We start from the raw sequence: 57,671 nt of genomic DNA on the forward strand, positions 1-57,671 counted from the left end.
GGTATTCGCGCACGTTCTCCGGTGAGACTTCGCCGAGCAGCTCGGGCAGACCGTTGTTGAGCAGGAAATGCGCTTGCGTGGTGTAGCCCAGCAGGTGGGCGCCGTAGTCGATGGCGGCTTCGGCAGCGGCGGTGAAGTCGACGTGCGAGGTGATGTCCTGCAGGCCGGGAAGATAGAACGGGTCGTCGTGCGAGTGGTGGCGGTAATGGCACATCAGCGTGCCGCGATGGCGTTGCGGATGGTAATACTCGCGCGCGCCGAAACCGTAATCGATGAACAGCAGTGCGCCGCGCGTGAGCCGTTCGGCCAGGCTGGAGACCAGTCCGCGCGCGGTGAGCGACACTTCGCTCAGGTAGTCGTCCGGAACGGCGATGCCTTTTGCGATGTCGTGCAGCGCCTCGTTCTGCGGCAGGCGGTCGGCCCAGATGAAGCGGTTGTCTTCGGTGGCGACGCCGCGCTCCATGATGCGGCCTTCGTTCCAGAACACCAGATGTACCGGCAGCGCATCCAGCACTTCGTTGCCGAACACCGCGCCGCTGATCGTGTCGGGCAAGGCGTCCAGCCAGTGGATGCGCGCGTACAGGTGCGGCAGTTGCTCCTGCAGCAGTTGCTGCTGGCGTCCGCGCAGATCGGCGCTCACTTCGAGGATGGAGTAGGTCTCGGGCAGCGTATCCAGGCGTTCCAGTTCGCGCAGGATGTCCAGCGCCAGCTTGCCGCTGCCCGCGCCGAGTTCGAGGATGTGCGGGGTGCTGGTCTGCATCACGGCCTGCAACTGGCGCGCCAGGGTGCGGCCGAACAGGGAGGAGATCTCCGGTGCGGTGACGAAATCGCCCGATTCACCGAACTTGCGTGCGCCGGCGGTGTAATAGCCCAGCCCCGGCGCATACAGCGCCAATTCCATGAAGCGCGAGAAGGGTATCCAGCCGCCCTGACTCTGGATGTCGGTGCGGATCAGCTCGCACAGGCGGGCGCTGTGGGCGAGGGCGTCCGGGCTGGGATGGGGAAGGTTAACTTGCATGCTCGGTTATAATTGCACGGTGCTCAGTGTCCTACTGAGCATCGGGGTGCGTTGGCGATGGGACAAAGTTTAGTGGGGATTGCTATGCAGGGCAAAACAATATTGGTCACGGGCGGTGCGAAGCGCGTCGGCGCGGCCATCGTGCGCCGTCTGCATGCGGAAGGTGCGAACGTCGCCATCCATTTCCGCAGCTCGGTCTACGAGGCGTTCGCCTTGCGCGGTGAGTTGAACGATTTGCGCGCGGACTCCGCCATCTGCGTGCAGGCCGATCTGCTGGAACCCGGCACGCTGCCACGCATGGTAGAGGAGGTGGTGCAGCATTTCGGCCATCTTGATGCGCTGGTCAATAACGCATCGAGCTTCTATGCCACCCCGCTGGACGAGATCGATGCCGCGCAATGGAACGATCTGGTCGGCACCAATCTGCAGGCCCCGTTGTTCCTGGCCAAGGCCGCTGCGGCCGAACTTCGCCGTCGTCATGGTTGCATCGTGAACATCGTGGACATCCATGCCGAGCGACCGATGCAGGGCCATCTGTTGTACAGCGCGGCCAAGGCGGGACTGGTGGCGCTGACCAAGGGCCTGGCGCAGGAACTGGCGCCGCAGGTGCGGGTGAACGCGGTCGCGCCGGGCGTCATCGTGTGGCCCGAAGGCGCAGACTGGGACGACGAGGAGAAGCGCCGCAAGATCGTGGCGCATACCCTGCTCAAGCGCGAGGGCAGTCCGGAAGACATAGCCAAGGCGGTGCGATTCCTGATCGCCGATGCGCCGTATATCACTGGTCAGGTCATCGCAGTCGATGGCGGCCGCAGCATAAATCTTTGAGACAAGCATGAACGACATCGTACAACCCATCCACTTCGAACATCACTCCACCAACTTCAATCGTCTGAAAGGTCGCCTGGAAAGCTCGGTCGGCAAAGCCATCGGCGACTTCAACATGATCGAGGACGGCGACGTGGTGATGGTGTGCCTGTCCGGCGGCAAGGATTCCTACACCCTGCTCGACATCCTGCGCACCTTGCAGAAGCGTGCGCCCATCGATTTCAAGCTGATCGCGATGAACCTGGACCAGAAACAGCCGGGCTTCCCTGAGGATGTGTTGCCGAACTATCTGAAGAGCATCGGCGTCGATTTCCACATCGAGACGCAGGACACCTATTCCATCGTCAAAGAGAAGATCCCCGAGGGCAAGACCACCTGCTCGCTGTGTTCGCGTCTGCGTCGCGGCATCATCTACAAGGTGGCGGGCGAGCTGGGGGCGAACAAGATCGCGCTGGGGCACCACCGCGACGACATGATCGAGACGCTGTTCCTCAACATGTTCTTCGGCGGCAAGCTGAAGGCGATGCCGCCCAAGCTGGTGACCGACAAGGGCGACCACGTGGTGATCCGGCCGCTGGCGTATTGTGTGGAGAAGGACATCGCCCGCTATGCGCGCGGCATGGAGTTCCCCATCATCCCGTGCAACCTGTGCGGCTCGCAGGAGAACCTGCAACGGCAGAACATCAAGCAGATGCTGACCGACTGGGAGCGCCAGTATCCGGGACGTTCGCAGACCATCTTCACCGCCATGCAGAACGTGCGGCCCTCGCACCTGCTCGACGGCAACCTGTTCGACTTCAAGGGGATCAAGGCTGGGGATATCGTCGCGGAAGGCGACGTGGCGTTCGACTGAGACGCCGTTCGTGCTGAGTGCCTTGCGCAGCAAGGCGTATCGAAGCGCGCGCGATCCGGGGATCAGGCCGGCTGGACTGCCACCTTGAAGATCACCTTGCGTATCGTGCCCGTTCCAATGAGCGGGGCATGCGCATCCTCCGGGAAGAAGATGCAGAAGTGATCCGGAGGCACCGGCACGTATGAGGCCGGTGCATCGAGGAAGAAGCGGATGTCCTTCTCTTCGCTGTGCTCGCTCACCGGGTTCAGGCAATCGGCCAGCGGTTTCCATCCCATCGTCTCGTCGCCTTCAAGCACCAGCTGGATGTCGATGTACTTTCTGTGTGCTTCCAGCTTTGCCATCTCCTTCGTTCTTGCGGGCACCTGTTCCACGATGGCGACCAGGTCGTCGCCGACCACCTGATGTCGTCCCGGCGCAAGCGCGTACAGATCGGTGTCGCGTATGTACTCGAAGGCGTACTGGAACAGCGGATGCAGTTTCGTATAGCGCTCGGATTGGGACAGGGCGGATAGGATCATGTCGGGGTCTCTTCTGTTTTCTTCTTGCGATAGGGCGAGGTGAACCATGCGGCGCAGATGAGGCCGATCAGACAGCCTGCCAGCACGGCGGAGAGCGTGTGGGCGTCCAGCATCAGGCGTGCGCCCATGGTGAGCAGCAGGATGGGCAGGAGATAGAGCAGGTGCCACAGGCCGTAGCGGCGCGCCACGAAGTACACGGCGCAGGAGGACATCGAGGAATGGCCGGAGGGCATGTTGTGCCGGCTGTCGGGTGCGTAGGGGCGTTCGCCGAGGCGCGTGCCGCCCACCTCTACATCGTTCACGATGCGTTTCAATCCCTGTGTGGCGACGGTGGCGGTGACGGCGAGGGCGAGCAGTTGCACCATGCCTTCCTTGTCGCGCAGCAGCAGCGGCATGGCGACCTGGGCGACGGTGTTGACGAAGCGCAATTTCGTTTCGGTCGGCTCGACCCATGCTGGCCTTTCGGCATTCAGGTTCGTGCGGTAGCTCGCCAAATCGGAGGGATAGAACACGCAGACCACGAGACTGAGCAGGCAGGCAGCGATGAAACCCATCGGTTTTTCCTTCGGCAGAGAGACGCGCCAGTTGCTCAAGCGATTTCCTTATCGTTTCTTGATCGCGGCATCTTTGAAGATGTCCAATACGGGATCGTAGATGTCGCTGCGCAGATCGAAGGCGCCCATGATGCTGTGGAACACCGTCTGCTGCGCATGCTTGGCATTCGCCAGTGCCGCATCGGCGGCCAATGTCTTGTGCTGCCTGAATGCGTCGGACATCCACACGATGTAGGGGATGTCCTTCTGCACGTCGGGTGCCAGCGAATTCGGGGTGCCGTGCAAGTATAAGCCATACTCGCCGAGTGATTCGCCGTGGTCGGAGATGTACATCATCATCGTCCGCGTGTTCGGCATGGCACGCAGGACATCTATCGCCCCGGACAGGAACTTGTCGGTGTAAAGGATGGTGTTGTCGTACGCGTTGGTGACCGTGTCGGGCGTGCAGTCCTGCAATTGCACCGAGCGGCACACCGGCATGAACCGTTCGCCGTCCGCCGGATAGTGGTTGTAGTAATCGGGGCCGTGGCTGCCGGATTGGTGCAACACGACGAACACCTTGTCGCTTTCCATATTGGCGATACGCTGCTGCAGGCCGGTGAGCAGCACTTCGTCGTAATCACAGTGCGACCCGATACATGTGCTGCGGATGTCGGTGTCGCGCAGATAGGTGTGCACCTTGAGCGGCGGTTCGCCCCAGTTGCGAGTGAGCCAGATGGTTGCTATGCCGCTGCGCTGCAGATAGCTGGGCAGCGCTTCGTGGTTGTGGAACAGCTTGTTGCCGGTGTCGACGTGCGACAGCATGCATTGCAGCGAGGCGGTGGTGTAGGTGGAGCAGGCGTGCGCGTTGCGTATCGCGGTGACGCCAGCCATTTGCAGCAGGGGATTGGTATCACGTGCGTAGCCGTACAGCGCGAAGTTCGCGGCGCGCGCCGATTCGCCGATCACCAGCACCACCACGGTCTTTTCTTGTGCAGAGTGTTGTGCGGCGGGCAGCAGTTCCAGCTCGCGCGACTGCATGGACTTCTCGGTCTGGTAACGCGCCGCGTTGATCACATACGACCAGGGCAGGATCATGCCACCCAGTTGTCGGCCGTGCTTGTCTATCCACAGCCAGCTCTGCGCATTGCCGTACAACCAGCCGATCCCGACGAAGAACGAGATTATCAGTGCGGCGAGTGTGCGCAGACGCGATACATGGCGGATGGTGATGCGTGAGATCAGCCAGGCGGGCAGCACGCCGAACAGCAACACATGCCACAGGAACGAGAAGCTCAGATAGCTGCCCGCTTCGGCGGTGTTGGTGTTGAACACGTTGCCCATCATCGCCTTGTCCAGGATCACCTGATAGGTCTGGATGAAATACAGCGCGAAGGCGTTGCTGAACACGATCAGCATCGCCAGCGGTTTGAGCAGGCGTTGCGATACCAGCGCGAACAGGAACATCGCGAGCACCGTCAGCAGCATGACCAGCACGAACAGGGTCAGCAGCGTGAGGGTGCTCGGCAAAGTGAGCGGTGCCAGGTCTTTGACGGCGAAGGAATACAGCGGCAGGTGATATAGCACGCCGTTGAGCACGGCGAAGATCAGGATGAACTTCGTCGCGCTCGGATTGAAGCCTGTGCGCCGGTAGAGCGCGGTCAATCTATCTGCTATCTGGTCACGCAGGCTCATGCAGCGGTTTCATTTCTTTTCCGGCAGCATGCGCGTCATGGTGTTGTCGCGCACGATGAAGTGGTGATAGAGCGCAGCCACGAAATGCGCGCCGATCAGGAAGTAACCGGCGCTGCCGACGAGCTCGTGCACTTCCTTGATCTGCTTGGCCAGTTCCTTGTCGGTGTCGATCAGCGCTGGCAGTTCCAGCCCAAAGAAAGGGATGGGCTTGCAGGCGGCGCTGAGCAGCAGATAGCCGCTGATCGGCATGGCGATCATCAGCACATACAACGCCAGATGCAACAACTTGGCGGCGAGTTGCTGGATCTTCTCGGGTTCGGGGACGACGGCCGGTGTGGTGCCGCTCAGGCGCGCGGCGATGCGCGGCCATATCAGCACGAACAGCAGGATGCCAAGCATGAAATGCCATGATTTCAGCATCTCGCGCGGGTCGCTGCCTTTCTCGAACAGTTCGCGCAGCTCGATGCTGCCGTAAACGCCGATGAACACCAGCAGCATCAGCCAGTGCAGGCCGATGGAGAGTAGGCTATAGCGGGTCTGGGTGTTCTGCTGGGTCATTTCGATGCTCCTGTGTCAGGGTTGGGACGACGCTGTGGACAGGTAAGGCCTCAATTAGTTCAGGGTTTCAGATGAAGCGCGCGATCATGCCGTTGGACAGGTCGCCCTGCATCGGGATGCGCACATGGTGGCCGCTACCCGGCGCGACGGAGAGCGGCCCGCCATCCAGATCCTTCATCTCGTTCAATTCGACGATTCTGTTGCCGGAGGGGTGGATGATCTCCAGCTTGTCGCCGACGGAGAACTTGTTCTTCACCGCGATCTCGGCCATGCCGTCCGCACAGGCCACGATGTCGCCGACATACTGCTGGCGGAAGCTCTCGGAGTGGCCGCGCATGTAGTTCTGCTGCTCGTGCGTGTGGTGGCGCTCGTAGAAGCCGTCGGTGTAGCCGCGGCTGGCGAGCGCGTCCAGCGCGCCCAGCAGTTTCAGGTCGAACGGCCGCCCCTTCATCGCATCGTCGATGGCCTGGCGGTACACCTGTGCGGTGCGCGCCACGTAGTAGATGGACTTGGTGCGGCCTTCGACTTTCAGCGAATCGATGCCGATCTTCACCAGCCGCTCGACATGCTCGACGGCGCGCAGGTCCTTGGAGTTCATGATGTAGGTGCCGTGTTCGTCTTCCAGTACCGGCATCAGTTCGCCCGGATGGTCCTGGCGCGAGATCACATACACGCGGTCGGCCAGCGGATGGCGCGGTTGCGAACCGCAATCGGACAGCGCACTCTCACCCAGCGCCTTGTCGAAATCGAAGTCGATCTTCTGGATGTGCCCGGTGCCGTCTTCAGCGGCATTCTCCACTTTGTAATCCCAGCGGCAGGAGTTGGTGCAGGTACCCTGGTTGGCATCGCGATGGTTGAAGTAGCCGGACAGCAGGCAGCGGCCGGAATAGGCGATGCACAGCGCGCCGTGCACGAACACCTCCAGCTCCATGTCCGGGCATTGCTGGCGGATCTCCTCGATCTCGTCCAGCGACAGTTCGCGCGACAGGATCACGCGCGACAGACCGATGGACTTCCAGAATTTCACCGCCGCGTAGTTGACGGTGTTGGCCTGCACCGACAGATGGATCACCTGTTCCGGCCAGCGCTCGCGCACCATGGCGATCAGGCCGGGGTCGGCCATGATCAGCGCATCCGGCTTCATCTGGATGATGGGTTCCATGTCCGCCATGTAGGTCTTCAGCTTGGCGTTGTGCGGCATCAGGTTGCTGGCGACGTAGAACTGTTTGCCCAGCGCGTGAGCCTCTTCTATGCCCTGCGCGAGCTGTTCCATCATGAACTCGTTGTTGCGCACGCGCAGCGAGTAACGCGGCTGGCCGGCATACACCGCGTCCGCACCGTAGGCGTAGGCGGTGCGCATCTTTTCCAGCGAGGCGGCGGGTAACAGGAGTTCCGGTCTCTTCATGGTTTCAACTGGCTTTCGTTTATGCGTGATAACCCAGACGTTGCAGGATATCGATGGAAGCCTTGGCCTGGTTCAATGTGTAGAAATGCAGCGCGGGTGCGCCGCCTGCGATCAGTTTTTCGCACAGTTCAGTCACGACATCCAGACCGAAGTTCTGCACCGATTCCACATCGTCGCCATAGCCTTCCATGGTCTTGCGCATCCAGCGCGGGATCTCGGCGCCGCACATATCGGAGAAGCGCGCCAGTTGCGAGTAACGCACGATGGGCATGATGCCGGGCACGACAGGTGCCTCGACACCGAGCTTGCGGGTCTCGTCGACGAAACGGAAGTAGGCGTCGGCGTTGTAGAAATACTGCGTGATGGCCGAGTTCGCACCTGCGTTGATCTTGCGTTTGTAGTTGAGCATGTCTTCGCGTGCCGAGTTCGCCTGCGGATGGAACTCGGGATAGGCGGCGACCTCGATGTGGAAGTGCTCGCCGGTCTGCGCGCGGATGAAGCTCACCAGCTCGTTGGCATACTGGAACTCGCCGATGCTGGCCATGCCGGAAGGCAGGTCGCCGCGCAGGGCGACGATGCGCCGGATGCCCATGTCCTTGTAGGTGTGCAACAAGGTGCGGATGTTGTCGCGGGTGCTGCCCACGCAGGACAGGTGCGGCGCGGCGCTGTGACCTTCGCTGTGGATCAGCCGGATGGTCTCCAGCGTGCGATCCTGCGTGGAGCCGCCCGCGCCGAATGTGACAGAGAAGAACTCCGGCTGGAACGCGGCCAGACGCTGGCGCGCGGCAGTCAGTTTGGAGGCACCCTCCGGCGTTTGCGGAGGGAAGAATTCAAAGCTGATCGGGGTGGTTGGGTTTCCCATGTTTCCTCACCAATAGTTGTGCGGCGGCTGCGGACAGCGCCCATGAAAATATACTGAACAGCAGGGCACCCAGCACGGCATGCCAGAAACTGTCGACCACGAAACCGCGCAGGATGGAGCCCGCGAACCAGAACATCAGGCCGTTGATGACCAGGATGAACAGCCCGAGCGTCAGCACGGTGACCGGCAAAGTCAGCACCAGAAAGATCGGTCTGATCAAGGTGTTGACCAGCCCCAGCACCAGCGCCGCCACGAAGGCGGCCATGAAGCCGTCCACATGGATGCCCGGCACGAAGCTCGCCACGGCGATCAATGCCAGTGAGTTCAGGCTCCAGATCAGTAGCAGTCGTAGCAGCATATGTTCACCTCGCAAAACCTACTGCGCAGTCTGATTGCCGCGTTGCGCGGTGCTCAAAATCCTCATGTACTTTGTGTACATTCCGGCTTCTGCGCGCCGTGCGCCTTGCACTCAAACTGCTCGCTACGGTTTTTCGAGGTGCCCTCTCCATTTTTACAAGTTAAGAGGGGCGAACCTGACGTCCGCCCCTCGCCATCATACCTGCAAGTCGTTAATCAATAACGATAGTGGTCAGCCTTGTACGGGCCTTCCTTCGGCACGTTGATGTACGCGGCCTGCTGGTCGGTCAGCTCGGTCAATTGCGCGTTCAGCGTCTTCAGCTGCAGGCGCGCGACCTTCTCGTCCAGATGCTTGGGCAGGGTGTACACGCCGACCGGGTACTTGCCGGAATCGCGTTCCGTCCACAGCTCGATCTGAGCGATGGTCTGGTTCGCGAAGGAAGAGCTCATCACATAGGAAGGATGGCCGGTCGCGCAGCCCAGGTTCACCAGACGGCCCTTGGCCAGCAGGATGATGCGCTTCTGATCCGGGAAGATCACGTGGTCGACCTGCGGCTTGATCTCTTCCCACTGGTATTTTTCCAGCGAGGCGACGTCGATCTCGTTGTCGAAGTGGCCGATGTTGCACACGATGGCGTTGTTCTTCATCGCCTTCATGTGGTCATGGGTGATGACGTGGAAGTTGCCAGTGGTGGTGACGAAGATGTCGGCCTTGTCGGCGGCATATTCCATGGTCACGACGCGGTAGCCTTCCATCGCGGCCTGCAGCGCGCAGATCGGGTCGATCTCGGTGACCCAGACCTGAGCGGACAGTGCGCGCATGGCTTGGGCGGAACCTTTGCCCACGTCGCCGTAGCCGCAGATCACCGCGATCTTGCCCGCGATCATCACGTCGGTCGCACGCTTGATGCCGTCCACCAGCGATTCGCGGCAGCCATACAGGTTGTCGAACTTGGACTTGGTGACGGAGTCGTTGACGTTGATGCCGGGGAACTTCAGTTCGCCGCGCTGGTGCATCTGGTACAGGCGGTGCACGCCGGTGGTGGTCTCTTCGGTCACGCCCTTGATCTGTGCCAGACGGGTGGAGTACCAGGTCGGGTCGGTCGCCAGCTTGGCCTTGATCGCCGCGAACAGGCAGGTCTCCTCTTCGGAGGTCGGCTTGGAGATCAGCGAGGCATCTTTCTCTGCGCGCGCACCCAAGTGCAGCAGCAGCGTGGCGTCGCCACCGTCATCCAGGATCATGTTGGAATAGCCGCCGTCAGTCCATTCGAAGATGCGGTGGGTGTAGTCCCAGTATTCGGTCAGGGTCTCGCCCTTGACGGCGAACACCGGGATGCCTTTCGCTGCGATGGCCGCAGCGGCGTGATCCTGTGTGGAGAAGATGTTGCACGAAGCCCAGCGCACTTCCGCGCCGAGTGCGACCAGTGTCTCGATCAGCACGGCGGTCTGGATGGTCATGTGCAGCGAACCGGTGATGCGCGCGCCCTTCAGCGGCTGGGTCTTTGCGAATTCTTCGCGGATGGCCATGAGGCCGGGCATCTCATGCTCAGCGATGGCGATCTCTTTGCGGCCCCAATCGGCCAGTTTGATGTCGGCGATGACGTAGTCTTGAGTAGACATAAAGCACTCCATTCATTTGGTAAGTTAATGAATGGGCGCCGTTGCTACATGTTGAGCCATCTCCGCCGAGCCTGACAGATTCACCATGTGGTGACTGCTGCAGCGCCCCTCGGCGGGGTGGGTGTTACGTATTACAGTCCTGCGTCAGCGCGCAATGCGGCAGCTTTGTCTGTCGCTTCCCAGCGGAACTCCGGTTCTTCACGACCGAAGTGACCGTACGCAGCGGTCTTCTGGTAGATCGGGCGCAGCAGATCGAGCATCTGCACGATGCCTTTCGGACGCAGGTCGAAATGCTTCCGGACCAGTGCGGTGATCTTCTCGTCGGAGATCTTGCCGGTACCATAGGTGGTGACCATGATGCTGGTGGGTTGTGCCACGCCGATGGCGTAGCTGACCTGCACCTGGCACTTATCGGCCAGACCAGCGGCGACGATGTTCTTCGCTACATAGCGGCCTGCATAGGCTGCGGAACGGTCGACCTTGGACGGGTCCTTGCCGGAGAATGCGCCGCCGCCGTGCGGGGCTGCGCCGCCGTAGGTGTCAACGATGATCTTGCGGCCGGTCAAGCCTGCATCGCCATGCGGGCCGCCGATGACGAAACGACCGGTCGGGTTCACCAGATACTTGATGTCGCCTTTGATGAGTTCTTTGGGCAACACCGGCTTGATGACCTCTTCGATCACGGCTTCGCGGATCTGCTCCAGCGTGATGTCGGGCGTGTGCTGGGTGGACAGCACCACGGTGTCGATGCGATCCGGTACGCCGTCCACATACTTCACAGTGACTTGCGACTTGGCATCCGGACGCAGCCAGCCCAGGCGGCCGTCGCGGCGCAATTGCGCCTGACGCTCGACGATACGGTGCGACAGGTGGATGGGCAGCGGCATCAGCACATCGGTCTCGCGGCAGGCGTAACCGAACATCAAGCCCTGGTCGCCAGCACCCTGGTCCATGTTGTCATCGTAAGCCTTGTCCACACCCTGTGCGATGTCCGGGCTTTGCGTGCCGTAGCAGACATGGACCGAGCAGCCGTCTGCATCGAAGCGCAGGCTGGGGTCGTCATAACCGATCTTGCGGATGGTTTCGCGCGCGACTTTGGCGTAGTTCACCTGTGCATTGGTGGTGATCTCGCCGGCGAGCACGACCAGTCCGGTGGTGACCAGCGTCTCGGCTGCGATGCGGGAATGATTGTCCTGCGCTAGAATCGCGTCCACGATGGCATCGGAGATCTGGTCTGCAACCTTGTCCGGATGGCCCTCGGACACGGATTCGGATGTAAAGAAAAACTCGCTCATGGCTCTCCGATCACTTCTTCAATAGTTAAATGGGCGCGCAGTATATCAAATCCCCCTCAAGTCAATTTATGGGTTTTCTTGCATGACCTTGCTGTTCGACATTCTTGCCCGCCTGCCGCTGCCCTTGCTTTATCGCCTGGGTGGCCCGTTCGGCTGGCTGGTGTACTGGTCGTCAGGGCGCTATGCGGCACGATTGCGGGAGAATCTGCGCCGGGCCGGGGTCGCGCATTCGGAGGCGGCCTATCGAAAGCTGCTGCATGCCAATATCCGCGAAGCGGGCAGGAGTGTGCTGGAACTGCCTTGGGTATGGCGTCGTCCCCTGCAGCAGGTGGTCGGCAGCGTGTCGGCATGCCATGGCTGGGAACATTTCGAGGTTGCGCGCGCGCAGGGTAGGGGTGTGATTATGCTGACACCCCATATCGGCTGCTTCGAAGTGATCGGTCTGTATGTTGCAGAGAAGTATCCGATGACCTGCATGTACCGTCCGCCGCGATATCCCGCGCTGGACAGGATGATGCATCAGGGGCGCGAGCGCGGGCATATGAAGCTTGCACCGACCGATCTGGGCGGTGTGCGTCTGTTGCTCAAGGCACTCCGGCGCGGTGAGGTCATCGGTGTGCTGCCCGATCAGGCACCGAGCAACGGAGAAGGAGAGTGGGTGCCCTTCTTCGGGCGGCCCGCCTACACCATGACCTTGCTGGGCCGCTTGATCGAAGCAAGTGGTGCGTCGGTGGTAATGTGTATCGGAGAGCGACTGCCCGGCGGCGCGGGATATTCACTGCATTTCTCCCCCTTTGAATTCGAGCCAGGTCGCTCTGTGCCAATGCAACTGAATGCTGCACTGGAGACACTTATACGCCAGCATCCAGAGCAATATCTATGGAGCTATAACCGTTATAAAGTGCCGCGCGGGGCGAACCCTCCCGCGGCGGAAGTGGGGCATTGATGTTGGCAAGGTCGGGCGTATTCATCCTGTGGCTGATCCACTTTCTGCCTTTCCGTGTGATCGTCGCTATCGGCAATACACTGGGTATGCTGGTCTTTCTGCTGGCCGGAGAGCGTCGTCGCGTCGGGGACATCAATCTCAAACTGTGTTTCCCGGCTATGGATGCGGCGGCGCGCAAGCGATTGCTGCGTGCCCACTTCATGATGTTCTTTCGCGGTCTGGTCGAGCGCTGCATCCTGTGGTGGTCCAGTGCGGCGCGCATCAATTCGCTGATCCGCGTGGAAGGTATCGAACATTTCGAGGCCGTGAAGGGTGAACCCATGATCCTGCTCACCCCGCATTTCGTCGGCATGGATGCGGGCGGACAGTGGGTGGCGCAGCAGGTGGATACCGTGTGCATGTATGCCAACCAGAAGAGCGCCTACCTGACGGAATTGTTGTTGCAGAAGCGTGCCCGTTTCCGCAACCAGCGCCTGTATTCGCGTCAGCAGGGGCTGCGTCCGATCCTGAAGGGCATGCGCGACAATCTGCCTTTCATCTATCCGCCCGATCAGGATCAGGGCGTGAAGGACGGAGCTTTCATCCCTTTCTTCGGCGTACCCGCTGCGACCATGACTTCGTTGCCGCGCATCGCGCAGATGACAGGCGCCAAGGTGGTGCCGAGCATCACGCGCGTGCTGCCGGGCGGTGAGGGGTATGTGCTGACCTTCTATCCGGCATGGGAGAACTATCCGAGCGGTGATGACGTCGCCGACGCGCGGCGCATGAACGAATTCATCGAACAACGTGTGCTGGAGATGCCGGAGCAGTATTTCTGGTTGCACAAGCGCTTCAAGACGCGTCCCGAGGGCGAGGCGAGATTCTATTGAGACATCCCCCTCGCCCGCGTGCGGGAGAGGGACAGGGGAGAGGGCAATGAAATATAAAGACCTGCGCGATTTCATCTCGCAACTGGAAAAGCTGGGCGAACTCAAACGCGTCACTGCGCCTGTTTCCACCCATCTGGAGATGACCGAGATCTGCGACCGTGTGTTGCGTGCGCAGGGACCGGCGCTGCTGTTCGAGAACGTCGCCGGGCACAAGATGCCGGTGCTGGCCAACCTGTTCGGCACTCCGTGCCGCGTGGCATTGGGCATGGGTGAGGAAGACATCGGAGCATTGCGCGAGGTGGGAAAGTTGCTCGCCTATCTGAAAGAACCGGAGCCACCCAAGGGATTGAAGGATGCATGGGACAAATGGCCGATCCTTAAACAGGTCATGACCATGTCGCCCAAGGTGCTGTCGTCCGCGTCTTGTCAGGAAGTGGTGTGGGAAGGGGCGGATGTCGATCTGTCCAGATTGCCGATCCAGCATTGCTGGCCCGGCGATGTCGCGCCACTCATCACCTGGGGGCTGGTCGTTACGCGAGGGCCGAACAAGCCGCGCCAGAACCTGGGCATCTACCGCCAGCAGGTGCTGGGACCGAACAAGGTCATCATGCGCTGGCTGGCGCATCGCGGCGGTGCGCTGGATTTTTGCGACCATTGCGAAAAACATCCGGGACAACCGTTCCCGGTCGCGGTGGTGATCGGCGCCGATCCGGCGACCATCCTCGGCGCAGTGACGCCGGTGCCGGATTCATTGAGTGAATATCAATTCGCTGGATTGTTGCGCGGCAGCAAGACCGAACTGGTGAAATGCATCGGCAGCGACCTGCAAGTGCCCGCCTCCGCCGAGATTGTGCTGGAAGGCGTCATCCATCCCGGCGAGACCGCACTGGAAGGACCGTATGGTGACCACACCGGCTACTACAACGAACAGGACAAATTTCCTGTCTTCACCATCCAGCGCATCACCATGCGCCGTGATCCGATCTACCACAGCACCTACACCGGAAAACCGCCCGACGAGCCGGCCATGCTGGGCGTGGCGCTGAACGAAGTGTTCGTGCCGCTGCTGCAGAAACAATTCCCAGAGATCGTCGACTTCTACCTGCCGCCGGAAGGATGTTCTTATCGCATGGCGGTGGTGAGCATCAAGAAACAATATGCCGGGCACGCCAAGCGCGTGATGTTCGGCGTATGGAGCTTTTTGCGCCAGTTCATGTACACCAAGTTCATCATCGTGGTGGACGACGATATCGACACGCGCGACTGGAAGGAAGTCATGTGGGCCATCACTACGCGCATGGACCCGGTGCGCGACACCCTGCTGGTGGAGAACACGCCGATCGACTATCTCGACTTCGCTTCGCCTGTTTCCGGCCTCGGCGGCAAGATGGGGATGGATGCGACCAACAAATGGCCGGGTGAGACGCAGCGCGAATGGGGCACGCCCATCGTGATGGATGCGGCGGTCAAGGCGAAGGTGGATACGATGTGGGGCGAGCTGGGGCTGTGAGCGATCAGAAAGGTCGGGTCAGTTCCACGCCGACCTCCGTGCTGCGGTTCCGGGGTTCCAATCCATATCCATTCAGCACGCCGTTCCGGTAGATCGGATTGATCGCCGAATCAGCGATGTTCCAATGATGCAGATATGGCCCCGCCGACCAGCGTGGCGTCACATAGCTCAACCGCAGCTTCAGGCCATACCCCTCGCTCTGTTTGCTGTCGAGGTCGCTGTACCCCAGGCCGGTGTCGGATAACTTTGTGAACTGGTTGCCGGAAAGCAGATGGTCGTATTCGAATGAGCCGACGACTTCGTTACCGCTATCCAGGCTGGTGCGCAGGATGACACCCGCGGGCAGATAGATATAGGTGCTCTCTCTTCTGTAGCCGGCGTGCCCCGTGCTGGTGATGCCCCGGCCATCGTTCAGCAGGAAGCGGTAGCCGAGCCCGACATAGGTGGAGACGGTCGCGGTGGTCAACGGCCAGTCATTCCCGATCAGCGCCCGCCCCTCGATATACCAGTCAGGTTCACCACTGTTGCGGCCCGTGCCATTGCTCGTGTAGTCCACGGTACCGCCTGCATAGCGCAACTCCCCGCGCAGGAACGTGCGGCGAGCGGGGTAGGTCCTTGTCATCCGCAACTCTAATCCGCCTTTCAGCCCGTCCAGTGACATCAATCCCGGCTCTTCATAGCGGTATTGCCCAAGCGACACGCCAAAATCGTTGCCCCCCGGGGTCAGGCTGGCAGTATGGGCGGGCGAACAAATCATCAAACCGGTGAAGGCAATGGCAAGGGGATGGTGTCGGAGCATGGTGCCGGTCGCAGGTCGGTTTCAGTGTGTGGTGGCGAGCCACTCGATCAGTGCATCCTGTGCATCCTGGCCGAGTTTGGCATTTGGGTGGTTGATGAAGAACACCACTACCCAATCCTTGTTGTGCTTGGAACGCACATATCCCGCGAGGGTCTTCACGCCTTCCAGCGTGCCGGTCTTGAGATGCGCGCGGCGGGCGGCCGGGCTGTCACTCAACCGCTGCTGTACGGAGCCGTCCACGCCCATGATGGGCAGCGAGGCGCGCAACTCGGCACTCAGCGGATGCGCGGCGGCATGTTCCAGTAACTGTGCCATGTGCGCCGCGCTGATGCGTTCGATGCGCGACAACCCGGCACCGTTCTCCAGCACCAGTTCGGGGAAATCCATGCCCGCGCGCGATAGCCAGTTCTGCATGGCGAAGATGCTGCGCTCGATGCCCATGCGTCGGCTGGTCTCGCTGCCAGAGAATACTGCCGGCATGTCGCCGGGTTCGTTCTCCAAGGGCAGGGTCTCACCCAGTGTCAGGAACAATTGGCGCGCCATGACATTGTTGCTGTACTTGTTGATATCACGGATCACGGTGCTGAGCGGTTCAGAACGATGTGTGGAGAACAGTCGTGCAGTCGGTGTGACGGCGGCTTCGCGTTGTATGCCGTTGAGCGTGCCGCCCAGCTCTTGCCAGATGGCCCTGAAGACGGCCTCCACGTAGCGCGTGTGCGGCATCACGGACAGGCTCTGTTCGCGTTCGCCGCATTCGATGGGGTAATCGCCCTGCAATACCACGCTGTCTCCGCCGGGTTGCACCGACAGGCGGCCGTCCCAGTCACTGCAGTTGAACTTGCCGCTGGCCGGCGCGAGCTGGTTCTCCAGCGAGAATCCAGACACTGGCGGCAGGGTCACGACTTTCAGATTCTCGCCGTTGGGCAGGTAACGCAGGCGTACGATGTTGAAATTGAGCAGCAGCGCATCAGGCCCCACGTTGTAGGCGCGCAACGGGTCGTTGTCGAATTCGGCGGGATCGTGAGGTTGCAGGTCGTAATAGCTGCGGTCGAGTACCAGGTCGCCCTTGATGTCGCGCAAACCGCGCGCGCGCAGATCGGAGAGCCACAACCAGAACTGCTCGACCGTGAACTTGGGGTCTCCGTAGCCTTTCAGGATCAGGTCGCCGTACAGCTCACCGTCCGTCAACTCACCGTCGATGTAAGCCTCGGTCTTCCATGTATAGGCCGGACCGAGCAGGTCCAGTCCGGCATAGGTGGTCAGCAGCTTCATGTTGGAAGCGGGGTTCATGGCACGCTGGGCGTTCAGGCTGAACAGGCTGTCCTTGTGACCGACTTCGCGGGCTACGATGGAGACGGCAGAGGTCGGGATCCCAGCATCCTTCAATGCTTGGGTGACGGCCGCCGGAAGCTGGGCCGCCCCGGCAGTTAGGGGAAAGGTCAGGACGGCGAGCAGGGTCAGAAGCAGTTTCATGTAAGTTCGTTGATGACGCTCAGAGTGCGCGAGACCATCAGTTGCATCTCTTCTTCGGTGATGACATACGGTGGCATGAAATATACCGTGTCGCCCATCGGTCGTAGCAGCAGATCATGTCGCAGGCCCAGGCTGAAACAGCGTTGCGCGAAATCCGTATGCGACGATTCGACTTCGAACGCCCAGACCATGCCGGTGTTGCGGAAGTTCCGCACGGCGGGGTGGTCGCGCAACGGCTGCGCGATGCGGTTCAGGAAGGCGGCCTTGGCGCGGTTCGCGGTGAGCACATCGTCCTGCACGAAGATATCCAGCGTCGCCAGCGCGGCGCGGCAGGCCAGCGGGTTGCCGGTGTAGGAATGCGAATGCAGGAAACCACGTGCCGTCTCGTCGGCATAGAAAGCCTGATAGATGTCGTCGGTCGTCATCACCACCGACAAGGGCAGATAACCCCCGGTGATGCCTTTGGACAGCAGCAGGAAATCGGGGCGGATGTTCGCCTGTTCGCAGGCGAGCAGGGTGCCGGTGCGCCCCATGCCGACTGCGATCTCGTCCGCGATCAGATGCACGTTGTAGCGCGTGCATAGTTCGCGTGCGCGTTTCAGGTACGCCGGGTGGTACATCGCCATGCCCGCAGCCCCCTGAATGAGCGGCTCCACGATCAACGCGGCGACGTGCGCATGGTGCTGTTGCAGGTGCTGGTCCAGATCGGCGGCGCAACGCAGCGCGAAAGACTCCGGACTTTCACCTTCCTCTGCGATCCGCCAGTCCGGGCTGCGTACGGTAGCGTTCTGCCGGATCAGCGTGCCGTAGGCATCACGGAACAAGGCGACATCGGTCACCGACAGCGCACCCAGTGTCTCGCCGTGATAACTGTTCTGCAGGCTGATGAATTCAGTCTTATGAGGGCGGCCGGAATTGCGCCAGTAATGCGCACTCATCTTCAGCGCGATCTCGGTAGCCGACGCGCCGTCCGAGCCGTAGAAGCAATGGCCGAGACCGGCGGGAGCCAGTTCGCGCAATCGTTCCGACAGTTGCACCACCGGCTCGTGGGTGAAGCCGGCCAGCATCACATGTTCGAGTTTGCCGAGCTGGTCGGTGATGGCGGCATTGATGCGCGGCTCGCTATGGCCGAACAGGTTCACCCACCAGGAGCTGACAGTATCCAGATAGCGTTTGCCTTCGAAGTCGTACAGCCACACGCCTTTGCCGCGCGCGATCGGGACCAGCGGCAGGGTCTCGTGGCGCTTCATCTGGGTGCAGGGATGCCAGACGGCGGAAAGGCTGCGCGTCAGCAATTCGATGTTGGATGTCATGCGGGCAATCATAACGTAAGATGAAGCCTCAACCGATACGAGGAGGCAGCCATGAACATCCTCATCACTGGCGGTACGGGCCTGATCGGTCGCGCCCTGTGCCGTGTCCTGCATGCCGAAGGGCATACCCTGACTGTATTCAGCCGACATCCGGAGACAGTGGCCGACAAATGCGGTGCCGCAGTGCAGGCACTGGCCTCGCTCGATGACTGGACGCCGCAACGGCATTTCGATGCCGTCATCAATCTGGCGGGCGAACCCATCGTCGATGCGGCCTGGACCGATCGTCGCAAAAAGATATTGCGGGACAGCCGCATCGCGCTGACGCGGCAGTTGGTCGAACGTATCGCACGGTCCGAACAGAAACCCGCCGTGCTGTTGTCTGGTTCCGCCATCGGCTATTACGGCGGTCGCGGCGATCAGGAGCTGGTGGAGACTTCCGGGCCGGGTGACGACTTTCCCGCACAGCTTTGCATCGATTGGGAGGCCGCCGCGATCGAGGCCGAGCGATACGGGGTGCGCGTCTGCCTGCTCCGAACCGGGCTCATCCTGAGCAAGGATGGCGGCCTGCTGGCGCGCATGTTGCCGCCGTTCCGGCTGGGGCTGGGTGCGCGGCTGGGCGACGGCAAACAATGGATGAGCTGGATCCACATCGATGACTATGTGCGGCATCTGCAACGCCTGCTGAACGACGAACAGCTCAGCGGCCCGTTCAACATGACCTCGCCGCAGCCGGTAATTAATGCCGAGTTCACTCGCATATTAGCCATGGTCTTGCATCGTCCGGCTCCGCTGTCCGCCCCGGTCGCCATGCTCAAACTGGCCATGGGCGAGCGGGCGGCGCTGGTACTGGAAGGGCAGCGCGTGCTGCCGGCGCGACTGGAAGCCAAGGGCATGCTATGCCGCTACCCCGACCTGGAATCCGCTTTACGCGCCATTCTGGGGTGACGCAAAAAAGAAATTACCTGCGTGCCCTTGAATTGAGTGGGGCGCGCCCCTATCATTAGCAGTCGCTGGCGGCGAGTGCTAATCTCCCGCCGACGCAAATCATCAACTCACTGATTTTAGGAGAAATAAGCATGAAGATTCGTCCTTTGCATGATCGCGTCATCGTCAAGCGCATGGAAGAAGAGCGCAAGACCGCTTCAGGTATCGTCATCCCCGACGCTGCGACCGAGAAGCCGGACCAAGGCGAAATCATCGCTGTGGGCAACGGCAAGATCGGTGACGACGGCAAGGTGCGCCCGATGAACGTCAAGGTCGGCGACAAGGTGCTGTTCGGCAAATATTCCGGCCAAGCGTTCAAGATGGACGGCGTGGAATATCTGCAGATGCGTGAAGACGACATCATCGGCATCATCGAAGCCTAAGCATTCAACGAATTCAGGAGAAATAAAAAATGGCAGCTAAAGACGTTAAATTCCACGACGCAGCCCGCAGCAAGATGGTCGTTGGCGTGAACATCCTGGCCGACGCGGTCAAGGTGACTCTGGGCCCCAAGGGCCGCAACGTGGTGCTGGACCGTTCCTACGGCGCACCGACCATCACCAAGGACGGTGTGTCTGTCGCCAAGGAGATCGAACTGAAAGACAAGTTCGAGAACATGGGCGCACAGATGGTCAAGGAAGTCGCTTCCAAGACCTCCGACGTGGCCGGTGACGGTACGACTACCGCGACTGTGCTGGCTCAGTCCATCGTGCAGGAAGGCATGAAGTTCGTCGCCGCCGGCATGAATCCGATGGATCTGAAGCGCGGTATCGACAAGGCCGTCATCACCGCCGTCGAAGAATTGAAGAAGCTGTCCAAGCCTTGCGCGACCAGCAAGGAGATCGCCCAGGTCGGCTCCATCTCCGCCAACTCCGACACCGCAGTCGGCGAGAAGATCGCCGAGGCGATGGACAAGGTCGGCAAGGAAGGTGTCATCACCATCGAGGACGGCTCCGGCCTGCAGGACGAGCTGGATGTGGTCGAGGGCATGCAGTTCGACCGTGGCTACCTGTCGCCGTACTTCATCAACAACCAGGACCGCCAGATCGCTGCGATGGAGAACCCCTTCATCCTGCTGCACGACAAGAAGATCTCCAACATCCGCGACCTGTTGCCGGTATTGGAACAAGTCGCCAAGGCCGGCCGGCCGCTGCTGATCATCGCCGAGGATGTGGACGGCGAAGCATTGGCTACGCTGGTGGTGAACAACATCCGCGGCATCCTGAAGATCGTCGCGGTCAAGGCACCGGGCTTCGGCGACCGCCGCAAGGCCATGCTGGAAGACATCGCCATCCTGACCGGCGGCACCGTCATCGCCGAAGAAGTCGGCCTGACACTGGAGAAAGCCACACTGGACGACCTGGGCCAAGCCAAGCGCATCGAGGTGGCGAAAGACAACACCACCATCATCGACGGCGCAGGCAAGACCGACGCCATCCAGGCGCGTATCGCCACCATCAACAAGCAGATGGACGAATCCTCCAGCGACTACGACAAGGAGAAGCTGCAGGAGCGCAAGGCCAAGCTGTCCGGCGGCGTGGCCGTGATCAAGGTAGGTGCAGCCACCGAAGTCGAGATGAAGGAAAAGAAAGCTCGCGTGGAAGACGCACTGCACGCCACCCGTGCAGCCGTTGAAGAAGGCATCGTCCCCGGAGGCGGCGTGGCACTGTTGCGTGCCAAGGCAGCCGTTGCCGGCCTGAAGGGTGACAACCACGACCAGGACGCCGGCATCACCATCGTGCTGCGCGCGATGGAAGCGCCGCTGCGCGCCATCGTCTCCAATGCTGGCGACGAGCCCAGCGTGGTCGTCAACAAGGTGCTGGAAGGCAAGGGCAGCTACGGCTACAACGCCGCCTCCGGCGAGTACGGCGACATGCTGGCGATGGGCGTGGTCGATCCGACCAAGGTCACCCGCACCGCGTTGCAGAACGCATCCTCCGTTGCTGGCCTGATGCTGACCACCGCATGCATGGTGGCCGAGTTGCCGGAAGACAAACCGGCTGCCGGCGGCATGGGTGGTGACATGGGCGGCATGGGAGGTATGGGCGGCATGATGTAATCGAACCTGCTGCAAGGTTCGATGCCGCACCCGACAAACCCCGCGTGATGCGGGGTTTGTTTTTTGTGTTGCCCGTAACGCAGCTTATGGCTACAATGCGCGCCTTCGTTTTGACCGACCCGTCCGGGAAGGAAGACAAAAACGGCTCGGTAGCTCAGTTGGTAGAGCAGCGGATTGAAAATCCGCGTGTCGGTGGTTCGATTCCGCCCCGAGCCACCAGAATACGAAAAAGCCCACCCGCAACGGTGGGCTTTTTGCATTTGGCGTGACCAAAACGTGACGACACATGCTGAGTCAGGTAATAGAATGGCCCCATAAACCAAGCGCCGGTTGAGAGGCGAGGTGTATCTTCAGGTGACGGTGCACGTCTGTGTCGTCATGAAAAATCAAAGGGGTGAGCATGGGAAGTGCGACTTCGCGAAGTTTGATAACCGCAGTCTTTTGCTTGTGTGTCGGGATGCACGAGGCTGCCTACGCCAGGGGGGGCGTGGTCATTCGGGCCTTTTCGGCAGTACCGATCCCTGCAACATCGGAGGTTCAAAACGCAACCAATCCGATGCGGGTGGGTAGTGTCGAGGTGCCTGACCATTTGCTTCGAGAGGCAGAGGCACTGCTCAATGCCGGAAAAGCAGAGGAGGCATACCAGCTGCTGGAGGCTAAGGATTTTGAATACTCCGGCAATTCTGAATTCGACTATCTGTTGGGTGTGGCCGCGCTGGATAGCGGCCATCCGGACAAGGCAACGCTTGCCTTGGAACGTGTTTTGGCGGTCGATCCGAATTTCGCGGGTGCGCGACTGGATATGGCTCGAGCGTATTTCCATCTGGGTGATCTTCCCCGTGCCAAGACTGAACTGGAAATGGTGATGAAGCAGGAGCCGCCGGAAGCCGCGCGTATCACCATCGAGAAATATCTTGCGGCGATCGACTCGGCCGAGGAGGCAAAGAGGACGCGTTATTCAGCCTATGTGGAGGGGACGATCGGCCGTGACACGAACGTCAATAACTCCACCAGCCAATCGGATGTGGCCATCCCCGCGTTCGGTGATCTGGTATTCACTTTGAGTCCCACCAGTCTGAAAACGCCAGCAACTTACTATATGGGCGCAACAGGCTGGGAGGTTGAGCATGCCTTCGACGACCGGTGGCGTGTAAATGGCGGTCTCGATCTGCGGCAGCGCAACAATAACAAGATGCATACCTATGATTTTGGAAGCCTGGAGGCCAGAGCCGGAGCTGCCTATGCAACAGGCAATGAAGTTTTCCGACTGGGAATCACTTGGGGATTCTATGAGCAGGCACACCTGAAGAACAGGAATTCCTACGGGTTCACAGGGGGATGGCAGCACAATTTCGATCCAAAGAACCAGTTCAATATGTTTGGGCAATACGGGAAGAATCGATATTCGGACCCTACCTATCGAGTGAACGATTTCAATCAAGTAGTCATCGGTGCGGGGATGCTGCATATCCTGGACGATGGAAGATCCGCATTGTTTGTCAGTATCAATGGACTAAAAGAAGGCGCGGTACATGACCGGGCTGACGGAAGCAAAACCGGCTATGGCCTTAGGCTCGGCGGACAAACTCCATTCGGCGAAGCGGTCGAGGTGTTTGCCAGTGTCGGTTATCAGAGGGGGCGGTATGACAAAGAGAATCTTGCTTTCCTGGCCAAGCGCGATGACAAGCAGTCCGACGCAACATTGGGTGCCAACTGGCATTTTGCACAGCTATGGACCTTCCGCCCCCAGGTTGGTTACTCGCGCAACAGATCCAACATAGCCATTTACAGTTTTGATCGTGTCGATGCATCCATGACGGTACGCAGGGATTTTAAATAGTTTGCGCGCGCAACATTCTTGAATGAGGTTGATGATGAATATCACCAGGCAAATCAAATTCCTTCTGGCCTTCGCATCGGCCAGTCTGATGCTTTCTACTCAAGCGGCAGAAGCGTCCGTGGCGGGCAGTGTCCAGTTCGTACACGGCAATGTGAAGGTCACGACTGCGGGTGTGACACGAGTCCTGAGGAAGGGCGACAGGGTGTCCGAGGGGGACTTCATCTCCACTGCGGTGTCATCTTCGGCGCAGATCAAGATGCTGGATGGCGGCTTTGTCGCGATCCGCCCGAATACGCAGATGAAGTTCGACCAGTTCATATTCAAAGGCAAGCAGGACGGCAGTGAGCGCAGCATCTTCTCCTTGCTCAAGGGCGGCTTCAGGGCGGTGACCGGCCTGATCGGATCCAAGAACAAGCACAACTACAGCATCAAGACACCATCGGCCACTATCGGTATCCGTGGTACCGATCACGAATCATATGTTGTGCCTCCTTTGGGACCGGTCGGCGGTCCCGCCGGCAGCCCGCCCCCCGGTCCACCGCCGGGGACATATAGCAAAGTGAACGTGGGTGAAACGACGCTCACGACGAACTTGGGCACTGTAAATGTGCTGCCGAATCAGATGGGTTTTTCAAGCGGACTGAATGCGCTGCCTGTATTGGCTCCGATCAATACCAATATCTTCACGGTAGCTGCAGCACCAAGCAAAACCGTCAAGGAGAATGAAGAAGGTGATGCCGGCAAAACGGGGCAAGGCGCTTCGGGGCAGCAGGATGGCGGGAAAAAGCCGCAGGAGGGTGATGCAAAACAGGCGCGAAACGATGGCGACCAACCGCCCCAGAACGGGGAGGGGAAGCAGAGTCGGGAAGGGGCAGGTGAGCGTGCGCCAAAGGGGGCGGCCGGTCCTGCTCCGATCAGGACCGCAGCAGCTGATGCTGCACCTGTGCGTCCCGGTGCTTTAATGCCCCCTCCGCCGGTCGGTGCTCTGCAACCGTTGCCAGCTATCGCTCCACCGCCGTTGCTCGTTCCTGTCGTGCTGGTCAATTCCACTACCGGTGCCACATTGAATTCCACCACACAGACACTATTGCAGGAGGGGACGACCACGACATTGAACACGCTGGTGACGACGCCGGTGACGAATCCTTATGTGGTCACTTCATTGTTGGTTACGGATAGTTTGATGCTCACCTCCTTTTGGCAGCCATACAATTTTGAAACCTTGCCGAGTGCCATCTCTCCGTTAGCAACCGATCCGAGCTTCACGGTGACTTGGGGAGGCACTTGTTCAGTGCCACCGTGCAGTACGGGGGCGACCTATACTTTGACAGGTGCAACAGGTGCCGTGACAGGCGCTGCGAATAGTGTGACTTCCACAGGGATCAAGTTCGGACGCTATGCCGTAGTGCCGACACTGACCACTACCATTTCGTACGCAGGCTCGCCTTCCACTTCGTTCACCCAGACATTCTCCGGCGGCTACGGAAGCTGGATCACCGGGCCCGGTGTGAATCCCTTCTACTTGCCGGAAGCATTGGTCGGTACCGCGACTTATGTATTCGACGGCGGAACCGTCCCGGTCACACAGGCAGGGGTGACCGGTGCTATTGGATCGGCCAGCCTGTCGGTGAATTTCACCAATCAATCCGTGGGGGCGAATCTTGCGGTAAGCGGCGGCGGACACAGCTGGACAGCCGCAGCCACCGGGATGCCGCTGACATCCAATAGCGGCGTGGGTAATTCCCGCTCGCATTTTGATACCTACGGTGGTGGCACCTTGAATATCGTCATGGACGGAACGAATTCGGGGCAGGGTTATATTTCCGGGCAGATCACCGGCAATGGCATCAACGGCGCATTCCTGCAGTACTACTTCAGCGACACTCTGGCGCAAAGTATCAGCGGTGCCGCAGCGTTCAGGCTTGAAACTTTCAACGGCTCGCCCGCGACGACGGTGAATCTGGCTACGCCGTACCAACTGGTGGCGATCTCAAGGTACGACCCTCTCGGCGTCTCCAGCAGCGGCAGCAGTTATTACGACATCAACGGGGCTTTCAATAACGCAGGGCGCGTGATCAGAGACGCGGCAGGCAATCTGACGCGCTTCGATATGGGGTCGAATAAAGGCGGGTCGACGCAGGGCGGCACGACAGTCAGCATGAATTCCAACATCATCTCCATCGGAACGGCCACAGCCACCAACTTGGGGAAAGACCCTGTTTCGGGTATCAGTTGGGGGCGCTGGCAAGGGGGCAGTCTGGACGTCACCGACCGTGTGACCAACACCGCTCTGGCTTCTGTCAGCAACACGAGCAGCAGTCTGCACTGGCTTGCTGCGCCAGTGATGAACGGGCCAGTGACCTTGCCCGCCTCGGGCACGTATAACTACACGCTGGGTGGCGGTACCAGCCCGACCGACAATCTGGGTAATGTAGGCACACTGAACGGTGCGACATTGAAGGCTGACTTTTCCGCCATGACAGTGAACGTGGGCGTGAATGCGACAGTGGCTGGCACAAACTACGTGGCGACCGGCACCAATCTTCCGATCCAGCAAACAGTATTCGGCGATGGGAGTGGTGGCGGAACATTCACTGCTACTGCCAATGGTGTGGCGATCCAAGGCGGATTGGGCGGATCGTTCACCGGCATCGGCGCGACCGGTGCCGGGGTGGTTTACGGCTTCCAGAACAGTGCCACGACCGTGAACGGCGTACTGGCATTCCATCGATGACCCCGCGAGCAGCCTTGGATTCTTTGAGAGGTGCAATACTTCGGCTGGAGATCCTCTATCTCTAAGCGCACGGGTTCACCGCAAATACCGCTCGATGGGTGGCCGTAAAGAGCCGCCGACGGTGCCTGCTGCGCTCGAAAATCTCGATGAATGTTTGTATTCATTGATCTTACTGGCTGCAAGTTGGCTTCTGGTGGCGATATCAGCTCACGCTGGAATACTCAGGCGAATGTGCAATCCTTGAGATAGATCAGGGACGTCGCAAGGCATATCCACCGGGGGGCAAGGTTTGCTGGCCCTGTCAACACAGAAGGAACAGGTACCGGAACCGAATTCCTTCCAAATTGACCGGCAATAAGCGACGTGTTGTTTGATATCCAGGTTGCCCTGCCCGAATAACATTTCAGAAAATACGGGTTTTTCTTTCTCCTCGTTGGTAGTTTTGCGCTATTGTGCGCATCACACATAGAACGTGCGCGCATCAAGTTCGATGTTGTGCGGCGTTGAGTGAATTGGATCACAGAATCTGACTGGGGCAAGGGAGGCCCGGCAGGCAGAGGCGGGGCCACGGTCCATCACGAGGGGAAACAGATGCTTCCAGAAGAAAAGAAAAAGGTCGCGGTGGCAAAACCGCGAAAGGCATCAACAGTGAAGCGGACAAAGAAGAAGGTACAGGCCGATGCGGCGGTCCCGCTGCGCCCGTATCTGGTGGGTATCGGCGCTTCGGCGGGTGGTCTGGAAGCGTTGTCCACACTGATCGCCGCCCTGCCAACCGATCTTGGCATCTCCTATGTTGTCCTCCAGCATCTTTCCCCCACCCACCGCAGCATGATGTCGCAATTGCTCGGCCGCGAGACCGCGATGGCCGTGCAGGACATCGAGAACGGCGTGCAGCCGCAGCCCGACACCATCTACGTCGCGCCTGCCAGCAACAACGTCAAGCTCAGGGAAGGGCGCTTCGAACTCATCGAGGGGCCGCGCGAAGCCACGCCGCGCCCTTCGGTCAGCATGTTCCTCACCTCGCTGGCGGAAGAGAAGACCGAGGACGCCATCGGCGTCATCCTCTCCGGCACCGGCAGTGACGGTTCCGCCGGATTGCGCGACATCAAGGCGGCGGGCGGCTACACCTTTGCGCAGGACCCGCAGACCGCCAAGTACAACGGCATGCCGCAGTCGGCCATCGATACCGGCTGCGTGGACTGGGTGCTGTCGCCCGAGGGCATCGCCAAAGAGATCGCCGTCATCGCGCGCTCGCATGGCAGCGTCACGGTGGATGACAAGCCACTGATTGGCGCGACCGCGCTGAAGAAGCTGCTGATCAAGGTCAAGCAGCAGACGCGCATCGACTTCTCCGGTTACAAGGAAGGCACGCTGTGGCGGCGCATCGAGCGGCGCATGGCGGCCACCCATGTGCGCGACCTCGACGACTATCTCGCCTTGGTGGACGACAAGCCGGAAGAGCTGGAGCACCTGGGCAAGGACATCCTGATCTCGGTCACCGCCTTCTTCCGCGACCCGGCCGCATTCGAGTCGCTGCGCACCCTGTTGCAGGCCATCGTGCAGGGCAAGCGTCCCGGCGACGAGATCCGCATCTGGGTCCCGGCCTGCGCCACCGGCGAGGAGGCCTACACGCTGGCCATCATTCTTGCCGAGATGCTGGGATCGAACATCAGCCAGTACCGCATCCAGATCTTTGCCACCGACATCGACCTCAACGCGCTGGCCGTGGCGCGCAAGGGTTCCTATCCCGAGAGCGCGCTGGTCGACTTGGAGCCGGGCTTGGCCATCCGCTATTTCCAGAAGGTGGGCAACCGCCTCGAAGTGTCGCGCACGCTGCGCGACATGGTGGTGGTGGCGCGCCAGGACCTGGTCCAGGATCCGCCCTTCCTGCGTCTCGACCTGGTGAGCTGCCGCAACGTGCTCATCTACCTGCAGAGCGAGTTGCAGGCCAAGGTGCTCTCTACCTTCCATTACAGCCTCAACCCCAATGGCCTGCTGTTCCTCGGCAAGTCGGAAGGCATTTTCCAGCAGGAGGCGCTGTTCGACGTGCTAGACAAGGGCGCGCGCATCTACCGGCGCTGCGCCGGGGAATCCCGGCTCAGCGTGTCAGCGTTCCGCCTGCCGGATTCAGCCGAACGCAGCAGTGCCAAGCCGGTGGCCGATTCCGAATCGCGCCTGATGGAAGAGGCGATACGGCGCTATGTGCCGGCTGCGGTGCTGGTCAATGGCAACTTCGACATCCTGCACATGCACGGTGATGTCAGCCCCTATCTCGGTATCGTCCCGGGCAAGCCCAATTTCAACCTGCAGAACCTGTTGTTGCGCGAATTGCGCGCCGACCTGCAGCTCTTGCAACACCAGGCCGAGCACAATCAGGCATCGGCGAGCGGCAGGCCGCACGTGATCAAAGCAGGGGGGCAGGCGCAGCGCGTGCGGCTGGTCGTGCATCCGCTGGACCGCGGCCTGGTCAATCCCTTCTATCTGGTGTGTTTCGAGGAGGTACCGCAGGAAGCGGCGGCGGCCGGAAGCGGCGACGAGGTGCAACACGGGCCGGAAGGCCGTACCGTGCGCGAACTGGAAGAGGAACTCATCTCCACCCGCGAACGTCTGCAGACTGTGATCGAGGAACTGGAGACCTCCAACGAGGAGATGCAGGCGCTCAACGAGGAGGTGGTCGCCGCCAACGAAGAACTGCAATCCTCGAACGAGGAACTGGAAGCGGCCAACGAGGAGTTGCAATCCACCAACGAGGAACTGACCACCGTCAACGAGGAACTGCAGGTGCGATCGACCGAGCTGGCCGACCTGTTCAACGACCTTGAGAACATCCAGAACAGCGTCGGTTTCCCCATCATGGTGTGCAATGCCCAGCTCGAACTGACGCGCTTCAACAGTCCGGCCGCCGCGCTGTTCTCATTGTCCACGGTCTCCATCCGGCAGCCACTCACCAGCATGCGCCTGCCGGTGGGCATGAAGGAATTCTCCAGTGCAGTGCATGGGGCCATTTCCAGCAACCGCCCGAGCGAGACGCACATCTACTCCAACGAGCGCCACTACCTGTTGCACGTGTCGCCTTACGAGACGCGCACCTGCGGCGCGCGCGGCGCGATCGTCGTGCTGCTCGACCACACCGAGCGCCTGGTGGCGGAACGCGATGTGCGCAAGAACCGCGAGACCCTGCTGGCGATCATGAACAACTCCACCTCCATCATCGCGCTCAAGGATCTTGCCGGGCGTTATGAGTTCGTCAACCGCGAGTTCGAGAAATTCTTCGGGCTGGACTCGGCGGACGTGCTGGGCAAGACCGATGCCCAAGTGCTGCCGCGCAAGATCGCCGACGATTTCCGCGGCAAGGAGCTCGATGTGGTGAGGCTGCGCACCGCGCTGGAGTTCGAGGACCACCTCGCGTTCTCCTCCGGACAGGAGCGCTTCCTGCATTCCATCCGTTTCCCGCTGCTGACCGAGGATGGCGTGGTGTACAGCATCTGTACCCAGTCCGCGGATGTCACCGAACAAAAACGTGCCGAGGACCAGTTGCGTCTGGCAGCGCGCGTGTTCGACCGCTCCGGTGAAGGCATCGTGGTCACCGACGCGCACCAGAACATCCTTACCGTCAACAGCGCGTTCACGCAGGTGACCGGCTATGAGGCGGAGGAGGCGATCGGCCAAACACCCAAGATGCTGTCTTCCGGCAAGCAGGACGCCTCGTTCTACAAGAGCATGTGGGACCATCTCGGGACGCATGGCTGGTGGCAGGGCGAGGTATGGAACAAGCGCAAATCCGGCGAGATATATCCGGAGTGGCTCACCATCAACGCGGTGCACGACCCGGAAGGCAACATCATCAATTACGTCGGCATCTTCAGCGACATCTCGGTGGTCAAGGAATCGCAACGCAAGGTCGAGTTCCTCGCCACGCACGACGAGCTGACCGGGCTGCCCAACCGCGCGCTGTTCCTCGACCGCCTGCGTCAGGCCATCGCGCATGCCGAGCGTAGCGAGAACTCATTCGCCGTACTGTTCATCGACCTGGACAACTTCAAGGTAATCAACGACTCGATGGGACATGCCGCCGGCGACGATCTGCTCAAGGAGATCTCCGCACGCCTGCGCGACTGCGTGCGCGGCGGTGACACCGTGGCGCGCTTTGGCGGCGACGAGTTCGCGCTGCTGATCGAAGAGGCGACCGTGGCCGAGGCGGAGATGACCGCACACCGCATCAGCGACGCCATGCTGCGTCCGCATTCGATCGGCCGCCAGAACATCTACCCTGGTGCCAGCATCGGCATCTGCCTGTATCCCAATGACGGCCTCGATCCCGAGACGCTGCTCAAGAACGCGGACAGCGCCATGTACCAAGCCAAGGACGGCGGCAAGCGCTCGCACCACTTCTTCACCGACGAACTCAAGCGCATCGCCGACGAGCGCCTGAAACTGGAGACCGAGTTACGCGGTGCGATCGAGCGCAATGAACTGTACCTGCTCTATCAACCGCAGGTGGATATCGCCAGCGGAAGGCTGGTCGGTGTCGAGGCGCTGGTGCGCTGGCAGCACCCGACAGAGGGATTGGTCCCGCCGTCCAAGTTCATCCCGCTGGCCGAGAAGACCGGCATCATCGACCGCCTCGGCGAGTGGGTTGCCGCGACCGCCTGCAAACAGATGGCGGAATGGGTGAAACACGGCCATGACATCCCGCGCGTGTCCATCAACGTCTCGCCCTACCAGTTCCGCCGCAGCAACATCCCGGCGCTGATGCTGCGCCTGCTCAGCCAGCACAAGCTCGATGCCGGCCGCGTCATGGTGGAATTGACCGAGAGCGCGCTGGCAGAAGATACCGAGCAGGCGCAACAGATGTTGCAGGAGTTGAAGGCGCTCGGCATCAAACTCAGCATCGACGATTTCGGTACCGGTTATTCCTCGCTGGCCTATCTGCAACGTATGCCGATCCACGAGTTGAAGATCGCCCAGCATTTCGTTATCGACATCGCCAACAACTCGGATGCGCAAGCGATCGCCAAGACCATCCTGCTGATGGCGCAGACGCTTGGGTTCAGCGTCGTGGCGGAGGGCATCGAGACGGCGGAACAGCTGGAAGTGTTGCGCAGCACTGGCTGCGACATCGGTCAGGGCTACCTGTTCGCGCATCCGCTGAGCAGCAAGGAATTGGTCGCCAGTTACGGCAAGGATGCGGTCTTGCAGTGACCACCCAACTGCACCTTTTAGGCGTCTGATCCGCTGCTTAGTCTTTGCCTCCACCGGGTGCGTCAGCACCCGCAACATCTATCGTGTCGGCCGCTTCGCCGGCATATTAGCCGTTGTTAAAAATCACACTTAATAGTTGTATTCACTACCCATTCGGGCTACGTATGGGTTATTGACACCGTAATCTTGTCAGGTATACGGTTCGGCTCTGCTCCGAGGACGGTGATATCCGTCCACGGTGGAAAACGCAGCGAGTGTGCAGTCCTTGTTTTAACAACGAAACGGGAAAGGGAGAATCTTGATGAGTAAAGAGATAGATCTGGGACGTCGCAAGGCTTTATCCACCGGGGGCATAGGTTTGCTGGCCCTGTTCGGCGGTGCGGCCCTGTTGCGCCCGGGCCAGGCACTGGCCGAATGGAATCAGAAAGCCTTCACATCCAAAGCAGTGGACGAAGCCTTGGGCTCGCTGGGGGCGACCAACCCGGAAGAGAATTCCACCTTGATCCGCTTGACCGTACCCGAGATCGCCGAGAACGGCTCGGTGGTGCCGGTCGGTATCTCCAGTTCACTTCCCAATGTCGAGCAGATCGCCATCATGGTGGACAAGAACCCCAACGTGCTGGCGGCCGTGTTCAATATCCCCGCAGGCACAGCAGCCGAAGTGACGACGCGAGTGAAGATGGGCAAGACGGCCCATGTGGTGGCGCTGGTCAAGGCCGACGGCAAGTACTACCGCACTTCGAAAGAAGTCAAAGTCACGGCAGGCGGCTGCGGCGGCTAACCGTAGCGGACACTCACTCAATACGCACAAGGAAGACAACATGGGCAAACCAATGAAGATACGTGCCTCCGTCAAGGACGGCATGACCGAAGTCAAGATCCTGATGCAGCACGAGATGGAGACCGGCCTGCGCAAGGATGCGGACGGTTCCCTGATCCCGGCCTGGTTCATCACCGAGGTCAAGGCGGAATACCAGGGACGCATCGTGCTCGATGCCCAGTTCGGGCAATCGATCTCCAAGAACCCTTACCTGATGTTCAGCTTCAAAGGGGGCAGCGCGGGTGAGAAGGTCAAAGTCAGCTGGGTCGACAACAAGGGCGACTCCCGCAGCGACGAGGTGACGATCTCGGCATAAAAGTAAAGATGAATTGGCTATGCGACTGCATGGCCATTTTTTTATCAGGGAGAACAAATGAACACCAATCAAATATGCAGGGCAGTGATGGTGCTGGCATTGTCGACCAGCCTGGCGGCGGTGGCGGAAGAGAAAGCCGTCACCGATTCGGAGCGCATCGAGCAATACCGCGAAATGATCAGCGACGGCAATCCCGCCGAGTTCGACGAGATGCGCGGCGAAGAGCTGTGGAAGACACCGGGCGGTCCGAAGAATGTCAGCCTGGAGAAGTGCGATCTGGGCAAAGGCCCGGGCGTGGTGAAGGGCGCTTATGCAGAGATGCCGCGATACTTCAAGGATACGAAGATGGTGCAGGACCTGGAATCGCGTCTGCTCACCTGCATGACCACCTTGCAGGGCATCCCGGAAGAGCAGATCACCGCCAAGCCATTTGCTTCCGAGAAGAAAGAGTCCGATATCTCTTCGCTGGCCACCTACGTTGTCGGTCAATCCAAAGGCATGAAGATGAAGGTCTCGACCAAGCACCCCAAGGAGAAAGAAGCCTACGAGATCGGCAAGCGCATCTTCAATTATCGCGCCGGTCCGTATGACTTCGCCTGCTCCACCTGCCATGCCACCAGCGGCGTGCGCATCCGCATGCAGGACCTGCCCAACATGCGCAGCAGCAAAAAGGACGCCCAGGCGGCTTACACCTCTTGGCCTGCCTATCGCGTGTCGCAGGGTCTGACCCGCTCCTTCCAGTGGCGCCTGAACGACTGCTTCCGCCAGCAACGCTTCCCGGAACCGAAGTTCGCATCCGAAGCCACCATCGCATTGACCACCTATCTGGCAGTCAGCGCGAACGGCGCAGAGTATGTCGGCCCAGGTCTGAAACGCTAGGAGATGACAAACATGAATACTAAATCGATGATTGGATTCGCGGTCAGTCTCTCGCTGGCCATGGTTGCTGCACCGTCGCAGGCGGGTGATGCGTCCAAGGATCTGGACGCCAAGACCGCCATGATCGTGAAACGCGATTTCCGCGACAAAGGCATCGCCAAGGCGACACGCGTGGAGCAGGATGAGCTACAGGCCGCGTGCAGCAAATACGTGGACAATCTGCCGAAGAAGCTGAAGGCCAAACTGGAAGCCAAGGAAGCCGAAGCCATCAAGTGGCCTGCCGATGGCAAGTTCATGGGCGACTGGAAGGCCGGCGAGAAGCTGGCCCAGAGCGGCCGTGGTATGACCTGGAGCGACAAGGAAGGCGACCCGAACGGCGGCAACTGCTACAACTGCCACCAGCTGTCTTCCAGCGAGATCGCCTACGGCACCATCGGCCCCAGCCTGCTCAACTTCGGCAAGACGCGCGGCAACGGCGAAGACATCCAGCGCTACGCCTATGCCCGCATCTACAACGCCAAAGCCGGCAATGCATGCGCCAACATGCCGCGTTTCGGTCACATGGGCATCCTTACTGAAGCACAGATGAAGGATCTGGTGGCATTGCTGCTGGACCCGGAATCACCCGTCAACAAGTAAGACTGAGCAGTCCGCCCCGCCCGTTCGCGGCGGGGCGGCCCTTCTCCTCATCACGCTGCTTTCTATATAAGGAAACACGATGGGTATGAATCGACGCGAATTCCTGCAGATACTGGCCATCGCCTCGGCGGGCGGCTTCGTACTGAACAGCAATGAATCCTGGGCGGCCAGTGATGCGGCGCGCATGTACGACCTGCCGCGCAAAGGCAACGTCAGCCTGCTGCACATCACCGACAGCCACGCGCAACTGAACCCTATCTTCTTCCGCGAACCCGAGATCAACCTCGGCATCGGCGCCATGCGCGGGCAGCCGCCACATCTGGTCGGCAACGCGCTGCTCAAACATTTCGGTGTCAAGCAGGGCACGGCACAGGCACACGCCTACACCAGCCTCGACTATGTCGAAGCCGCGCGCCACTACGGCAAGGTCGGCGGCTTCGCGCATCTGGCCACGCTGGTCAAACAAGTGCGCGCCGCGCGTCCCGGTGCATTGCTGCTGGACGGCGGCGACACCTGGCAAGGCACGGGGCAGGCGCTGTGGACCAACGGCCAGGACATGGTCGACGCCTGTCTGCAACTCGGCGTGGACGTGATGACCATGCACTGGGAATGCACCTACGGTGCGGACCGCGTCAAAGAGATCGAAGAGCAACTGCAAGGCAAGATGGACATCGTCGCGCACAACGTCAAGACCACCGACTTCGGCGACCCCGTGTTCAAGCCCTACGTCATCAAAGAGATGAACGGCGTGCCGGTCGCGATCATCGGACAAGCCTTCCCCTACAGCACCATCGCCAATCCGCGCTACTTCGTGCCGGACTGGTCCTACGGCATTCAGGAAGACAACCTGCAAGAGGTCATCAACGAAGCGCGCGGCAAAGGCGCGCAGGTCGTCGTGCTGCTGTCGCACAACGGCATGGACGTCGACCTCAAGCTTGCCTCGCGCGTCACCGGTCTCGACGCCATCCTCGGCGGCCACACCCACGACGGCATCCCCGCACCTATCCCGGTGAAGAACGCGGGCGGCACCACGCTGGTGACCAACGCCGGTTCCAACGGCAAGTTCCTCGGCGTGCTCGACTTCGACGTGAAGGGCGGCAAAGTAAAAGGCTTCCACTACAAACTGCTGCCGGTGTTCTCCAACCTGCTCGCGGCGGACAAAGATATGGCCGCGCTGATCCAGAAACACCGCGCGCCCTATGCCGCCAAGCTGGACGAGAAGCTCGCCACTACCGACGGTCTGCTCTATCGTCGCGGCAACTTCAACGGCAGCTTCGACCAAGTCATCCTCGACGCACTGATGAAAGAGAAGGACGCGCCCATCGCCTTCTCACCCGGCTTCCGCTGGGGCACCTCGCTGCTGCCCGGTGCAGCCATCACCATGGAAGACGTGCTCAACCAGACGGCGATCACCTACCCGTACACCACGCTCACCGAGATGACCGGTGCGCAGATCAAGAACGTGCTCGAAGACGTGGGCGACAACCTGTTCAACCCCGACCCGTATTACCAGCAGGGCGGCGACATGGTGCGCGTGGGCGGACTGGAATACACCTGCGAACCGGGCGCGGTCATGGGCAAGCGCATCCAGGACATGCGCCTGGACGGTAAACCGCTGGACGCGAACAAGACCTACAAGGTCGCCGGCTGGGCGCCCGTCTCCGAAGCCGCGCGCGACAAGGGCGGCGAACCGGTCTGGGACCTGGTCGCCCGCCATCTGCGCAACGAGAAGGTCATCAAAGTCACGGCACCCAACGTGCCTAAGCTGAAGGGAGTGGCGGGTAATCCGGGCATGGTTTGAGAAGCAACCGGATACCCATTGTTAACGATGAAGTGAAACTGAAAGGGGAGAATCAAATGGAATCACAAGTTGTCCTGGGAATAAACATCGCCGCCATCGGCGTGATGCTGATCTGTATGTATCTGGTGTACTCGCTGCGCAGCAAGATACCCGGCGGTGTCGTGGGCAAGCAGTGGGGCCTGTTGACCTTCATGGTCACGGTGTTCACGGCGGGCTATTTCGTCACACCGTTCTTCACCCAGTTGCCGCCCAACATCATCAACATGTTCGTGGCCCTGATCTTCCTGTTCGGTGCCATCTATGTGCTGATCACCGTGCGGCTGATCTTCCGTGTCATCGAAGAACTTGTCTAAGTGGTCATGGATAGCGCCGCTGTATTAGTCAAAACAGACAAGGGGGTGGCAGAGCTGGCACAGCGTAGCGACGCAGTGCCGCAAAAGCTGCGGGCCATCCTCATCATGGTCGACGGCAAGACCCGCTTGGAAGACCTGCTGGAACGTTATGCCGGACTGCCCGAGTTCGGTGAGCAACTGACCTGGCTGCTAGACAACGGCTACGTTGCCGTAGCTGGCAAGCCGGCAGGCACGGCTGCCGCTGCCGCAACGGCTCACGCCGCGTACACGCCCTCTGCAACCGGCCGCGCCGGGCTCATCGAGCTGGCGCAGCACTTGCTGGGCGCACACGGGGAAAAAGTCATACAGCGTCTGCAGGAAACGGAAGATACACGCGAAGCACTGGTGCAGGCAGTGGAGCGCTGTTGCAAGCTGATCAAGCTGTCCATAGATGAAAGCAAGGCCGAACAGTTTCGTACGCTGGGCATGAAACTGTTGGCGTAGCATACGGCCGTCGCCAAACGTCGCACGCAATGAAAGGAAGCAAAATGAAAACACTCCAAACCCTCATCGCCACCCTGTTGCTGGCCGTCACCCAATTCGCCGCCGCAGAAGGACTAAGCTACACCAACGTCCAGTTGCAGATCGCGCACATCCAGGTGCAGGACGACATCAGCTTCGACGATGCAGTGGAATCGCTCAAGCTGCGCGCCAACCAGCACAACCTCAAGTTCGTCGGCGGCAACCCCATCTACAAAGAGATCGAAGCCCTCACCGGCAAGCCCGCCAAACGCATGGAGATCTTCAACTTCTGCGACGGCCTCACCGCCAACAAGATGCTCGCCGCCGACCACATGATGATCGCCTTCATGCCCTGCCGCATCGCCATCATCGAAGACAAGACCGGCAAGCGCTGGGTCGTCTCCATGATGATGGACCTCAAGATGATCAAAGCCCTGCCGGAAGACACGCGCAAGAGCGCCGAGAAAGTGATGGCCGCCATGAAGGATATGATGGTGGCGGCGAGTACGGGGGATTTGTAGTCAGAGAAAAATGTAGGGCGGGTTACTAACCCGCCGGATGGTTTGCATTAACAGGTGCCAGGATCAAAGCTAAAGGTGCTATTAAGTACGTAGCCAATTACGCCATTGTCTAGCTTAATTTCATACCAGTAATATCCTCCATTGCGACGACCTATTCCTAATACTGTGGCAAGTTCAGGTTTTGCAGTTGTATGCACCAGTTTTGAGAGTTCGTTGGGCAGCGAAAAAATATCAGTCTCTTCTGTTATGCAGGCTCGACCATTTTTCAAAATGGCTTGCATGGCATATTCTGAGCCTGTCCATCCGAACCAGTAATTAGTATCACAGCTGGAACAAAATGCTGGCGTGACGTATCCATTCTTCGCGACTATCCCCAACATTGGTTCGGTCATATCTCGAAGTAGCCAGTGAGGTGTGGCCGAAGCTCCAGGTTCCACAGTCTGGAGAATCAGAGCAAAGAACTTATGCCCACGCACGAGAATTGCTGCGACATCTTCATCGCCATCCTGATTTGTGTCTGCCACAACAAAGGGTTCTAATTCGTGAGAAATAAGTACCTTGGCACCATCCTCAGACAAATCAGATGGGGATAGAAGATGATATCCGGCATACCTCGTTAGAAACGCCACAAGAATGGGTGGCAACTCTGACTTGTCAGTGTTTACTAATACATTTTGAGAAACGCCTGACGCTGGAACACTCTGCGGCTCAAGCTTGATTATGTCAGGCGCATCTAATATTTGCTTTGCTTCAAGAGGAGTGGCTACAGGGGTAGTTGTTGCAGGAGGTGTTGCTTCCTCTTGCTTGGAACAGGAACAAAGGATAATTGAGCACACCAGAAGTAATGAACGGCAGAACATAGAGCAGGCACAAACGGCGGGCTTCGAACTCTTTATTGGGCCGATATTCATGGTAGGTGGCTATCCGAGCAAGTGATGCCGGAACATATTTCATCAATGCAACGTGGTCAATATGCCATTTGGCCTATATATCTTTCAGATGTGGCTGCTTGGGCCAAGACTTACTCCCACTCCAACGCCGGAAACACCCGTGCGATATTGCGCCGGTTGGTGATGTCGAACAGCAGCCATTTGTCCTTCTCCGATTGCGCGGCGGTCTCTATGGTCTGCTCCATGCTGTCGCCGCGTGCTATGGCGGCGCGCACGTCGGTCAGCAAGGCCGTCAGGTAGCGTTTCTCGTCGTCCAGTGCTGCGCCGCCGTTCGCGGTGACGGGGCCGTGGCCGGGCACGACGCGGGGGGCGTTCGCGCTGCGCAGTTCCTCGATGACGGTGAGCCAGGAGGGGATGTCGCCATCCACTGACGGTGCGCGTTCGATGAACAGCAGGTCGCCGGTCCACAGGATGTTGCTGGCGGTGTCTTGTACGCTGAGGTCGGAAGGACTGTGCGCGACGGGGTGGGCGGTGAGGCGCAGCGTGCGGCCGCCGAGGTCGAGTTCGTGTGTGGTGTTCACTGCCAGATCGGGCGCGATGAGTTCGCTGCCGGCGGCGTCCTTGCCTACCCATTCGGGCTGGTTGCGCAGATAGACTTCCTTGCGCAGTGCCATCTCGTGCGCCAGCTTGCTGTGGCCTACGAATGCCGGCTTGTCCTGTTTGAACGCGGCACTGCCCAGCGCGTGGTCGGGGTGGACGTGGGTGGTGATGACGAACAGGATGGGCAGCTTGGTGACCTTGCGGATCTCCTTGCGCAGGCTTGCGCCCACTGCGGGGGAGCCGCCGGTGTCGATCACCGCCACGCCTTTGCTGCCGACGATGAAGCTGAGGTTGCAGATGTCGCCGCCGTAATGCCCGGATAGGTCTTTGTGTTCGCCGCGATGGACGTACACGCCGGGGGCGATGTTATCGATGTTGAAAGGCGCCGCGTAAGCGAGGGCGGGGAGGAGTAAGAGCAAGCCGAGTAACTTAGTCATATGCGCCTTTCTGTAGAGGAACGTTATAAGCACGAACGGCATTGAGTTGCTAGTTAAGAAGTGTCTGATTCAGTCGTCACACCGGCGAAGGCCGGTGTCCAGTTGAATAAAATCACTGGATTCCGGCCTTCGCCGGAATGACGAATTCGAGTTAATCAAAGCTTCATTAAACTTTGTTGCGCCGCTCCATCTGATGTGTGCAATCCAGTGCTGCCAGTTTGTAGCATTCTGCCAGTGTTGGGTAGTTGAATACGTTGCTGATCAGGTCGCGCACGCTGCCGTTCAGGTTCATCACCAGTTGGCCGATGTGCACCAGCTCGCTGGCCTGTTCACCCACGATGTGCACGCCCAGCAGTTTACCGCTGCGCGCATCCACTACCAGCTTCAGCAAGCCCTGCGCATCGCCGATGATCTGGCCGCGCGCGCTGTCCTTGAAGTAGGCGCGGCCGAGCACGTAGGGGGTGTTCTCCTGCTGCACTTCCTTCTCGGTCTTGCCCACGTAGGAGATCTCGGGAATGGTGTACACCGCCATCGGCAGGTTCTCGGCAGACTGCTGTTCGCTGCCGCCGAAGGCATGCAACACGGCGCTGCGTCCCTGTTCCATGCCGGTGGAAGCGAGCGCGGGGCGGCCGATCAGGTCGCCCACCGCGTAGATGTGCGGCACGCTGGTCTGGAACTGCGCGTTCACCGTGACCCAGCCTTCATCCAGCGCGATGCCTGCTTTATCCACTTGCATGCCCGCGCTGTTCGGTTCGCGGCCCTGCGCGAACAGCACGGCATCGGTGTGGAATTCCTTGCCGCTCGCCAGCCGCGTCAACACGCCGTGGTCCTCGCGCACGATCTCGGCCACGCGCTCTTCCATGTAAAAGTCCACACCCATGCCGAGGAAGCTGTCGGCCAGTACGCCGACCACGTCCTCGCTCAGATAAGTGAGCAGTTGCTTGTGGCTGTCCACCACCGACACGTGCACGCCGAGCGCGGCGAAGATGGACACGAATTCGCAGGCGATCACGCCGCCGCCCACCACCAGCAGGCTGTCGGGCAGATGGCGCAGGTTGAGGATGGAGGTGGAGTCCAGCACCGTCTTCTTGTCGAAGGGGATGTTGGCCGGGCGACGCGGACGCGAACCGGCGGCGAGCAGGATGACCTGTGCAGAGATTTTGCGTGTGTTGCCGGTGCTATCTGCGACTTGCAGCGTGTGCGCATCGACGAACGATGCCTCGCCGGGGATCAACGCCACGCCGTGTTTCAGCAGACGTTTCAGGATGACCGATTCCTGCTGCGCGATGACGCCTTCCTTGCGGCGCACCGCGTCGGCCAGCAGGCCGTGGCGGCTGCGGCTGTCAGGCGCGAGCGCGGAACGCATGCCGCCGGAACGCGACAACAGATACGCCACTTCGCGCATCGCCTTGCTGGGGATGGTGCCGGTCTGTAAGCCCGCGCCGCCGAGCTTGGGCTTGCGCTCGATGATCGCCGCGCGCTTGCCCATGCGCGCCGCCTGCCAGGCCGCATGCTGCCCTGCGGGGCCGGAGCCGATGATCAATATGTCGTAGTCCATGCGGGCGGGCTCCAAATGAGTGATATACCTACGTCATTCCGGTGAAAACCGGAATCCAGAAAAAAACACATCCTGCGCAGCAGACCAACTTTTGATGCAGTCCCGCTTGCGCGGGGGATATTCAATCAACTGGGTTCCGGCCTGCGCCGGAATGACAGCATTATTACTTGATGCGCATGCCCGGCTGTGCGCCGTCGTCCGGCGACAGGATGAACAGGCCGGGCTCGCTGCCGGAGGCGGCCAGTACCATACCCTCGCTCATGCCGAACTTCATCTTGCGCGGTGCGAGGTTGGCGACCATCACGGTCATGCGGCCTTTCAACTTCTCCGGATCGTAGGCGGACTTGATGCCTGCGAACACGTTGCGCGTCTTCTCTTCGCCGATGTCCAGCGTCAACTGGATCAGCTTGTCGGCGCCTTCCACATGCTGTGCATCCACGATGCGTGCGACGCGCAGGTCCACCTTCATGAAATCGTCGATAGAGATGTATGGTGTGGTTTCAGTTTCGGTCATGGCTTTCTTCGTTTCCTGTTGCTGGTGTGCGGCATGGCGCTGTTCAGAGTGCGCCTGCGGCTGCAGCGATTCCTGGTTGGCGGCGACCATCGCTTCGATCAGCTTGGGATCGAGGCGGGTGGCCAGATGTTTGTATTCGTTGATGGTGTGGCCGGCGGGCAGCTTGGACTTGGCATCATTCCAAGTTAGCGGATTAATGTTCAAGAACGCTTCAACATCCAAGGCCAGCTTGGGCAAGACGGGTTTGAGCATTGCAGTCAGTTGCTTGAACAACACAAGTGCGGCAGAGCACACTAGATGAAGCTTCTGTTCTTGCCCCTCTTGCTTCGCTAATTCCCAAGGCTTGTTGTCATTGACGTAGATGTTTATGTCATCGGCGAACGCCATGATATTTCGCAAGGCTTTTGCAAAATCACGTAGTTCGTATGCCTGAGCAATTTCATTTAGCGAGTGAAAACCATTCTGGAAGTCGATCTCGGTTTCTACTGATACGTCGGCCAGCTTGCCGTCGAACTTCTTGCTGATGAACCCCGCGCAGCGGCTGGCGATGTTGATGTACTTGCCAATCAAATCGCTGTTCACCTTGGCCACGAAGTCATCGAGGTTGAGGTCGATGTCTTCCATGGTGCCGTTGAGCTTGGCGGCGTAGTAGTAGCGCAGGTATTCGGTGTTCTTGATGTGATCGACATAGCTGCGCGCGGTGATGAAGGTGCCGCGCGATTTGCTCATCTTCTCGCCGTTGACGGTGAGGAAACCGTGCGCGAACAGTTTGGTCGGCGTGCGGAAACCGGCGTGCTGCAGCATGGCGGGCCAGAACAGCGCGTGGAAGTAGAGGATGTCCTTGCCGATGAAGTGGTACAGCTCGGCGTCGGAACCCTGTTTCCAGTATTCGTCGAAATCGATGCCGGTCTTCGCGCACAACTGCTTGAAGCTGCCCATGTAACCGACAGGTGCATCCAGCCACACGTAGAAATATTTGCCCGGTGCATCGGGGATCTCGAAGCCGAAATAGGGCGCGTCGCGGGAGATGTCCCAGTCGGTCAGTTTGTTCTCACCTTCCGCGCCCAGCCATTCCTGCATCTTGTTGGCGGCCTCGGCTTGTAGCGAGCCGCCGCGCGTCCATTCGCGCAGGAAGTTCTGGCAGCGCGGGTCGGAGAGTTTGAAGAAGTAGTGGTCGGAGTTGCGCAGTACCGGCGCAGCGCCGGACACGGCGGAGAACGGGTTGATCAGGTCGGTGGGGGCGTAGGCCGCGCCGCACACTTCGCAGTTGTCGCCGTACTGGTCCTTGGCGTGACACTTGGGGCACTCGCCCTTGATGAAACGGTCCGGCAAGAACATGTTCTTGACCGGGTCGAAATACTGCTCGATGGAGCGCACCTCGATCAGGCCGTTGGTTTTCAGCGTACGGTAGATGCTTTGCGCGCTTTCCTTGTTCTCGGCTGAATTGGTCGAGCCGTAGTTGTCGAAGTTGACGTGGAAAGCGGAGAAGTCATCGAAATGTTCCTGCCAGACGCGGGCAATCAACTGTTCCGGCGTGATGCCTTCCTTCTCGGCGCGCAGCATGATGGGCGTGCCGTGGGTGTCGTCGGCGCACACGTAATGGCAGGTGTTGCCGCGCATCTTCTGGAAGCGCACCCAGATGTCGGTCTGGATATATTCGACCAGGTGGCCGAGGTGGATGCTGCCGTTGGCGTAGGGCAGGGCGGAGGTCACTAATATCTTGCGGGTCATTCGGGTTCTTCCTTGAAAAGCGGCTGCGATGGCGCACTGCGGCGTTGCACGGTGCTCGGAATCCTCATGCACTTGATGTGCATTCCGGTTCCTGCGCGCCGTGCGCCTTGCATTGCATCCGTCTCGCTCGCTTTTGCTTAAATTCGATGAGGGCGCGATTGTAGCAAAACCCACGCACCGCCGAGGAATCAGATAAAATCGCGCCCGCACAAACCCAGCAAGGAATCGCAATGAGCATCAAGTCAGACAAGTGGATACGTCGCATGGCCGAGCAGACCGGCATGATCGACCCGTTCGAGCCGAATCAGGTGAAGGAAGTGAACGGCCACAAGATCGTGTCCTACGGCACTTCCAGCTATGGTTACGATATCCGCTGCTCGCGTGAGTTCAAGCTGTTCACCAATATCAACAGCACCATCGTCGACCCCAAGAACTTCGATCCGAATTCCTTCGTGAGCGTCGAGGCTGACTATTGCGTGATCCCGCCCAACTCCTTCGCGCTGGCGCGCACCGTGGAATATTTCCGCATCCCGCGCAACGTGCTGACCGTGTGTCTGGGAAAGTCCACCTATGCCCGCTGCGGCATCATCGTCAACGTCACCCCGTTCGAGCCGGAGTGGGAAGGCTATGTGACGCTGGAGTTCTCCAACACCACGCCGCTGCCGGCCAAGATCTACGCCAACGAGGGCGTGGCGCAGGTGTTGTTCTTCGAGAGCGACGAGGTGTGCGAGACCTCCTATAAAGACCGTGGCGGAAAGTATCAGGGCCAGGTCGGCGTCACCCTGCCGAAGACCTGATGGACAAGATCAAGCACATCGTCTGGAAATCACCCGAAGGCGAGGTGGTGGCCTGCTATGAGAAGAACAAAGTCATGCAGGAGAACCTGGTCGAGATCGGCCAGGTCTGCCGTGATGCGCTGGAAGATGCCGTGCTGATGGGCTGCGATGAACAGCAGTTCCGTGAGGTGCTGGCCGATCTGGTCGCCACCCTCGCCAGTCCGTATCCGGCTGGGAAATAAGCCCCTTTCATTCACCGCGCAATCTGCGACAATCCGCGCAAATTACTCATTCCCAGTAGAGGAAAGCCATGAAATTCAGTTTTAGCTCCGACATCACATTGGCCTGCGGCCAATATGAGTCTGCACTGAAGCTCAACCTCGTATCAATAGTCGCTGGAGCTCAATGCTCGTTGGCTCGTTCACCATTCACTAGGAGCTGAACATGAAGTTTCGCTTTCCGATAATTATTATTGATGAAGACTTCCGCTCGGAGAACGCCAGCGGTCTTGGCATCCGCGCGCTGGCCGACGCCATCGAAAAAGAAGGCATGGAAGTGCTGGGCGTCACCAGCTACGGCGACCTGACTTCGTTCGCGCAACAGCAGAGCCGTGCGTCGGCTTTCCTGCTTTCCATCGACGACGAGGAGTTCGGCGCGGGCAGTAAGGAAGAGACCGAATCCGCGCTCAAGACGCTGCGCGCCTTCGTGGCCGAGCTGCGTTTCCGCAACGCCGACATCCCCATCTATCTGTATGGAGAGACACGCACCTCGCGCCACATCCCGAACGATGTGCTGCGCGAGTTGCACGGCTTCATCCACATGCACGAGGACACGCCGGAGTTCGTGGCGCGCCACATCATCCGCGAGGCGAAGAGCTATCTGGATTCGCTGGCGCCGCCGTTCTTCCGCGCGCTGCTCGACTACGCGCAGGACGGTTCCTATTCCTGGCATTGCCCCGGCCACTCCGGCGGCGTGGCATTCCTGAAGTCGCCGGTGGGGCAGATGTTCCACCAGTTCTTCGGCGAGAACATGCTGCGCGCCGACGTGTGCAACGCGGTGGACGAACTCGGCCAGTTGCTGGACCACACCGGCCCGGTGGCGGCCTCCGAGCGCAACGCGGCGCGCATCTTCAATTCCGACCATCTGTTCTTCGTCACCAACGGCACCTCGACCTCGAACAAGATCGTGTGGCACTCCACCGTGGCGCCGGACGACATCGTGGTCGTCGACCGCAACTGCCACAAGTCCATCCTGCATTCGATCATGATGACCGGCGCGGTGCCGGTGTTCCTGACGCCGACGCGCAACAACTTCGGCATCATCGGCCCGATCCCGAAATCCGAGTTCGATCCGGCCAGCATCCAGAAGAAGATCGACGCCAACCCGTTCATCAAGGACAAAAAGAAGAAACCGCGCATCCTCACCATCACGCAGAGCACCTACGACGGTGTGATCTACAACGTCGAGACACTGAAGGAGATGCTGGATGGCAGGATCGATACGCTGCACTTCGACGAGGCCTGGTTGCCGCACGCCGCTTTCCACGACTTCTACAAGAGCATGCATGCCATCGGTCGCGGTCGCCCGCGCGCCAAGGAATCGATGATCTTCGCCACGCAGTCCACACACAAACTGCTGGCCGGTCTGTCGCAGGCATCGCAGATCCTGGTGCGCGAATCCGAGACGCGCAAACTGAACAACCATGTGTTCAACGAAGCCTACCTGATGCACACCTCCACCTCGCCGCAGTATTCCATCATCGCCTCGTGCGACGTGGCCGCGGCGATGATGGAGCCGCCGGGCGGCACCGCGCTGGTGGAAGAATCCATCGCCGAAGCGCTCGACTTCCGCCGCGCCATGCGCAAGGTGGATGAAGAGTATGGCGAGGACTGGTGGTTCAAGGTGTGGGGGCCGCAGAACATCGCCGAGGAAGGCATCGGCGAGCGCGACGACTGGATGCTGAACCCGGACGACAAGTGGCACGGTTTCGGCAAACTGGCGGCAGGGTTCAACATGCTCGATCCCATCAAGGCCACCGTCATCACGCCGGGGCTGGACGTGGACGGCGACTTCGCCGACTCGGGCATCCCTGCTGCGATGGTCACCAAGTACCTGTCCGAGCATGGCGTGATCGTGGAGAAGTGCGGTCTGTATTCCTTCTTCATCATGTTCACCATCGGCATCACCAAGGGCCGCTGGAACACGCTGCTCACCGCGCTGCAGCAGTTCAAGGACGACTACGACAAGAACGCGCCGATCTGGCGCATCCTGCCGGAGTTCGCCGCGAAGTTCCCGCAGTACGAACGCACCGGCCTGCGTGACCTGTGCCAGCAGATCCATGACACCTACAAGGCCAACAATGTGGCCAAGATGACGACGGAGATGTATCTGTCCGACATGCAGCCCGCGATGAAACCGTCCGATGCGTTCGCGAAGATGGCGCACGACGAGATCGAGCGCGTGCCGGTGGACGAGCTGGAGGGCCGCATCACCGCCGTATTGTTGACGCCTTATCCGCCGGGCATCCCGCTTCTGATCCCCGGCGAGCGCTTCAACAAGACCATCGTCGATTACCTCAAGTTCGCGCGCGAGTTCAACAAGCGCTTCCCAGGCTTCGAGACAGACATCCATGGTCTGGTGTCGGACAGGGTGAACGGCGAGCGCATCTATTACGTGGACTGTGTGAAGTAGTCGTGTCAGGAACCGATGGAAAGGCGATGCGTCCGCATCGCCTTTTTCATTCCAGCTTGCGGACCTGCGAGACTGTTGGGTATTGGGAGGCCGTGATTGACGGACCGGGTGGGGCGGGGGATGATGCTTCACAAAAGAGGAAACACCTTTGCTGAAACGAGCTGCCCTTTTCATCCGTAGTCATCGCATCGCGCTCTTCGGGGCAATGACACTGTTCATCCTCGTCGTCGCGCTGGGGGAACTGTTCCTCCACAATCGCACGGCCGACGCGGAAGAGGAATACTTCAGGGACAGCGTGGCCTTCAGCGCCAAGATGCGTGCCCAGGTCGAGAGCGAGCTGAATTCCCTGCTGTATCTGAGCAGCGGCCTCGGCAGTTATCTGGTGGTGCGCAACAACGATCTGCAGGCGCAGGAAGTCCACGACATCCTCGGTGTCCTGCACAAGAGTAACGCCCATGTCCGCAACTTCGGTGTCGCCGTCGGCTACACCCTGAGATATGTCTATCCGCGCGAGGGGAACGAAGGTGCGATCGGCTTGCATTACCCGGACCAGCCCAAGCAATGGGGCATGGTCAAGCGCATCACCGAAAGCGGTGTGCCCGCGCTGGCCGGCCCGGTCGATCTGGTACAGGGCGGGAAAGGACTGATCTATCGCGTTCCTCTGTACGTCAACAAACGTTACTGGGGGCTGCTCTCCACCGTCATCGACCTCGTTTCCTTTTCAACAGTTATCTCGGCAGGGGTGGACCATTCTCAATTCGAATACGCCATACGTGGCGGCGATGGCAGCGGCATGACCGGCAGCATGGTGCTGGGGAATGCAGCGCTGTTCGAAAGGCCGGATGCCTTCATCCAGGAGATCAACATCCCGGGCGGGAAATGGGGCATCGCGGTCCGTTCCCTGAGGGGTGCCGGTGCGGACGCGTCGACGATGGGGATACGACTGCTGTTCGTTGCGCTCGCATCCATCGCCGCCTGGATGATGTACATGCTGATCCGCAGCCGTTCCGATCTGGCCGCGCTGGCGATGTACGACCAGCTGACAGGTCTGCCGAACCGGCATCTGCTGGAAGACCGGGCCGAGATCGTCTTCGCGCGTCACAGGCGCAAACCGGAACAGCGATGCGCCATCCTCTTCCTCGATCTGGACGGCTTCAAGAACATCAACGACCGCTACGGTCACAAGGCGGGCGATGCCGTGCTGCTTGCGGTCGCGGACCGCGCCAGCGAGGTCGTGCGCGAGAGCGATACCGTGGCGCGCTGGGGCGGCGACGAGTTCATCGTGCTCATGGATGAAGTGGAACCCGGGATGCTGGCAGACATGGTCGAGCGGTTGCGGGCCGGGATCGAGGCACCGATCCAGTTCGAAGGCGTGTCCCTGCAGGTCGGTGTGTCGATCGGTGTCTCGATGTGTCCCGCACGAGGTGCCTCGCTGGACCATGTCCTGAAGACGGCAGACCAGCAGATGTATGAGGAGAAGGTGAGACGCAAGACCGCCTGAGGGTCATCCGATCACTCGTGCCTTAACGCCTCGATCGGATCCAGTCGCGCCGCGCGCCGTGCCGGCACATAGCCGAAGATCACCCCGATGGCGGCCGAGAAGCCGAAAGCGAGCAGGTTGATGCCCGGGCTGAACAGATAGGGCAGGTTCAGCAGCGACGACAGGCCGGCACAGGCGATGGCGGCCAGCAGCAACCCGATCAGGCCTCCCAAGGCGGACAGCACCACCGCCTCGGTGAGGAACTGCAACAGCACTTCTTTTTCCAGCGCGCCGATGGCGAGGCGGATGCCGATCTCGCGCGTGCGCTCGGTCACCGATACCAGCATGATGTTCATGATGCCGATGCCGCCTACCAGCAGGCTCACCGCCGCGACGGCACCGAGCAGCGCGGTCATGGTGCCGATGGCACCGGACAGGGTCTTGGCGATCTCCTTGGTGTCCTGCACGCTGAAGTTGTCGTCCTCGTTGTCCGACAGTTTGCGCCGCTCGCGCATCAGCAGCGACAGCTGGTTGATCACCTGTTCGGATGACGCGCCGTCCTGCATCGAGATGAGGAGGGTGTTCACGTCCTGTTTGCCGGTCAGCCTGCGCTGCACAGTGCGCAGCGGCATGACGATCGTGTCGTCCTGGTCGCGGCCCATCGCGCTTTGTCCTTTCGCGGCGAGCACGCCGATCACTTCGCAGGAGAATTGCTTGATGCGTATCGAATCGCCCACCGGGCTGTGCGCCTCGAACAATTCCTTGCGCACGGTCGCGCCGATGACGCACACGGCCTTGCCGGCGCGCTCCTCGCTGGCGTTGAACAAGCGACCCTCTTCCAGCGTCCAGTTGCCGGCGATGAAGTAATCGCTGTTGCTGCCGGTGATGGAGGTCGCCCAGTTCCTGGTGCCGACCACCACCACGCTGGTGCGGTTGACGGTGGGGGCGACCGCCTTGAGTCACGCCACCTGCGCGCGGATCGCTTCCGCATCCTCCGCCTTGAAGCTGGGCGCGCCCAGGCTGCCGCTGCCCGGTCCCATGCGCTGGCCGGGGCGCAGCATCAGCAGGTTGCTGCCGAGACTGGAGATCTGGTCGGACACCGACTGCGTCGCGCCGTTGCCCAGCGTCACCATGGTGACCACGGCAGCCACGCCGATGACGATGCCGAGCACGGTGAGGAAGGAGCGCATCAGGTTGCGCCGGATCTCGCGCAGGGCGAGCAGCAATGTTGTCCAGCCCATCATGTCGCACCGCCGTTCTCGTTGTCGTGCGCGATCTGGCCGTCGACGAAATGCACGATGCGTTTGGCATAAGCGGCGATGTCCGGCTCGTGCGTCACCATCAGGATGGTGATGCCGTGGTCGCGGTTCATGCCCACCAGCAACTCCATGATCTCGTGGCCGCGTTTGGAATCGAGGTTGCCGGTCGGCTCGTCGGCCAGCAGCACCTTGGGATTGGTGACGATGGCGCGCGCGATGGCGACGCGCTGCTGCTGGCCGCCGGAGAGTTCGGACGAGGTGTGATGCGCCCACGCTTCCAGCCCGACCGAGCGCAGCGCAGCCATGCCCAGTGCATGTCGCGCTTCGGCGCTCTCGCCGCGATAGAGCAATGGCAGTTCCACGTTCTCCTGCGCCGTGGTGCGTGCCAGCAGGTTGAACCCCTGGAACACGAAGCCGAGGGCGTTGCGGCGCAGCAGCGCGCGCTGGTCGCGCAACAGGTGCTCCACATGCATGCCGTCGAACACATATTCGCCCGAGGTCGGTGTGTCGAGACAACCCAGGATGTTCATCGCGGTGGATTTCCCGGAGCCGCTCGGCCCCATGATGGCGACGAACTCGCCCTGACGGATGGACAGGTCGACGCCGCGCAAGTCCTGGAACGCGGCCTGGCCGCGGCCGTAGGTCTTGGTGATGCCGGACAGCTTGATCAGCACATCCGGCCCGGCGCTGGGCGGGACGACATTCATTTCGCCGACTTCTGCATGCCGATGATGATGCGCGCACCCGCCTGCAATGCGCCACCCACGACTTGTGTGCGGCGACCGTCGGTGAGGCCGATGCTGACCTCGACCGGCGTCGCCTTGTTGTCCTGCAACACCCACAGCGTGCGCGCGCTGCTGCCGGCCGAGGCGTTGTCCTTCACCTGCTTGGGCTGCTGCGGGCGGCGCGGCATCAGGCTGGCGACGAAGCCGCCGGAAGGGGCGGCCTTGGTCACCGGTGTGAAGCGCAATGCGGCGTTCGGCACCAGCAGCACGTCGTGCAGGTTGGCGGTGGAGATCTCGGCGGTGGCGGTCATGCCGGGACGCAGGCTCAGGTCGGCATTGGATACGTTGAGCAGCGTCTTGTAAGTCACCACACCGTCGGTGGTCTGCGCGCCGAAACCGACGCGCGCGATCTCGGCCGGATACTTGCGCCCCGGCCAGGCGTCCACCATGAAGTAGGCTGTCTGTCCTTCCTTCACCTGGCTCACATCCGCTTCGTCCACATCCACCTGCAACTGCATGCGCGCGAGGTCCTCGGCGATGGTGAACAGCACCGGTGCCTGCAAGGAAGCGGCCACGGTCTGTCCCGGTTCGATCTTGCGCGTCAGCACGATGCCGTCGATGGGCGAGCGGATGGTGGCCTTGGAGAGATTGGTCTGGTCCGAACGCAACTGGGCGGAAGCCTGCGCCGCGGCGGCGCGCGCGTTGGCCTCGTTCGCTTCTGCGCGCGTCACCGCCGCTTCGGCCGCTTCCAGTTCGCTACGCGACGGCACTTTGCCGCCTGTCATCTCCGCCACTTGGCGCAAACGTGCCAGCGTGGCGCGCGACTCCTTCACGGTCGCCTGCATCTGTGCCACCTGTGCCTCAGCGGCCAGCACGGCGGCCTGCGCTTTCACCACCTGGTCGTTCAGTTTGGACATGTCGAGCCGCACCAGCACCTGGCCGCGTTTGACCCGGTCGTTCTCGTCCACCAGCACGCTCTCCACGATGCCGGACAACTCGCTGCCCACATCCACCTGGTTGGTGGGATAAAGATTGCCGGTGGCCGACACCGTCACCGACAGGTCGCCACGCGCGGCTTCCTCGGTGAGGTAGCTGCCGTTGCCCGTCCCGTTCGACTTCGGCCACAACATCCAGCCGAGCAGCGCGATGGCAGCCGCGACCGATGCGATCAGCAACCACCGTTTGCCGCTGCCCGCAGAACGGGGAAGGGCAAGTGATGGATTCTGGCGTGTGCTGGAGGTGTCGTTCATGGTTGGGGACCTTGGTTGTCATGGGTTTGCGCGACAGGCAGGGCGGCATCCTCGCTCCAGCCGCCGCCCATCGCCTTGTACAGGCCGATCAATGCGGTGCGTTCATCCAGTTCGGCACCGGCCAGACTGTCTTCGCTGGACAGCAGGGTGCGGTCGGTGTCGAGCACGCTCTGGAAATCGATCAGGCCGCCCTCGTAACGCTGGCGCGCCATCAGCGCTGCATTGCGTGCAGAGGCCGAGGCATGTTGCAACGCGGCGCGGCGCTCATGGCTGTTGGCATAGCTGGCCAGCGCGTTCTCCATCTCTTCCAGCGCGAGCAGCACGGTCTGCTCGTAGGCGATCAGTGCCTGCTGTTGCGCCGCGTTCTGTGCTTCGACGCGCGCCCCCAGCCTGCCACCGTCGAAGATAGTCTGTGCCAGACTGGCAGAGAGCGAGCGCGTCAGGTTGGCGCTGTCACCCAGCGCGCCAACGGTGAGCGCCTTCCAGCCCAGGCTGCCGCTGAGCGAGAACGAGGGATAACGTTCCGCCCGCGTCTGGCCGATGCGCGCGGTCTCCGCCGCAAGACGTCGTTCTGCGGCCTGCACGTCGGGGCGCTGGCGCAGCGTGTCGGCGGGGATGCTGAGCGCGATCTCGTCCGGCAGGGGCGGCAGCGCGGCGGGTGTCGCCAGGCGTTCGTGCAGACTGCCGGGGAATCGCCCCGACAACACCGCCAGCCGGTTCTCGGCTTTGCCCAGACTGCTGGCGAGGGTGGGGATGCCGGCCAGTGTCTGTTGCAGATTGCTGTTCGCCTGTTCCACTTCCATCGAGGTCACCAGTCCGGCCTGCGCGCGCCATTCGGTGATCTTCAGCGTCTCGCGCTGCGCCTCCAGATTGTTGCGCGCGATGGCGAGGCGTTGCTGCAGACTGCGCAGTTGCATGTAGTTGAGTGCCACTTCGGCGGCGAGTGATACCTGCGTGTGGTAGAGATCCGCCAGTGTCGCACCGGCGTCCGCTTCGACCGCCTCGGAAGCGCGGCGCAAACCGCCGAACAGGTCTATCTCCCAACCGGCATCGAAACCGGCGTTGAACTGGTTGGAGGGCGAAGCATTGCCGGCCTTGCTGCGCCCTGCACCGAGCGCAGCGCTCAACTGCGGCATGAAGGCGGCATCAGAGATGTCGAGCCGCGCGCGCGATTCCTGCAGCCTGGCGCGCGCGGTGCGCATGTCGGGACTGTTGCGCAGCGCAGTGGCGATGAGTTCGTTCAGAACGGGGTCTTTCAGGCGCAACCACCAGCGGGAGATGTCTTCCTGCGCCGATGCGGGGCGTGTCCCCGCCGTGTCGCGCCAGTTCGCTGGGGCGGAGAGATCCGGTCTGACGTAGTCCGGGCCCACGGCACAGCCGGCCAGTGGAGCTATCATCATTAGTATGCGGAGTTGGGCTTTCACTGCCACCTTTCTGCTGCACGGCCGGGCAGGCCGGATATGGATGGGATTCTATAGAGGATAGTGGACGATTTGAATAAACCGTAAGGGTCATGGCAGGTTTGACGCATGCTCCCGGCTCGCCCACAATCCGCGGCATCGGATGCGATCATGCGACAGAGGTTCCGCAACCGCACAGACTTTACATATCTTCACGGATCCGACTTCTCAATGGCAACGAAATGAACGAACCGGCAGAAAAACTACGCGTCGACAAATGGCTGTGGGCCGCGCGTTTCTTCAAGACGCGCAGCATCGCCGCCGACGCGGTCGAGAGCGGCAAGGTGACCATGGACGGCGCGCGCATCAAGCAGGCCAAGACGGTGGGCGTGGGCGATGTGCTGGTGATCCGCCTCGGTCCCTACCAGCACGAAGTGGAGATACTGGAACTGTCCGGCAAGCGCGGCCCCGCGCCGGTCGCACAGAAGCTGTATCGCGAGACCGAGGAGAGCAAGCGCAAGCGCGCGATACAGGCCGAGCAGAACAAGCTGCTGCCGCAGTCCGACCTCAAGGGGAGGCCGACCAAACGCGACCGGCGCGAGATCGCGCGTCTGGTGGAAGGCGATCGCAAGCCGCGCAAGAGCGCCTGGGGAGATTTCGACTAGCTATGTCTGCGCTTGCCGATCAGCAACGCCTGGTAGTCGCGCTGCAGCGCGCACATGCGGCGCAGCTGATCGAGACGCATATCTCATGGGTGCTGCTGATCGGCGACTTCGCGTACAAGATCAAGAAGGCTGTCGATCTTGGTTTCCTCGATTATTCATCATTGTCTTCCAGAGGACATTTCTGCGAGGAAGAGTTGCGCCTCAACCGGCGTACTGCCCCCGACCTCTATCTTGAGGTGGTGAGTCTGGGCGGCAGCGCAGTTGCGCCCAGGTTCGGCACGCTGCCTGCCATCGAATACGCGGTTAAGATGCGTCGCTTCGCGCAGGATGCGCTGATGGATGCATGCGTGCGCCGCGGCGGCATCGAACCGTCGCACATCGATGCGCTGGCCGCCGCCGTCGCGCGTTTCCACGAACAGGCAGAGACTGTGGATACGCGGACGGCATACGGTGACGCCGGGACGATACGCGCTGCCGCGCTGCAGAACTTCGAACAGATGCGCACGCTGCTGACGGACAGCACCGATCTGCAGCGGCTCGATACGATGCAACGTCTGACGGAAGCGGAGTGGCTGGCGTGCGCAGAGCATTTCGAGTCGCGCCGGAATGAAGGCCGCGTGCGCGAATGTCACGGCGATCTGCATCTGGGCAACATCGTGCTCGCCGATGGCGTGCCGGTGCCGTTCGACTGCATCGAGTTCGAGCCAGCGCTGCGCTGGATAGATGTGATGGACGAGGTCGCCTTCACCATGATGGATCTGCTGCATCACGGTCGCAGCGATCTCGCCTGGCGCTTCCTGAATGCGTATCTGGAAGCGAGCGGCGACTATTCGGGCGTGGGCGTGCTGCGTTTCTATCTGGTCTATCGTGCGACGGTGCGCGCCAAGGTCGCCGCCATCCGCGCCCGCCAGCCGGATGATGGCGGCACGGCGCACACGCGGCATCTGCAGGCATGCAGGGCGCATCTGGCGCTGGCGCAGCGCTGCCTGTCCGACAGGCGACCGGCGCTGATCATCACGCACGGCCTGCCCGGTTCAGGCAAGACCACCTTCGCGCAATACGTCATCGAACAACTGGGTGCAGTGCGCATCCGCTCGGATGTGGAGCGCAAGAGGTTGTTCGGTTTGTCGGCGCTGGAAGGCAGTCGCAAGTTGGATACGGACATCTACAGCCGCGATGCGACCGCTCGGACTTACGGCTTGCTGCGGGCGCTGGCGCACGGCCTGCTGGCGGCGGGCTATCCGGTGATCGTGGATGCGGCTTTCCTGCGCCATGAAGAACGCGAGATGTTCCGCGCGCTGGCGCAGGAACTTGCGTTGCCGTTCGTCATCGCCACGCTGGAGGCGGACGACGGGACATTGCGCGAGCGCATCCGCCAGCGTCACCATGATGCATCTGAGGCGGATGTGAACGTGCTGGCGAGATTGCAGGAGGCGCAGCAGCCTTTGGATTTCCGGGAACGGGAAGCGGCGTTGAGATTCGACACCGGGCTATCCCCCCGGTCGAAAAGTAATGCACGCAGCTGGCGCGCGCTGTTAAAGTGCGTCCGGGCGGTTGAACTTCGACCGCATACTGGCAGCATGGATCGGCCGTGTCGGTGACCGGGCATCTTCAACAAGGAGCGGGAACATGGCGATAGCGTGGCGGGAGCAACTGAGTGTCGGCAACAACATCATCGACGAAGACCACAAATACCTGATCGAGATCATCAACCGGGTCGAAACCTGTCTCGCGAAGAAGGACATGGCCGCATTGAAGGCGGAGTTGCAGCGTTTGCATGATTATTCGCAGCTGCATTTCGACCGCGAGGAGAAGATCGCCATCGCGGTCGGTTACCAGCAGACACCCGGCTTGCAGCAGTCGCACCAGTCACTGATGGAGAAGCTGGGAAAGATGGAGTCGGGCTTCGTCAACGCGGAACAGACCTGGTCGCCGGAGCTGACCAGAGGCTTTGCCGATTTCCTGCGCAATTGGCTGATCGATCATGTCATCAAGGAAGACCTGCTGATGAAGCCGTCCCTGCAGAAGTACTCCCCCGCTTTCTCGCCCTGGTAGGGTTCAGCGTCCGTTCGATTTGGAGTGGTACATCGCCTGGTCGGCCGCCGCGATCAGCGTCGAGGGCGAGCTGCCGTCCTGCGGGAAGCGGCTGACGCCTATGCTGCCGCCGGAATGCAATTCGATATCCTGGTAGGGGATGGGGGCAGCCAGCGCGGTCTGCACCTTGCGCACCATCTGTTCGATCCGCGCATCCTCCCATGTCCCCTCGAACAGGATGATGAACTCGTCACCGCCCAGGCGCGCCGCCGTATCCGATTCGCGCAGCAGTTCGCGCAGGCGTTGCGCGACCACCTGCAACACCGCATCGCCCGCCGCATGGCCGTGCGTGTCGTTGATGGTCTTGAAACCGTCCAGATCGATGAACAGCAGCAGCAATTGTTCGTCCTGCCGTTTGGCGCGTGCCAGCGCGTGGGTCAGGCGGTCGAGGAACATGCGCCGGTTGGGCAGGCCGGTCAGGCTGTCATGGCTGGCCAGGTGGTCGAGCATCTCCTGCTGCCGCTGCAGGTCCTCGATCTGATGCTGGATCTGCCTCTCCATCAACTGGATGCTGTGTGCCAGTTCGCCGATCTCATCCTTTCTGTCCACCGGCAATGCGCCGATCTTGCCATCCACCGCGAAACGTCTGATCTCAGCCACGATGTGATAGAAGGGGCGGTTGAAGGCGCGCGCCAGGAACACGGCGAGCAGCACCGTCAGTGCGCTGAAACTCAGCACGATGCCCAGCGTGATGGAGGCGAGCTGCCGGCTTTCCGCCATCACGCTGGACAGTGGTTGCGACAGGCCGAGGATGAAGCCGTCGCCGCCTTCCATGCCGGGCACGGGGATCTGGTCGAAGGCGGCCACCAGTGGCTCGGCGGCGGACGGCAGGCTGGAGGTCACGCGATGCGTCGCCGCATTCGGGGCATCTTTCAGCAGTGCCGAGACGGCCGGGAACTCATCCTGCACGCGCGCCTCCTGGCCACGGTCGAAAGCGAAACCGAGGGCCGGGTCGGGATGGATCAGATAGTCGCCCCGCCGGTTCGCCAGATACAGTCTCAACTCCGGCGGCAGGTCGGCAGCCAGCTGGGCGAACAGACCTTGCAGGTCGACGTTGATCACGACCAGCCCGATGGCGCGCTGCCGCGCATCGTGGATGGGGGCGGCCACCTGCAGCGCGGGACGATGTTCGCCCGCATGCGCGCCGATCTCATGGTTGATGGTGGCGCGCGAGACATAGATGCTGCCGGGCAGGAGACGCAGGGTCTCGAACACATAGGGGTAATGTCCCTTCTCCTGCAGTGCTTCGCCGCTGACACGCAACAGGCCATGCATGCCGCGGTCGACGCGGATGCGCTCCAGGCCGTGATTGTCAGCTTCGATCAGGCGCACCTGGAAGTATTCCGGATGCACCGCCATCATCCCCTCGAATATCTTCGCCACGTTCTCTTCGCTGAGCGTCTGGAAACCGCCGGTGCTGCGTTGCAGGATGCGTGGTGCCTGCGGATGCTGCGCGACCAGGCGCACGTCTGCCTTGACATTGTTTAACGCCACCGTCACCTGGCGCATCAGCACCTGTGTCGCGGTCAGCAGGCGCTCCTCTGACGACTGCAGCAACTGTTCGCGGCTGGCCTGATAGGCGAAGTAACCGGTCAGGCCTGTGCCCAGCAATCCGACAAGGACCAGCACCAGACCGAGACGCCAGGCGATGGTGAATCTCATGGTGCCAGCACCCGAGACAGGCGGTCTCCGGAACGTATCCGTTCCCACAGCCTTTCGCGCCGGACGGTGTCTTCCGGCGGCTGCAACCATACCGGTATGCCGTCCGGCTGGCCGTTCCCCTCGTCGGACAGCGTGTTGGACAGTCCCTGCCGTTCGACCAGCAAGCGGCTGGCCAGCGGGCCGAGCAGATGGTCGATCCAGGCGTGCGCCAGTGCCGGGTCGCGTGCATCGCGCGTGATGCTCCAGCAATCCAGCCAGGCCAGTGCGCCTTCCTGCGGCATCACATAACCGATGTCCGCACCGGCATCCTTGAGCATGTGCACCTGCTGCATGCCGTAGTTGGCGAACATCAGTGCGGCACCGTGCTGCATGAACAGATGCACCGACTCCTCCGGCTGCGTGTAGAAGCCGAGCACATTGCGCCGCAATCCGATCAGGTGTTCTGCGGTGCGCGGCAGGTCGGCGGGCGCGATGCGGAAAGGGGAGGCGAGTCGCAGCGACTGCGCGGCCAGCGAGAAGCTATGCGTGCCGCCGTCGTAGGCGATGACCTTGCCGCGATAGCGTTCGTCCCACAGCGCGGAGATCGAGCGGGGCGGTGTCCGGAACTGCTTGCGGTCGTAGATCAGTCCCATCTGCGAATAGGTGTAGGGGGTCGCGTAAACCTTGCCGTCGCGCATCAGCCCGGGGATGGCGGACAAGGCGCGAAAACGCGGCAGTTGCATGCGCGTGTTGGGGATGCTGTCCAGGCGCAGCGGCTGCACCAGATCTGCTGCGAGATAACGTTGCAGTTCGGCGGCGTTGACGGCGAACACGTCGTAGTTGCGGGTGTTGATCTTCT

The 57,671-nt window shown here is 60.8% G+C and carries 49 protein-coding genes, 1 tRNA gene, 1 pseudogene and 1 riboswitch (2 of these 52 only partly in view); of the genes and pseudogenes, 27 read left to right on the forward strand and 24 right to left on the reverse strand.

Features of this window, described 5'->3' with window-relative positions; translation table 11 throughout:
- Positions 1–1,018 carry the 5' portion of a class I SAM-dependent methyltransferase gene (locus tag ACYPYQ_RS02005; protein ID WP_459718699.1) on the reverse strand. Its footprint begins 137 nt before the window's first position, so 1,018 of the gene's 1,155 nt are visible here — the first part of the coding sequence; it begins with the start codon at positions 1,016–1,018; the stop codon falls past the left edge of the window.
- Between the two features lie 84 nt (positions 1,019–1,102).
- Here ACYPYQ_RS02005 and ACYPYQ_RS02010 point away from each other — a divergent pair, with 84 nt between their 5' ends.
- Complete coding sequence (locus ACYPYQ_RS02010) at positions 1,103–1,843, forward strand: pteridine reductase (RefSeq protein WP_459718702.1); 741 nt, start codon at positions 1,103–1,105, stop codon at positions 1,841–1,843.
- A gap of 7 nt (positions 1,844–1,850) precedes the next feature.
- Positions 1,851–2,696 carry a tRNA 2-thiocytidine(32) synthetase TtcA gene (ttcA, locus tag ACYPYQ_RS02015; RefSeq protein ID WP_459718705.1) on the forward strand — a complete coding sequence of 282 codons (846 nt, stop codon included), beginning with the start codon at positions 1,851–1,853 and terminating at the stop codon, positions 2,694–2,696.
- Between the two features lie 62 nt (positions 2,697–2,758).
- On the opposite strand, the gene ACYPYQ_RS02020 is transcribed toward ttcA, so the two are convergent.
- The 9 genes from ACYPYQ_RS02020 to metK all read right to left on the reverse strand — a co-directional run bounded on the left by ACYPYQ_RS02020 (position 2,759) and on the right by metK (position 11,539).
- Positions 2,759–3,214, reverse strand: a complete 456-nt coding sequence (locus ACYPYQ_RS02020; protein WP_459718708.1) for a YhcH/YjgK/YiaL family protein — start codon at positions 3,212–3,214, stop codon at positions 2,759–2,761.
- Complete coding sequence (gene lpxE / locus ACYPYQ_RS02025; protein WP_459718711.1) at positions 3,211–3,807, reverse strand: lipid A 1-phosphatase LpxE; 597 nt, start codon at positions 3,805–3,807, stop codon at positions 3,211–3,213. The genes ACYPYQ_RS02020 and lpxE overlap by 4 nt, the downstream gene beginning before the upstream one ends.
- Before the next feature lie 9 nt (positions 3,808–3,816).
- A complete protein-coding gene (gene eptA, locus ACYPYQ_RS02030) occupies positions 3,817–5,442 on the reverse strand; it encodes a phosphoethanolamine--lipid A transferase EptA (RefSeq protein ID WP_459718715.1) in 1,626 nt (541 codons plus the stop codon).
- 9 nt (positions 5,443–5,451) lie between these two features.
- A complete protein-coding gene (locus tag ACYPYQ_RS02035; protein WP_459718718.1) occupies positions 5,452–6,000 on the reverse strand; it encodes a cytochrome b in 549 nt (182 codons plus the stop codon).
- Positions 6,001–6,067: 67 nt separating this feature from the next.
- Entirely contained in the window at positions 6,068–7,405 is a 1,338-nt protein-coding gene (gene trhP, locus ACYPYQ_RS02040) for a prephenate-dependent tRNA uridine(34) hydroxylase TrhP (RefSeq protein ID WP_459718721.1), read from the reverse strand.
- Between the two features lie 19 nt (positions 7,406–7,424).
- Positions 7,425–8,267, reverse strand: a complete 843-nt coding sequence (metF, locus tag ACYPYQ_RS02045) for a methylenetetrahydrofolate reductase [NAD(P)H] (RefSeq protein ID WP_459718724.1) — start codon at positions 8,265–8,267, stop codon at positions 7,425–7,427.
- Positions 8,236–8,625 (reverse strand): phage holin family protein, encoded by a 390-nt coding sequence (locus ACYPYQ_RS02050; protein WP_459718727.1) that lies wholly within the window; start codon positions 8,623–8,625, stop codon positions 8,236–8,238. The genes metF and ACYPYQ_RS02050 overlap by 32 nt, the downstream gene beginning before the upstream one ends.
- A gap of 215 nt (positions 8,626–8,840) precedes the next feature.
- The gene (ahcY, locus tag ACYPYQ_RS02055; RefSeq protein ID WP_459718730.1) at positions 8,841–10,244 is read right to left on the reverse strand and encodes an adenosylhomocysteinase; all 1,404 of its coding nucleotides are present in this window, start codon (positions 10,242–10,244) and stop codon (positions 8,841–8,843) included.
- A 26-nt stretch (positions 10,245–10,270) separates the two neighbouring features.
- Positions 10,271–10,361: riboswitch (S-adenosyl-L-homocysteine riboswitch) on the reverse strand.
- 14 nt (positions 10,362–10,375) lie between these two features.
- Positions 10,376–11,539 carry a methionine adenosyltransferase gene (metK, locus tag ACYPYQ_RS02060; RefSeq protein ID WP_459718733.1) on the reverse strand — a complete coding sequence of 388 codons (1,164 nt, stop codon included), beginning with the start codon at positions 11,537–11,539 and terminating at the stop codon, positions 10,376–10,378.
- A 64-nt stretch (positions 11,540–11,603) separates the two neighbouring features.
- On the opposite strand from metK, the gene ACYPYQ_RS02065 reads away from it, so the two are divergent.
- Genes ACYPYQ_RS02065 through ubiD form a run of 3 tightly spaced genes read left to right on the forward strand, consistent with a single transcriptional unit; the run spans position 11,604 to position 14,864 of the window.
- Entirely contained in the window at positions 11,604–12,485 is an 882-nt protein-coding gene (locus ACYPYQ_RS02065) for a lysophospholipid acyltransferase family protein (RefSeq protein ID WP_459719299.1), read from the forward strand.
- A complete protein-coding gene (locus ACYPYQ_RS02070; RefSeq protein WP_459718736.1) occupies positions 12,485–13,354 on the forward strand; it encodes an LpxL/LpxP family acyltransferase in 870 nt (289 codons plus the stop codon). The genes ACYPYQ_RS02065 and ACYPYQ_RS02070 overlap by 1 nt, the downstream gene beginning before the upstream one ends.
- Positions 13,355–13,400: 46 nt before the next feature.
- The gene (gene ubiD, locus ACYPYQ_RS02075) at positions 13,401–14,864 is read left to right on the forward strand and encodes a 4-hydroxy-3-polyprenylbenzoate decarboxylase (RefSeq protein WP_459718739.1); all 1,464 of its coding nucleotides are present in this window, start codon (positions 13,401–13,403) and stop codon (positions 14,862–14,864) included.
- A gap of 4 nt (positions 14,865–14,868) precedes the next feature.
- Here the strand turns inward: ubiD and ACYPYQ_RS02080 are convergent, their stop codons facing one another.
- The 3 genes from ACYPYQ_RS02080 to bioA all read right to left on the reverse strand — a co-directional run bounded on the left by ACYPYQ_RS02080 (position 14,869) and on the right by bioA (position 18,449).
- Complete coding sequence (locus ACYPYQ_RS02080; protein ID WP_459718742.1) at positions 14,869–15,486, reverse strand: hypothetical protein; 618 nt, start codon at positions 15,484–15,486, stop codon at positions 14,869–14,871.
- A gap of 198 nt (positions 15,487–15,684) precedes the next feature.
- The gene (gene dacB, locus ACYPYQ_RS02085) at positions 15,685–17,136 is read right to left on the reverse strand and encodes a D-alanyl-D-alanine carboxypeptidase/D-alanyl-D-alanine endopeptidase (protein WP_459718745.1); all 1,452 of its coding nucleotides are present in this window, start codon (positions 17,134–17,136) and stop codon (positions 15,685–15,687) included.
- The gene (gene bioA / locus ACYPYQ_RS02090; protein WP_459718749.1) at positions 17,133–18,449 is read right to left on the reverse strand and encodes an adenosylmethionine--8-amino-7-oxononanoate transaminase; all 1,317 of its coding nucleotides are present in this window, start codon (positions 18,447–18,449) and stop codon (positions 17,133–17,135) included. The genes dacB and bioA overlap by 4 nt, the downstream gene beginning before the upstream one ends.
- A 51-nt stretch (positions 18,450–18,500) precedes the next feature.
- Between bioA and ACYPYQ_RS02095 the strand changes: the two genes are divergently transcribed.
- The 15 genes from ACYPYQ_RS02095 to ACYPYQ_RS02165 all read left to right on the forward strand — a co-directional run bounded on the left by ACYPYQ_RS02095 (position 18,501) and on the right by ACYPYQ_RS02165 (position 37,101).
- Complete coding sequence (locus ACYPYQ_RS02095) at positions 18,501–19,397, forward strand: TIGR01777 family oxidoreductase (RefSeq protein WP_459718754.1); 897 nt, start codon at positions 18,501–18,503, stop codon at positions 19,395–19,397.
- Positions 19,398–19,528: 131 nt separating this feature from the next.
- On the forward strand, positions 19,529–19,819 hold the full coding sequence (groES, locus tag ACYPYQ_RS02100) for a co-chaperone GroES (RefSeq protein WP_459718759.1): 291 nt from the start codon (positions 19,529–19,531) through the stop codon (positions 19,817–19,819).
- Positions 19,820–19,848: 29 nt separating this feature from the next.
- The gene (gene groL, locus ACYPYQ_RS02105) at positions 19,849–21,495 is read left to right on the forward strand and encodes a chaperonin GroEL (protein WP_459718762.1); all 1,647 of its coding nucleotides are present in this window, start codon (positions 19,849–19,851) and stop codon (positions 21,493–21,495) included.
- A gap of 143 nt (positions 21,496–21,638) precedes the next feature.
- A tRNA-Phe gene (locus ACYPYQ_RS02110) sits at positions 21,639–21,714 on the forward strand.
- 181 nt (positions 21,715–21,895) lie between these two features.
- Positions 21,896–23,335, forward strand: coding sequence for a surface lipoprotein assembly modifier (locus ACYPYQ_RS02115; protein WP_459718765.1), 1,440 nt, complete (start codon positions 21,896–21,898; stop codon positions 23,333–23,335).
- A 31-nt stretch (positions 23,336–23,366) separates the two neighbouring features.
- Complete coding sequence (locus ACYPYQ_RS02120) at positions 23,367–26,069, forward strand: FecR family protein (protein WP_459718768.1); 2,703 nt, start codon at positions 23,367–23,369, stop codon at positions 26,067–26,069.
- 648 nt (positions 26,070–26,717) lie between these two features.
- Positions 26,718–31,271, forward strand: coding sequence for an EAL domain-containing protein (locus ACYPYQ_RS02125; RefSeq protein WP_459718771.1), 4,554 nt, complete (start codon positions 26,718–26,720; stop codon positions 31,269–31,271).
- A 301-nt stretch (positions 31,272–31,572) separates the two neighbouring features.
- Positions 31,573–32,052, forward strand: a complete 480-nt coding sequence (soxY, locus tag ACYPYQ_RS02130) for a thiosulfate oxidation carrier protein SoxY (RefSeq protein ID WP_459718774.1) — start codon at positions 31,573–31,575, stop codon at positions 32,050–32,052.
- 40 nt (positions 32,053–32,092) lie between these two features.
- The gene (gene soxZ / locus ACYPYQ_RS02135; RefSeq protein ID WP_459718777.1) at positions 32,093–32,407 is read left to right on the forward strand and encodes a thiosulfate oxidation carrier complex protein SoxZ; all 315 of its coding nucleotides are present in this window, start codon (positions 32,093–32,095) and stop codon (positions 32,405–32,407) included.
- Between the two features lie 57 nt (positions 32,408–32,464).
- Positions 32,465–33,286 (forward strand): sulfur oxidation c-type cytochrome SoxA, encoded by an 822-nt coding sequence (soxA, locus tag ACYPYQ_RS02140; RefSeq protein WP_459718780.1) that lies wholly within the window; start codon positions 32,465–32,467, stop codon positions 33,284–33,286.
- A gap of 12 nt (positions 33,287–33,298) precedes the next feature.
- Entirely contained in the window at positions 33,299–33,925 is a 627-nt protein-coding gene (soxX, locus tag ACYPYQ_RS02145) for a sulfur oxidation c-type cytochrome SoxX (protein ID WP_459718783.1), read from the forward strand.
- Positions 33,926–34,004: 79 nt separating this feature from the next.
- Positions 34,005–35,726, forward strand: a complete 1,722-nt coding sequence (gene soxB, locus ACYPYQ_RS02150) for a thiosulfohydrolase SoxB (protein ID WP_459718786.1) — start codon at positions 34,005–34,007, stop codon at positions 35,724–35,726.
- A gap of 56 nt (positions 35,727–35,782) precedes the next feature.
- A complete protein-coding gene (locus ACYPYQ_RS02155) occupies positions 35,783–36,079 on the forward strand; it encodes a hypothetical protein (protein ID WP_459718789.1) in 297 nt (98 codons plus the stop codon).
- A 6-nt stretch (positions 36,080–36,085) separates the two neighbouring features.
- Complete coding sequence (locus tag ACYPYQ_RS02160) at positions 36,086–36,562, forward strand: hypothetical protein (protein ID WP_459718792.1); 477 nt, start codon at positions 36,086–36,088, stop codon at positions 36,560–36,562.
- Positions 36,563–36,606: 44 nt separating this feature from the next.
- Entirely contained in the window at positions 36,607–37,101 is a 495-nt protein-coding gene (locus ACYPYQ_RS02165; RefSeq protein WP_459718795.1) for a DUF302 domain-containing protein, read from the forward strand.
- A 47-nt stretch (positions 37,102–37,148) separates the two neighbouring features.
- Here the strand turns inward: ACYPYQ_RS02165 and ACYPYQ_RS02170 are convergent, their stop codons facing one another.
- From ACYPYQ_RS02170 to metG, 4 genes are all read right to left on the reverse strand, one after another.
- Positions 37,149–38,012 (reverse strand): hypothetical protein, encoded by an 864-nt coding sequence (locus tag ACYPYQ_RS02170; protein ID WP_459718798.1) that lies wholly within the window; start codon positions 38,010–38,012, stop codon positions 37,149–37,151.
- Between the two features lie 110 nt (positions 38,013–38,122).
- Positions 38,123–39,028: a quinoprotein relay system zinc metallohydrolase 2 gene (locus ACYPYQ_RS02175; protein ID WP_459718801.1), complete on the reverse strand. Its 906-nt coding sequence runs from the start codon at positions 39,026–39,028 to the stop codon at positions 38,123–38,125.
- Between the two features lie 166 nt (positions 39,029–39,194).
- Complete coding sequence (sthA, locus tag ACYPYQ_RS02180) at positions 39,195–40,586, reverse strand: Si-specific NAD(P)(+) transhydrogenase (protein WP_459718805.1); 1,392 nt, start codon at positions 40,584–40,586, stop codon at positions 39,195–39,197.
- Positions 40,587–40,749: 163 nt separating this feature from the next.
- The gene (gene metG, locus ACYPYQ_RS02185) at positions 40,750–42,831 is read right to left on the reverse strand and encodes a methionine--tRNA ligase (RefSeq protein WP_459718807.1); all 2,082 of its coding nucleotides are present in this window, start codon (positions 42,829–42,831) and stop codon (positions 40,750–40,752) included.
- Positions 42,832–43,061: 230 nt separating this feature from the next.
- Between metG and dcd the strand changes: the two genes are divergently transcribed.
- The 4 genes from dcd to ACYPYQ_RS02205 all read left to right on the forward strand — a co-directional run bounded on the left by dcd (position 43,062) and on the right by ACYPYQ_RS02205 (position 47,799).
- Positions 43,062–43,628, forward strand: coding sequence for a dCTP deaminase (dcd, locus tag ACYPYQ_RS02190; protein WP_459718810.1), 567 nt, complete (start codon positions 43,062–43,064; stop codon positions 43,626–43,628).
- Positions 43,628–43,849, forward strand: coding sequence for a hypothetical protein (locus ACYPYQ_RS02195; RefSeq protein ID WP_459718813.1), 222 nt, complete (start codon positions 43,628–43,630; stop codon positions 43,847–43,849). Before dcd ends, ACYPYQ_RS02195 begins: the two co-directional genes overlap by 1 nt.
- Positions 43,850–44,051: 202 nt before the next feature.
- Positions 44,052–46,298: an Orn/Lys/Arg family decarboxylase gene (locus ACYPYQ_RS02200; RefSeq protein ID WP_459718816.1), complete on the forward strand. Its 2,247-nt coding sequence runs from the start codon at positions 44,052–44,054 to the stop codon at positions 46,296–46,298.
- A gap of 148 nt (positions 46,299–46,446) precedes the next feature.
- A complete protein-coding gene (locus ACYPYQ_RS02205) occupies positions 46,447–47,799 on the forward strand; it encodes a diguanylate cyclase domain-containing protein (RefSeq protein WP_459718819.1) in 1,353 nt (450 codons plus the stop codon).
- 11 nt (positions 47,800–47,810) lie between these two features.
- On the opposite strand, the gene ACYPYQ_RS02210 is transcribed toward ACYPYQ_RS02205, so the two are convergent.
- From ACYPYQ_RS02210 to ACYPYQ_RS02230, 5 genes and pseudogenes are all read right to left on the reverse strand, one after another.
- Complete coding sequence (locus ACYPYQ_RS02210) at positions 47,811–48,293, reverse strand: ABC transporter permease (RefSeq protein WP_459719302.1); 483 nt, start codon at positions 48,291–48,293, stop codon at positions 47,811–47,813.
- A gap of 21 nt (positions 48,294–48,314) precedes the next feature.
- A pseudogene (locus ACYPYQ_RS02215) lies at positions 48,315–49,022 on the reverse strand (ABC transporter permease); the annotation flags it as partial.
- A complete protein-coding gene (locus ACYPYQ_RS02220; protein WP_459718822.1) occupies positions 49,019–49,744 on the reverse strand; it encodes an ABC transporter ATP-binding protein in 726 nt (241 codons plus the stop codon). The gene ACYPYQ_RS02220 and the pseudogene ACYPYQ_RS02215, both read right to left, overlap by 4 nt.
- Positions 49,741–51,012, reverse strand: coding sequence for an efflux RND transporter periplasmic adaptor subunit (locus ACYPYQ_RS02225; RefSeq protein WP_459718825.1), 1,272 nt, complete (start codon positions 51,010–51,012; stop codon positions 49,741–49,743). The genes ACYPYQ_RS02220 and ACYPYQ_RS02225 overlap by 4 nt, the downstream gene beginning before the upstream one ends.
- Positions 51,009–52,409 (reverse strand): efflux transporter outer membrane subunit, encoded by a 1,401-nt coding sequence (locus ACYPYQ_RS02230; protein ID WP_459718828.1) that lies wholly within the window; start codon positions 52,407–52,409, stop codon positions 51,009–51,011. Before ACYPYQ_RS02230 ends, ACYPYQ_RS02225 begins: the two co-directional genes overlap by 4 nt.
- Before the next feature lie 245 nt (positions 52,410–52,654).
- Between ACYPYQ_RS02230 and ACYPYQ_RS02235 the strand changes: the two genes are divergently transcribed.
- From ACYPYQ_RS02235 to ACYPYQ_RS02245, 3 genes are read left to right on the forward strand one after another with little or no spacing between them, the layout of a single operon-like run.
- Positions 52,655–53,077 (forward strand): RNA-binding S4 domain-containing protein, encoded by a 423-nt coding sequence (locus ACYPYQ_RS02235; RefSeq protein ID WP_459718831.1) that lies wholly within the window; start codon positions 52,655–52,657, stop codon positions 53,075–53,077.
- Positions 53,078–53,079: 2 nt separating this feature from the next.
- Entirely contained in the window at positions 53,080–54,678 is a 1,599-nt protein-coding gene (locus tag ACYPYQ_RS02240) for a bifunctional aminoglycoside phosphotransferase/ATP-binding protein (protein ID WP_459718834.1), read from the forward strand.
- A 28-nt stretch (positions 54,679–54,706) separates the two neighbouring features.
- Complete coding sequence (locus ACYPYQ_RS02245) at positions 54,707–55,132, forward strand: bacteriohemerythrin (RefSeq protein ID WP_459718839.1); 426 nt, start codon at positions 54,707–54,709, stop codon at positions 55,130–55,132.
- 3 nt (positions 55,133–55,135) lie between these two features.
- Here ACYPYQ_RS02245 and ACYPYQ_RS02250 read toward each other — a convergent pair whose 3' ends face one another.
- The gene (locus tag ACYPYQ_RS02250) at positions 55,136–56,833 is read right to left on the reverse strand and encodes a diguanylate cyclase domain-containing protein (RefSeq protein WP_459718844.1); all 1,698 of its coding nucleotides are present in this window, start codon (positions 56,831–56,833) and stop codon (positions 55,136–55,138) included.
- Positions 56,830–57,671 carry the 3' portion of an extracellular solute-binding protein gene (locus ACYPYQ_RS02255; protein ID WP_459718847.1) on the reverse strand. 217 nt of this gene lie beyond the right edge of the window, so the window shows 842 of its 1,059 coding nt (coding positions 218–1,059); its start codon lies off the right edge, out of view — the gene reads right to left on this strand; its stop codon occupies positions 56,830–56,832. The genes ACYPYQ_RS02250 and ACYPYQ_RS02255 overlap by 4 nt, the downstream gene beginning before the upstream one ends.

The sequence above is a fragment of the Sideroxyarcus sp. TK5 genome (assembly GCF_054601595.1).

Excerpts from the sequence above, each read along its gene's own strand:
- ACYPYQ_RS02080 (WP_459718742.1), bottom strand. The coding sequence starts at position 15,486 with ATGACAAGGACCTACCCCGCTCGCCGCACGTTCCTGCGCGGGGAGTTG.
- ACYPYQ_RS02220 (WP_459718822.1), bottom strand. The coding sequence starts at position 49,744 with ATGAATGTCGTCCCGCCCAGCGCCGGGCCGGATGTGCTGATCAAGCTG.
- ACYPYQ_RS02160 (WP_459718792.1), top strand. The coding sequence starts at position 36,086 with ATGGATAGCGCCGCTGTATTAGTCAAAACAGACAAGGGGGTGGCAGAG.
- ACYPYQ_RS02020 (WP_459718708.1), bottom strand. The coding sequence starts at position 3,214 with ATGATCCTATCCGCCCTGTCCCAATCCGAGCGCTATACGAAACTGCAT.
- ACYPYQ_RS02210 (WP_459719302.1), bottom strand. The coding sequence starts at position 48,293 with ATGCGCGAGCGGCGCAAACTGTCGGACAACGAGGACGACAACTTCAGC.
- ACYPYQ_RS02245 (WP_459718839.1), top strand. The coding sequence starts at position 54,707 with ATGGCGATAGCGTGGCGGGAGCAACTGAGTGTCGGCAACAACATCATC.
- soxB (WP_459718786.1), top strand. The coding sequence starts at position 34,005 with ATGGGTATGAATCGACGCGAATTCCTGCAGATACTGGCCATCGCCTCG.
- ACYPYQ_RS02175 (WP_459718801.1), bottom strand. The coding sequence starts at position 39,028 with ATGACTAAGTTACTCGGCTTGCTCTTACTCCTCCCCGCCCTCGCTTAC.
- metG (WP_459718807.1), bottom strand. The coding sequence starts at position 42,831 with ATGACCCGCAAGATATTAGTGACCTCCGCCCTGCCCTACGCCAACGGC.
- bioA (WP_459718749.1), bottom strand. The coding sequence starts at position 18,449 with ATGACATCCAACATCGAATTGCTGACGCGCAGCCTTTCCGCCGTCTGG.
- ACYPYQ_RS02170 (WP_459718798.1), bottom strand. The coding sequence starts at position 38,012 with ATGAATATCGGCCCAATAAAGAGTTCGAAGCCCGCCGTTTGTGCCTGC.
- ACYPYQ_RS02155 (WP_459718789.1), top strand. The coding sequence starts at position 35,783 with ATGGAATCACAAGTTGTCCTGGGAATAAACATCGCCGCCATCGGCGTG.
- soxZ (WP_459718777.1), top strand. The coding sequence starts at position 32,093 with ATGGGCAAACCAATGAAGATACGTGCCTCCGTCAAGGACGGCATGACC.
- eptA (WP_459718715.1), bottom strand. The coding sequence starts at position 5,442 with ATGAGCCTGCGTGACCAGATAGCAGATAGATTGACCGCGCTCTACCGG.
- ACYPYQ_RS02070 (WP_459718736.1), top strand. The coding sequence starts at position 12,485 with ATGTTGGCAAGGTCGGGCGTATTCATCCTGTGGCTGATCCACTTTCTG.
- soxX (WP_459718783.1), top strand. The coding sequence starts at position 33,299 with ATGAATACTAAATCGATGATTGGATTCGCGGTCAGTCTCTCGCTGGCC.
- dcd (WP_459718810.1), top strand. The coding sequence starts at position 43,062 with ATGAGCATCAAGTCAGACAAGTGGATACGTCGCATGGCCGAGCAGACC.
- ACYPYQ_RS02225 (WP_459718825.1), bottom strand. The coding sequence starts at position 51,012 with ATGAACGACACCTCCAGCACACGCCAGAATCCATCACTTGCCCTTCCC.
- ubiD (WP_459718739.1), top strand. The coding sequence starts at position 13,401 with ATGAAATATAAAGACCTGCGCGATTTCATCTCGCAACTGGAAAAGCTG.
- trhP (WP_459718721.1), bottom strand. The coding sequence starts at position 7,405 with ATGAAGAGACCGGAACTCCTGTTACCCGCCGCCTCGCTGGAAAAGATG.
- soxY (WP_459718774.1), top strand. The coding sequence starts at position 31,573 with ATGAGTAAAGAGATAGATCTGGGACGTCGCAAGGCTTTATCCACCGGG.
- ACYPYQ_RS02235 (WP_459718831.1), top strand. The coding sequence starts at position 52,655 with ATGAACGAACCGGCAGAAAAACTACGCGTCGACAAATGGCTGTGGGCC.
- ACYPYQ_RS02240 (WP_459718834.1), top strand. The coding sequence starts at position 53,080 with ATGTCTGCGCTTGCCGATCAGCAACGCCTGGTAGTCGCGCTGCAGCGC.
- ACYPYQ_RS02095 (WP_459718754.1), top strand. The coding sequence starts at position 18,501 with ATGAACATCCTCATCACTGGCGGTACGGGCCTGATCGGTCGCGCCCTG.
- dacB (WP_459718745.1), bottom strand. The coding sequence starts at position 17,136 with ATGAAACTGCTTCTGACCCTGCTCGCCGTCCTGACCTTTCCCCTAACT.
- ACYPYQ_RS02035 (WP_459718718.1), bottom strand. The coding sequence starts at position 6,000 with ATGACCCAGCAGAACACCCAGACCCGCTATAGCCTACTCTCCATCGGC.
- groL (WP_459718762.1), top strand. The coding sequence starts at position 19,849 with ATGGCAGCTAAAGACGTTAAATTCCACGACGCAGCCCGCAGCAAGATG.
- ACYPYQ_RS02010 (WP_459718702.1), top strand. The coding sequence starts at position 1,103 with ATGCAGGGCAAAACAATATTGGTCACGGGCGGTGCGAAGCGCGTCGGC.
- ahcY (WP_459718730.1), bottom strand. The coding sequence starts at position 10,244 with ATGTCTACTCAAGACTACGTCATCGCCGACATCAAACTGGCCGATTGG.
- ACYPYQ_RS02230 (WP_459718828.1), bottom strand. The coding sequence starts at position 52,409 with ATGATAGCTCCACTGGCCGGCTGTGCCGTGGGCCCGGACTACGTCAGA.
- ACYPYQ_RS02195 (WP_459718813.1), top strand. The coding sequence starts at position 43,628 with ATGGACAAGATCAAGCACATCGTCTGGAAATCACCCGAAGGCGAGGTG.
- ACYPYQ_RS02250 (WP_459718844.1), bottom strand. The coding sequence starts at position 56,833 with ATGAGATTCACCATCGCCTGGCGTCTCGGTCTGGTGCTGGTCCTTGTC.
- ttcA (WP_459718705.1), top strand. The coding sequence starts at position 1,851 with ATGAACGACATCGTACAACCCATCCACTTCGAACATCACTCCACCAAC.
- ACYPYQ_RS02120 (WP_459718768.1), top strand. The coding sequence starts at position 23,367 with ATGATGAATATCACCAGGCAAATCAAATTCCTTCTGGCCTTCGCATCG.
- sthA (WP_459718805.1), bottom strand. The coding sequence starts at position 40,586 with ATGGACTACGACATATTGATCATCGGCTCCGGCCCCGCAGGGCAGCAT.
- ACYPYQ_RS02050 (WP_459718727.1), bottom strand. The coding sequence starts at position 8,625 with ATGCTGCTACGACTGCTACTGATCTGGAGCCTGAACTCACTGGCATTG.
- metK (WP_459718733.1), bottom strand. The coding sequence starts at position 11,539 with ATGAGCGAGTTTTTCTTTACATCCGAATCCGTGTCCGAGGGCCATCCG.
- metF (WP_459718724.1), bottom strand. The coding sequence starts at position 8,267 with ATGGGAAACCCAACCACCCCGATCAGCTTTGAATTCTTCCCTCCGCAA.
- ACYPYQ_RS02200 (WP_459718816.1), top strand. The coding sequence starts at position 44,052 with ATGAAGTTTCGCTTTCCGATAATTATTATTGATGAAGACTTCCGCTCG.
- ACYPYQ_RS02115 (WP_459718765.1), top strand. The coding sequence starts at position 21,896 with ATGGGAAGTGCGACTTCGCGAAGTTTGATAACCGCAGTCTTTTGCTTG.
- ACYPYQ_RS02165 (WP_459718795.1), top strand. The coding sequence starts at position 36,607 with ATGAAAACACTCCAAACCCTCATCGCCACCCTGTTGCTGGCCGTCACC.
- soxA (WP_459718780.1), top strand. The coding sequence starts at position 32,465 with ATGAACACCAATCAAATATGCAGGGCAGTGATGGTGCTGGCATTGTCG.
- groES (WP_459718759.1), top strand. The coding sequence starts at position 19,529 with ATGAAGATTCGTCCTTTGCATGATCGCGTCATCGTCAAGCGCATGGAA.